Origin of the sequence: Halomonas sp. AOP43-D1-4, from assembly GCF_052446175.1 — a bacterium.
Classification (GTDB): Bacteria; Pseudomonadota; Gammaproteobacteria; order Pseudomonadales; family Halomonadaceae; genus Vreelandella; species Vreelandella citrativorans.
Genome location: NZ_JBQSVY010000011.1, coordinates 1 through 55806 on the forward strand (window position 1 = coordinate 1; position 55806 = coordinate 55806).

Annotated in this window: 58 protein-coding genes and 1 riboswitch (1 of these 59 only partly in view); of the genes, 19 read left to right on the forward strand and 39 right to left on the reverse strand. The window is 53.9% G+C overall.

The window, feature by feature from the left end; genetic code table 11:
• Positions 1–382 precede the first annotated feature (382 nt).
• The gene (locus ACT3RQ_RS12985; RefSeq protein ID WP_444680610.1) at positions 383–658 is read right to left on the reverse strand and encodes a hypothetical protein; all 276 of its coding nucleotides are present in this window, start codon (positions 656–658) and stop codon (positions 383–385) included.
• Between the two features lie 113 nt (positions 659–771).
• Here ACT3RQ_RS12985 and dusA point away from each other — a divergent pair, with 113 nt between their 5' ends.
• Positions 772–1839: a tRNA dihydrouridine(20/20a) synthase DusA gene (gene dusA, locus ACT3RQ_RS12990; protein WP_444680611.1), complete on the forward strand. Its 1068-nt coding sequence runs from the start codon at positions 772–774 to the stop codon at positions 1837–1839.
• 44 nt (positions 1840–1883) lie between these two features.
• Here dusA and ACT3RQ_RS12995 read toward each other — a convergent pair whose 3' ends face one another.
• Positions 1884–3338 (reverse strand): catalase, encoded by a 1455-nt coding sequence (locus tag ACT3RQ_RS12995; protein WP_444680612.1) that lies wholly within the window; start codon positions 3336–3338, stop codon positions 1884–1886.
• A gap of 201 nt (positions 3339–3539) precedes the next feature.
• Positions 3540–4571 (reverse strand): succinylglutamate desuccinylase/aspartoacylase family protein, encoded by a 1032-nt coding sequence (locus tag ACT3RQ_RS13000; RefSeq protein WP_444680613.1) that lies wholly within the window; start codon positions 4569–4571, stop codon positions 3540–3542.
• Between the two features lie 225 nt (positions 4572–4796).
• Between ACT3RQ_RS13000 and ACT3RQ_RS13005 the strand changes: the two genes are divergently transcribed.
• Entirely contained in the window at positions 4797–5408 is a 612-nt protein-coding gene (locus ACT3RQ_RS13005) for a TetR family transcriptional regulator (RefSeq protein ID WP_441679396.1), read from the forward strand.
• Positions 5409–5595: 187 nt separating this feature from the next.
• On the opposite strand, the gene ACT3RQ_RS13010 is transcribed toward ACT3RQ_RS13005, so the two are convergent.
• From ACT3RQ_RS13010 to ACT3RQ_RS13080, 15 genes are all read right to left on the reverse strand, one after another.
• Positions 5596–6270, reverse strand: a complete 675-nt coding sequence (locus ACT3RQ_RS13010; protein ID WP_172116019.1) for a hypothetical protein — start codon at positions 6268–6270, stop codon at positions 5596–5598.
• Positions 6271–6472: 202 nt separating this feature from the next.
• Complete coding sequence (locus tag ACT3RQ_RS13015; RefSeq protein WP_444680614.1) at positions 6473–9658, reverse strand: efflux RND transporter permease subunit; 3186 nt, start codon at positions 9656–9658, stop codon at positions 6473–6475.
• Entirely contained in the window at positions 9658–10932 is a 1275-nt protein-coding gene (locus tag ACT3RQ_RS13020; protein WP_444680615.1) for an efflux RND transporter periplasmic adaptor subunit, read from the reverse strand. The genes ACT3RQ_RS13015 and ACT3RQ_RS13020 overlap by 1 nt, the downstream gene beginning before the upstream one ends.
• A 132-nt stretch (positions 10933–11064) precedes the next feature.
• Positions 11065–12522 carry a TolC family outer membrane protein gene (locus ACT3RQ_RS13025; RefSeq protein ID WP_444680616.1) on the reverse strand — a complete coding sequence of 486 codons (1458 nt, stop codon included), beginning with the start codon at positions 12520–12522 and terminating at the stop codon, positions 11065–11067.
• A gap of 320 nt (positions 12523–12842) precedes the next feature.
• A complete protein-coding gene (locus ACT3RQ_RS13030) occupies positions 12843–13688 on the reverse strand; it encodes a fructosamine kinase family protein (RefSeq protein WP_444680617.1) in 846 nt (281 codons plus the stop codon).
• Positions 13689–13769: 81 nt separating this feature from the next.
• Positions 13770–15257 carry a xylulokinase gene (gene xylB, locus ACT3RQ_RS13035; protein ID WP_444680618.1) on the reverse strand — a complete coding sequence of 496 codons (1488 nt, stop codon included), beginning with the start codon at positions 15255–15257 and terminating at the stop codon, positions 13770–13772.
• A complete protein-coding gene (locus ACT3RQ_RS13040) occupies positions 15257–16744 on the reverse strand; it encodes a mannitol dehydrogenase family protein (protein WP_444640093.1) in 1488 nt (495 codons plus the stop codon). The genes xylB and ACT3RQ_RS13040 overlap by 1 nt, the downstream gene beginning before the upstream one ends.
• A gap of 82 nt (positions 16745–16826) precedes the next feature.
• On the reverse strand, positions 16827–17447 hold the full coding sequence (locus ACT3RQ_RS13045; protein ID WP_444680619.1) for a nucleoside/nucleotide kinase family protein: 621 nt from the start codon (positions 17445–17447) through the stop codon (positions 16827–16829).
• 7 nt (positions 17448–17454) lie between these two features.
• Complete coding sequence (locus ACT3RQ_RS13050; protein ID WP_444680620.1) at positions 17455–18240, reverse strand: L-iditol 2-dehydrogenase; 786 nt, start codon at positions 18238–18240, stop codon at positions 17455–17457.
• Between the two features lie 48 nt (positions 18241–18288).
• The gene (locus ACT3RQ_RS13055) at positions 18289–18966 is read right to left on the reverse strand and encodes an HAD family hydrolase (protein WP_193053965.1); all 678 of its coding nucleotides are present in this window, start codon (positions 18964–18966) and stop codon (positions 18289–18291) included.
• Positions 18963–20141 (reverse strand): ABC transporter ATP-binding protein, encoded by a 1179-nt coding sequence (locus ACT3RQ_RS13060; RefSeq protein ID WP_444680621.1) that lies wholly within the window; start codon positions 20139–20141, stop codon positions 18963–18965. The genes ACT3RQ_RS13055 and ACT3RQ_RS13060 overlap by 4 nt, the downstream gene beginning before the upstream one ends.
• A gap of 11 nt (positions 20142–20152) precedes the next feature.
• Positions 20153–21028 carry a carbohydrate ABC transporter permease gene (locus ACT3RQ_RS13065; RefSeq protein ID WP_172116008.1) on the reverse strand — a complete coding sequence of 292 codons (876 nt, stop codon included), beginning with the start codon at positions 21026–21028 and terminating at the stop codon, positions 20153–20155.
• Positions 21029–21053: 25 nt separating this feature from the next.
• Entirely contained in the window at positions 21054–21944 is an 891-nt protein-coding gene (locus ACT3RQ_RS13070; RefSeq protein ID WP_193053968.1) for a carbohydrate ABC transporter permease, read from the reverse strand.
• A 78-nt stretch (positions 21945–22022) separates the two neighbouring features.
• Positions 22023–23342: an ABC transporter substrate-binding protein gene (locus ACT3RQ_RS13075; protein WP_444640098.1), complete on the reverse strand. Its 1320-nt coding sequence runs from the start codon at positions 23340–23342 to the stop codon at positions 22023–22025.
• Positions 23343–23480: 138 nt separating this feature from the next.
• Positions 23481–24446 carry a sugar-binding transcriptional regulator gene (locus ACT3RQ_RS13080; RefSeq protein WP_193053970.1) on the reverse strand — a complete coding sequence of 322 codons (966 nt, stop codon included), beginning with the start codon at positions 24444–24446 and terminating at the stop codon, positions 23481–23483.
• A gap of 204 nt (positions 24447–24650) precedes the next feature.
• Between ACT3RQ_RS13080 and ACT3RQ_RS13085 the strand changes: the two genes are divergently transcribed.
• Complete coding sequence (locus ACT3RQ_RS13085; protein ID WP_444622466.1) at positions 24651–24962, forward strand: NGG1p interacting factor NIF3; 312 nt, start codon at positions 24651–24653, stop codon at positions 24960–24962.
• 11 nt (positions 24963–24973) lie between these two features.
• Here ACT3RQ_RS13085 and ACT3RQ_RS13090 read toward each other — a convergent pair whose 3' ends face one another.
• A complete protein-coding gene (locus tag ACT3RQ_RS13090; RefSeq protein WP_444680622.1) occupies positions 24974–25531 on the reverse strand; it encodes an NUDIX hydrolase in 558 nt (185 codons plus the stop codon).
• A gap of 92 nt (positions 25532–25623) precedes the next feature.
• Here ACT3RQ_RS13090 and ACT3RQ_RS13095 point away from each other — a divergent pair, with 92 nt between their 5' ends.
• The 3 genes from ACT3RQ_RS13095 to ACT3RQ_RS13105 all read left to right on the forward strand — a co-directional run bounded on the left by ACT3RQ_RS13095 (position 25624) and on the right by ACT3RQ_RS13105 (position 27870).
• A complete protein-coding gene (locus tag ACT3RQ_RS13095) occupies positions 25624–26301 on the forward strand; it encodes a CoA pyrophosphatase (protein ID WP_444680623.1) in 678 nt (225 codons plus the stop codon).
• Positions 26298–26966, forward strand: a complete 669-nt coding sequence (locus ACT3RQ_RS13100; RefSeq protein ID WP_444680624.1) for a 2OG-Fe(II) oxygenase — start codon at positions 26298–26300, stop codon at positions 26964–26966. The genes ACT3RQ_RS13095 and ACT3RQ_RS13100 overlap by 4 nt, the downstream gene beginning before the upstream one ends.
• 472 nt (positions 26967–27438) lie before the next feature.
• Positions 27439–27870, forward strand: coding sequence for a PRC-barrel domain-containing protein (locus ACT3RQ_RS13105; RefSeq protein ID WP_444680625.1), 432 nt, complete (start codon positions 27439–27441; stop codon positions 27868–27870).
• Between the two features lie 359 nt (positions 27871–28229).
• Here ACT3RQ_RS13105 and ACT3RQ_RS13110 read toward each other — a convergent pair whose 3' ends face one another.
• Complete coding sequence (locus tag ACT3RQ_RS13110) at positions 28230–28652, reverse strand: OsmC family protein (protein ID WP_172115999.1); 423 nt, start codon at positions 28650–28652, stop codon at positions 28230–28232.
• Positions 28653–28896: 244 nt separating this feature from the next.
• Here ACT3RQ_RS13110 and ACT3RQ_RS13115 point away from each other — a divergent pair, with 244 nt between their 5' ends.
• Positions 28897–29802 (forward strand): DMT family transporter, encoded by a 906-nt coding sequence (locus tag ACT3RQ_RS13115; RefSeq protein ID WP_444640103.1) that lies wholly within the window; start codon positions 28897–28899, stop codon positions 29800–29802.
• Here the strand turns inward: ACT3RQ_RS13115 and ACT3RQ_RS13120 are convergent.
• From ACT3RQ_RS13120 to ACT3RQ_RS13130, 3 genes are all read right to left on the reverse strand, one after another.
• Positions 29756–30604: an MOSC domain-containing protein gene (locus ACT3RQ_RS13120; RefSeq protein ID WP_444680626.1), complete on the reverse strand. Its 849-nt coding sequence runs from the start codon at positions 30602–30604 to the stop codon at positions 29756–29758. The genes ACT3RQ_RS13115 and ACT3RQ_RS13120 overlap by 47 nt on opposite strands.
• Positions 30605–30695: 91 nt before the next feature.
• Entirely contained in the window at positions 30696–31691 is a 996-nt protein-coding gene (gene gntR / locus ACT3RQ_RS13125) for a gluconate operon transcriptional repressor GntR (RefSeq protein WP_172115997.1), read from the reverse strand.
• Between the two features lie 26 nt (positions 31692–31717).
• Positions 31718–32248 carry a gluconokinase gene (locus tag ACT3RQ_RS13130; RefSeq protein ID WP_444640105.1) on the reverse strand — a complete coding sequence of 177 codons (531 nt, stop codon included), beginning with the start codon at positions 32246–32248 and terminating at the stop codon, positions 31718–31720.
• 353 nt (positions 32249–32601) lie between these two features.
• Between ACT3RQ_RS13130 and ACT3RQ_RS13135 the strand changes: the two genes are divergently transcribed.
• Positions 32602–33027: an organic hydroperoxide resistance protein gene (locus tag ACT3RQ_RS13135; protein WP_193053979.1), complete on the forward strand. Its 426-nt coding sequence runs from the start codon at positions 32602–32604 to the stop codon at positions 33025–33027.
• A 21-nt stretch (positions 33028–33048) separates the two neighbouring features.
• Here the strand turns inward: ACT3RQ_RS13135 and ACT3RQ_RS13140 are convergent, their stop codons facing one another.
• Entirely contained in the window at positions 33049–33744 is a 696-nt protein-coding gene (locus ACT3RQ_RS13140; protein WP_444680627.1) for an aspartate/glutamate racemase family protein, read from the reverse strand.
• Between the two features lie 158 nt (positions 33745–33902).
• On the opposite strand from ACT3RQ_RS13140, the gene yghU reads away from it, so the two are divergent.
• Complete coding sequence (gene yghU, locus ACT3RQ_RS13145; protein ID WP_444680628.1) at positions 33903–34763, forward strand: glutathione-dependent disulfide-bond oxidoreductase; 861 nt, start codon at positions 33903–33905, stop codon at positions 34761–34763.
• Between the two features lie 192 nt (positions 34764–34955).
• Here the strand turns inward: yghU and ACT3RQ_RS13150 are convergent, their stop codons facing one another.
• Positions 34956–35279: a hypothetical protein gene (locus ACT3RQ_RS13150; protein ID WP_444680629.1), complete on the reverse strand. Its 324-nt coding sequence runs from the start codon at positions 35277–35279 to the stop codon at positions 34956–34958.
• Positions 35280–35797: 518 nt separating this feature from the next.
• Here ACT3RQ_RS13150 and ACT3RQ_RS13155 point away from each other — a divergent pair.
• Entirely contained in the window at positions 35798–37450 is a 1653-nt protein-coding gene (locus ACT3RQ_RS13155; protein WP_441679445.1) for a sodium:solute symporter family protein, read from the forward strand.
• A 102-nt stretch (positions 37451–37552) separates the two neighbouring features.
• Entirely contained in the window at positions 37553–37684 is a 132-nt protein-coding gene (locus ACT3RQ_RS13160; RefSeq protein ID WP_216657919.1) for a putative transporter small subunit, read from the forward strand.
• 198 nt (positions 37685–37882) lie between these two features.
• Here the strand turns inward: ACT3RQ_RS13160 and ACT3RQ_RS13165 are convergent, their stop codons facing one another.
• From ACT3RQ_RS13165 to ACT3RQ_RS13175, 3 genes are all read right to left on the reverse strand, one after another.
• Entirely contained in the window at positions 37883–38572 is a 690-nt protein-coding gene (locus tag ACT3RQ_RS13165; RefSeq protein ID WP_444680630.1) for a DUF899 domain-containing protein, read from the reverse strand.
• Positions 38573–38656: 84 nt separating this feature from the next.
• On the reverse strand, positions 38657–39304 hold the full coding sequence (locus ACT3RQ_RS13170; protein WP_444680631.1) for a glutathione S-transferase family protein: 648 nt from the start codon (positions 39302–39304) through the stop codon (positions 38657–38659).
• 182 nt (positions 39305–39486) lie between these two features.
• Complete coding sequence (locus tag ACT3RQ_RS13175) at positions 39487–39708, reverse strand: VF530 family protein (protein ID WP_192528609.1); 222 nt, start codon at positions 39706–39708, stop codon at positions 39487–39489.
• A gap of 259 nt (positions 39709–39967) precedes the next feature.
• Between ACT3RQ_RS13175 and ACT3RQ_RS13180 the strand changes: the two genes are divergently transcribed.
• Complete coding sequence (locus tag ACT3RQ_RS13180) at positions 39968–41773, forward strand: DUF4153 domain-containing protein (protein WP_444680632.1); 1806 nt, start codon at positions 39968–39970, stop codon at positions 41771–41773.
• A gap of 23 nt (positions 41774–41796) precedes the next feature.
• Here ACT3RQ_RS13180 and ACT3RQ_RS13185 read toward each other — a convergent pair whose 3' ends face one another.
• Both ACT3RQ_RS13185 and ACT3RQ_RS13190 read right to left on the reverse strand, forming a co-directional pair.
• On the reverse strand, positions 41797–42072 hold the full coding sequence (locus ACT3RQ_RS13185) for a DUF1971 domain-containing protein (protein ID WP_172115986.1): 276 nt from the start codon (positions 42070–42072) through the stop codon (positions 41797–41799).
• Position 42073: 1 nt separating this feature from the next.
• Positions 42074–42661 (reverse strand): O-methyltransferase, encoded by a 588-nt coding sequence (locus ACT3RQ_RS13190; RefSeq protein ID WP_441679430.1) that lies wholly within the window; start codon positions 42659–42661, stop codon positions 42074–42076.
• Between the two features lie 148 nt (positions 42662–42809).
• Here ACT3RQ_RS13190 and ACT3RQ_RS13195 point away from each other — a divergent pair, with 148 nt between their 5' ends.
• Positions 42810–43298 (forward strand): TspO/MBR family protein, encoded by a 489-nt coding sequence (locus ACT3RQ_RS13195; protein ID WP_444680633.1) that lies wholly within the window; start codon positions 42810–42812, stop codon positions 43296–43298.
• A 646-nt stretch (positions 43299–43944) separates the two neighbouring features.
• Here the strand turns inward: ACT3RQ_RS13195 and ACT3RQ_RS13200 are convergent.
• The 3 genes from ACT3RQ_RS13200 to ACT3RQ_RS13210 all read right to left on the reverse strand — a co-directional run bounded on the left by ACT3RQ_RS13200 (position 43945) and on the right by ACT3RQ_RS13210 (position 45912).
• Positions 43945–44184, reverse strand: coding sequence for a hypothetical protein (locus tag ACT3RQ_RS13200; RefSeq protein ID WP_444680634.1), 240 nt, complete (start codon positions 44182–44184; stop codon positions 43945–43947).
• A gap of 336 nt (positions 44185–44520) precedes the next feature.
• Positions 44521–45306: an aminoglycoside adenylyltransferase family protein gene (locus tag ACT3RQ_RS13205; protein ID WP_444680658.1), complete on the reverse strand. Its 786-nt coding sequence runs from the start codon at positions 45304–45306 to the stop codon at positions 44521–44523.
• Between the two features lie 51 nt (positions 45307–45357).
• Positions 45358–45912: a GNAT family N-acetyltransferase gene (locus tag ACT3RQ_RS13210; protein ID WP_444680635.1), complete on the reverse strand. Its 555-nt coding sequence runs from the start codon at positions 45910–45912 to the stop codon at positions 45358–45360.
• A 352-nt stretch (positions 45913–46264) separates the two neighbouring features.
• Between ACT3RQ_RS13210 and ACT3RQ_RS13215 the strand changes: the two genes are divergently transcribed.
• The 3 genes from ACT3RQ_RS13215 to ACT3RQ_RS13225 all read left to right on the forward strand — a co-directional run bounded on the left by ACT3RQ_RS13215 (position 46265) and on the right by ACT3RQ_RS13225 (position 47801).
• Complete coding sequence (locus tag ACT3RQ_RS13215; RefSeq protein ID WP_444680636.1) at positions 46265–47032, forward strand: SDR family oxidoreductase; 768 nt, start codon at positions 46265–46267, stop codon at positions 47030–47032.
• Positions 47033–47298: 266 nt separating this feature from the next.
• Positions 47299–47550, forward strand: a complete 252-nt coding sequence (locus tag ACT3RQ_RS13220; protein WP_444622804.1) for a type II toxin-antitoxin system Phd/YefM family antitoxin — start codon at positions 47299–47301, stop codon at positions 47548–47550.
• On the forward strand, positions 47547–47801 hold the full coding sequence (locus ACT3RQ_RS13225) for a Txe/YoeB family addiction module toxin (RefSeq protein ID WP_444629804.1): 255 nt from the start codon (positions 47547–47549) through the stop codon (positions 47799–47801). Before ACT3RQ_RS13220 ends, ACT3RQ_RS13225 begins: the two co-directional genes overlap by 4 nt.
• Positions 47802–47915: 114 nt before the next feature.
• On the opposite strand, the gene ACT3RQ_RS13230 is transcribed toward ACT3RQ_RS13225, so the two are convergent.
• From ACT3RQ_RS13230 to ACT3RQ_RS13250, 5 genes are all read right to left on the reverse strand, one after another.
• Positions 47916–49565 carry a hypothetical protein gene (locus ACT3RQ_RS13230; protein ID WP_444629805.1) on the reverse strand — a complete coding sequence of 550 codons (1650 nt, stop codon included), beginning with the start codon at positions 49563–49565 and terminating at the stop codon, positions 47916–47918.
• 158 nt (positions 49566–49723) lie between these two features.
• Complete coding sequence (locus ACT3RQ_RS13235; protein ID WP_444680637.1) at positions 49724–50491, reverse strand: DUF6615 family protein; 768 nt, start codon at positions 50489–50491, stop codon at positions 49724–49726.
• Between the two features lie 68 nt (positions 50492–50559).
• Entirely contained in the window at positions 50560–50994 is a 435-nt protein-coding gene (gvpU, locus tag ACT3RQ_RS13240) for a gas vesicle accessory protein GvpU (RefSeq protein ID WP_444629807.1), read from the reverse strand.
• A gap of 338 nt (positions 50995–51332) precedes the next feature.
• Positions 51333–52484, reverse strand: coding sequence for an IS91 family transposase (locus ACT3RQ_RS13245; RefSeq protein WP_444680638.1), 1152 nt, complete (start codon positions 52482–52484; stop codon positions 51333–51335).
• Positions 52477–53334 carry a tyrosine-type recombinase/integrase gene (locus tag ACT3RQ_RS13250; protein ID WP_444680639.1) on the reverse strand — a complete coding sequence of 286 codons (858 nt, stop codon included), beginning with the start codon at positions 53332–53334 and terminating at the stop codon, positions 52477–52479. The genes ACT3RQ_RS13245 and ACT3RQ_RS13250 overlap by 8 nt, the downstream gene beginning before the upstream one ends.
• A 319-nt stretch (positions 53335–53653) precedes the next feature.
• On the opposite strand from ACT3RQ_RS13250, the gene ACT3RQ_RS13255 reads away from it, so the two are divergent.
• On the forward strand, positions 53654–53791 hold the full coding sequence (locus ACT3RQ_RS13255) for a phage integrase N-terminal SAM-like domain-containing protein (protein WP_444629808.1): 138 nt from the start codon (positions 53654–53656) through the stop codon (positions 53789–53791).
• Between the two features lie 62 nt (positions 53792–53853).
• Here ACT3RQ_RS13255 and ACT3RQ_RS13260 read toward each other — a convergent pair whose 3' ends face one another.
• Entirely contained in the window at positions 53854–54456 is a 603-nt protein-coding gene (locus ACT3RQ_RS13260; protein ID WP_444629809.1) for a class I SAM-dependent methyltransferase, read from the reverse strand.
• Between the two features lie 130 nt (positions 54457–54586).
• A riboswitch (TPP riboswitch) is annotated at positions 54587–54739 on the forward strand.
• Between the two features lie 90 nt (positions 54740–54829).
• On the opposite strand from ACT3RQ_RS13260, the gene tenA reads away from it, so the two are divergent.
• Positions 54830–55498, forward strand: coding sequence for a thiaminase II (gene tenA, locus ACT3RQ_RS13265; protein WP_444680640.1), 669 nt, complete (start codon positions 54830–54832; stop codon positions 55496–55498).
• A 22-nt stretch (positions 55499–55520) separates the two neighbouring features.
• Positions 55521–55806 carry the beginning of a phosphomethylpyrimidine synthase ThiC gene (thiC, locus tag ACT3RQ_RS13270; RefSeq protein ID WP_444680641.1) on the forward strand. Its footprint extends 1625 nt past the window's final position, so only the first 286 of its 1911 coding nucleotides appear in the window; it begins with the start codon at positions 55521–55523; its stop codon lies beyond the right edge, outside the window.

Sequence of the window (55806 nt, forward strand, 5' to 3'; positions counted from 1 at the left end):
ATGCGTCGCGTCAGGCTAAGTTGATTAAGTTTAGGCTGACAAACGAAAAAAAGCCCCAGTCGTGGGGACCAGGGCTTTTCGTAAGTATCCGGCGTTAGCGCGCCTTCAACACTTGGTATAGGAAATTACCTAATGGGTAAAATTAACACATCGCGTGTAATTTTCAACGTAAAGTTGAATAAATGGTTGACGGTTAACTCAACGCTTAAAATAATGTCGGGGGGTCAACACGATGAAAAGTATTGAAATCGTGCTGTACATCTTTGACCTAACAATGAAGTTAACAGAGTTGACGTTAACCCTGTGGCCAAACTGGCCTACGTTGCTCTGATCAAATTAAGCCCGCTTCGGCGGGCTATTTTGTACCTGCTCACCGAAAACGCTACAGCTGCTCAATAGTGGCCCGCTTGCTACGTCCAGCACCGTCAGCAAATTCATGTAGGTACAGCTCGATGGCATCGTGTAAAGTAACGCCCTTCCATTTAGCAGTCAGCACACCACCTAGCGCGGCCAACTCCAGTTCCCGACGCTTCGCCCACTCAACGGCCATTGCCTTTTTAGGGAATGTTTTGGACTCTGAGTAGTCAGGTTGACCCGTACGCGCAATGCGAATACGCGCCAGGTATGAGAAACTGCCGTCCCTTTTTGGACGCTTCACGATCGTCGCCATTACAGCCTCGAAAATGTGACAAATAAAAGTGCCATGTGGTGCCAAATTTGTGACACTAATTTGCTTAAAACGTGGCCAAACCACTGTAAACATGAACAGTTATGAATGATAGCACAACACAACAAACCCGCATGAAGTCTGGCACTGCTCACCCTGCGCTGGATAGAACTTTCTCCGTCGCGCCCATGATGGACTGGACAACCCGTGATTATCGGGCGTTCGCACGTACGTTAACCAAGCGGGCGCTGCTGTATACCGAGATGGTGACGACGGGCGCTATTTTGCATGGCTCGCCGCGTGAGCGGTTTTTGGGCTATAGCGATGTGGAGCATCCCATTGCCTTACAGCTTGGCGGTAGCGATGCCGGGGAGCTTGCCGAGTGCGCGGCGATTGCTGAGGCGTGGGGGTATGACGAGGTTAACCTGAATGTAGGTTGCCCAAGCGACCGGGTGCAGAACAACATGATTGGCGCTTGCCTGATGGGCTACCCGGAAAAAGTCGCCGATGCCGTGCGCGCCATGCAGGCGGCCGTCTCGATTCCGGTTACGGTGAAGTGCCGTATCGGGATTGATGAGCAGGATGAAGACGCCGACTTGGCGCGCTTTATCGACATAGTCGCAGATGCCGGTTGTGAAATTTTTACTGTGCATGCGCGCAAAGCGTGGCTGAAAGGTCTATCGCCCAAAGAGAACCGCGACGTGCCGCCGCTCAATTACCCGCGTGTGCATCGTTTAAAGCAGGACCGCCCTGAGCTGCATATCGGCATCAACGGTGGGATTAAAACGCTTGAAGAGTGTCAGGCACAGCTTGAGCGTGTGGATAGCGTGATGATTGGCCGTGAAGCGTACCAAAACCCTTGGTTACTGGCTGAGGTAGATACGTTGCTTTATAGCGTGCCCGGCCCAGCCGCTAGCCGGGTTGAGGCGGCCCGGACATTTCGCCCGTATATTCAGCAGCGGTTGGATGAAGGCGCGAAGCTTAACCATATTACCCGTCATCTGTTGGGGCTTTTTCAGGGTTGCCCTGGCGGTCGGCGTTTTCGGCGTCTTCTATCAGAGCACGCACATAAAGAAGGCGCTGGGTTACTCTTATTTGATGATGCTATCGGGTTAGTTAACGAGCCATCACAAGCGCCGATGCCAGAACGAGAACAGCCCGCCACGTCTTAACGTAGCGGGCTGTGGTGGACGCGATTAATCCACGTTTGCGTGGTTTAGTTGCCGCGCACGCCTTTTTCGATACGCTCACCAACTTCCTGGTCGATATTACGCCAGTACTCGAAGGCGCGCTCCAGCACTGGCTCTGTTACGCCACCCGACAAGTGCCCCACCACGTTGGATACCAGCCGGTCACGTGCGGCGTCATCCATTACCTCACGCACCAACGTATGCGGTTGGCTCCAGTCGTCATCGTCTTTACGCAGCGTGTAGGCGGTACGTACGAGCTCACCGCTGGTCGCCCATACGGCATCTTCCGGGAAGCGCTCGCCATCGGCTTTGGGGCCGCCTTTGCTGTTCGGCGCATATACTGGGTCCGTTGCGTTATGCACCCGCATCGCCCCGCCCTGGGTATAGCTATTGACCGGGCACTTGGGCGTATTCACCGGGATATGCTTGTAGTTCACACCCAAGCGAGCCCGGTGCGCATCGGCATAGGAGATTGAGCGCGCCAGTAACATCTTGTCGGGTGAAAGCCCAGTGCCCGGCACCATATTGTTAGGCTCGAAGGCGGCCTGATTGATTTGGCTATGGAAGTCGGTGGGGTTTTCATTAAGGGTTAGCTTGCCCACTTCCATCAGCGGGTAGTCACTGTGAGGCCACACCTTGGTAAGATCAAAGGGGTTATAGCGATACGTTTTGGCGTCCTCGAAGGGCATGATCTGCATCTGCAGTGTCCAGGTGGGATACTCGCCGCGTTTGATGGCTTCAAACAGGTCACGGCGGTGGTAATCCGCATCGCTACCGGCCATCTGGTCAGCCTGCTCCTGGGTCATGCACTTGATGCCCTGGTCGGTTTTGAAGTGGTACTTCACCCAGAACCGCTCACCTTCCTCGTTCACCCACATATAGGTATGGCTGGAGTAACCGTTCATGTGCCGCCACGTAGCGGGCACGCCGCGGTCGCCCATTAGCCAGGCCACCTGGTGGGCGGACTCCGGCACCAGCGTCCAGAAATCCCACTGCATATCGTGGTCACGCAGGCCGTTATCGGCGCGGCGCTTTTGCGAGTGGATAAAGTGCTGGAACTTCATCGGGTCGCGGACAAAGAACACAGGGGTATTGTTACCCACCATGTCGAAGTTGCCCTCTTCGGTATAAAACTTCACCGCAAACCCGCGTGGATCACGCCAAGTATCCGGGCTGCCGCTTTCCCCTGCGACCGTTGAGAAGCGAATAAGTACGTCTGTTTTTGTGCCTTTTTTCAGAAACTTGGCTTTAGTGTACTTACTGACATCATGGGTGACTTCAAAGTGGCCAAAAGCGCCGCTACCCTTGGCATGTGGTTGGCGGTCGGGAATCATCTCGCGGTTGAAAGCCGCCATTTGCTCCATCAGAAAATGATCGTGCAGTACAATCGGGCCATCCGGGCCTACCGAAAGAGAGTGTTCATCGCTGGATACCGGAATGCCAGCCCCTGTCGTCGTATGCTTGGGTTTATCGCTCGTCATCGCTTTCCCTCCATGTCACGGCTCGCGCGGCACTCAAGGCACCGCTTTATAAAAACAAATCATACCTTTGTGCTTATTATTTTTAATTTAGGATAACTACTCTCTCATTGGTATAGTCAAAGGAACTGCTTCCCGCCAGCTATCTCATGTACTGCTTGGCTATTGCGCTAATAAGCTTTTTTTATGGCGCTTATCAAACATTTAATAGAGCGCGTCCGGGGGCGGTGTCAGGCTTGATTGAAAGCTCTCAATCGCCGTTTCGGCCTCTTCTATCTCATCAAAACGAGCAATGTGATAAAGCGCCTCACCTTCATTGGCTAACGGCAGACGGCTCATGCCAATCACAATGCCATCGGCCATCGACTTGACCTCGCTTTCTTGATTGCCAAATGGGTCGGCCACTATACCGAGCACTTCCCCCTTGGCGACACGCGCGCCCAAGCGCACTTTGGGCCTTAAAATACCGTCGATAGGTGCACGCGCCCAACTGGACCCATTGGCAAGCTCGGCAGGCGCTGGCGAGCGGCGGCGCTGTTCGCCAGTAAGCATATCCAGGCGGCGCATTACACGCAGTACGCCGCGTACACCGGGGGCAATGGCCCACTCATCAAAGCGCAGCGCTTCCCCCGCCTCATAGGTCAGTACAGGAATGCCACGCGTTTGTGCATAGTGACGCAGGCTACCTTCGCGCAGCTCTGCATTCAGTATCACCGGCGCGCCGAAGGCATCGGCCATGCGCTCGGTTTCACTGCCAGGACTTAACTGTGCGCGTATTTGGGGAAGGTTCGTGCGATGAATTGCGCCGGTGTGAAGATCAATAATATGCGTCGCCTGATCGACAATCTGCTCGCGAAATAGCGCCGCGATTCGCCCCCCGAGGGAGCCGTTTTCACTGCCCGGGAAACAGCGGTTGAGATCGCGTCGGTCAGGCAGGTAGCGCGTTTGCTGCAGGAAGCCAAAAACGTTAACCACCGGCACGGCAATCAAGGTACCTCTTAGGCTTTTGATGGCCTTTGAGCGTAATAAGCGACGTACAATTTCAACGCCATTGATCTCATCCCCGTGAATGCCACCACACACCAGAATAACGGGCCCCTCTTTACGTCCGTGTACCACTTCGACCGTAATATGCAGGGGTGTATGGGTATAAAGACGCGCCACCGGCACATCAATTTGGGAACGTTGGCCAGGCGGTATGGTGTGCCCGGCAAGTTGAAAAGGTGCTCGCGCCATCCTGAGTCTCCTTTTTTCAGCGTGATTAGCCACTAAGCAAATGGCATTAATGAGGGCATGGCGATGCGCCTACCGCACGCAGTGAGCCCCTGCGGTTTCGAGACATGAGGTTTTGATAACACAAGCCATGCGTTTAATCATCTATCCATACAGTTTTGAATGTAAAAATTACACCATATCGGATAAAATATGTTCATCTTGTGTCATTAATGAGGTTGCGTTTCCATGGCGAGAAAGACCAAAGCGGAAGCCGCTGCTACCCGAGAAGCATTGCTGGATGCGGCCGAAGAGGTATTTTTTGCAAAGGGTGTTGCACGCACGTCTCTTGAGCAGGTTGCACGCCATGCGGGATTAACCCGTGGCGCGGTCTACTGGCACTTTAAAAACAAGGGCGACTTGTTTATGGCACTGGTGGAGCGCGTACACATGCCGTTCCAGTCGCTAATGGAAGCTGTCAGCAAGGCCGATGAAACCATCTCTCCGATGGAAGCCATCCGGCTTGCCTGCCATGCAGGTCTGGCGCGTCTTGAGCAACCTTCTCACCAGCGGATTCTTTCCATTTTGCTCCACCGCTGCGAGTTTTTTAGCGATATCAACCCACTTGCCATGCAGGATGATATTGGTGAAGAGTGTTATTCAGAAATGCTGATCGTGTTTAAAGAAGCGGAGCACCAGCAGCTGTTGCGTGAAGATGTGACACCAGAGGTGGCGACGCGCATGTTGCAGTCGGCACTGGGAGGCCTTTTCCACGACTGGCTACGCACACCGGATGCGTTCTCCATACACCAACGCGGCGGCGAACTGATTGATACATTGATACGCATTATGCAACGCTAATCCACGCCATCCGCTGCAATGCAGCAACCTGCCTGTACTGGGATACCCCACCATTGTGGTGATTAGTGGCAAGCGTTCAACACCGATGGATAAAGCCACACCGCCACTGACACGTCATCCATAAGGCAATGACTAACAAGACAGTGGCGGCGCGGGTGCGAGTAGTGAACGTTAATCGCTAATAACGTTAGGTTGAGTAGCCTTCACCCTGGTGGTGATAGCGAAGACGCAGCTTATTTAAACGTACCCGAGTATCCAGATAGGTTTGTTCCATTACGCTGCGATAAGCGCTCTCACCAGCGAGGTATTTCACCAGAACGCGACGCTCGCCCTCTTGTGGGCAATCCCCTTCTTTACAGTGCAGCCTGACATGGCTATTAGGCTCATCTTCAATCACTGCCATGGCAAATCCATCGCCCTGACGCCCGGACACGATAACCGTCGACCCCAACAGGCAGCGCCGCGTAAAGGGCTGATAGCGATGCAAGCCCCGGTGTAAGCGATGGCATAAGGCGGCGGCAATGGGTGAAGCAACAGCAAAGGATACCCACAGGATCAGTACGCCTACCGGCACGCGCAACATGCCTAGCGATAGCCAACGCAACACTAAAAGCTCTACCGCTAATGCCAAACTCCCCGCAATCACGACAAGAAACGTCAGCGCAAGCGTCGCCGGCACACCTGCAAACCCTAACGACACCAGCGTACTGGCCATGTGATCATCGCGCAGGCTGTCGCGCTCAAATAACTCAAGAGGGGCTATTCGAAGCAGCACCAACATCCAATACAGCGCTAACAGCCCCATTAGAAACGTAAACACAATGGTTGGAAACTGTAGCGCAGCAGAAATAACAGGTTGCATGGCGTGTCCTCCTCCAGACATTTCGTCCGGTGCTGTTTCCGCCTGGGCGTATATGATGGGTCCAGGCTAAAAACGTGTGGTCTCTTTTAGCATAGTCCAAACTATTCTTTTTTGCCCTTGGCTGCCTTGATGCGAATCATTACAGCATAAAAAAACGGGCACTCCCTTTCGGTAGTGCCCGCTCATTAGTGGTGAAACGCGGTTACGGCTGATCGTGCTCCAGTGCCGGTTTCTGGTTATCGTGATCCGGATGACGTTTACGATAGAGCCAGTCGGACACAGTGGCGATCATGGCGTAGAAGCTGGGAATAAACACGCTTCCCAAAACGGCCACAGAGGCCATACCCACCGCAACGGTTGTCCCGATATGGTGGCTACTTACATCACTGGCGCCGGTCGCCAAGGCCAGTGGCAAGGTACCAAAAATAAACGCAAGCGATGTCATGACGATAGGACGGAAACGCAGCTCAGCGGCCGTAATCGCGGCTTCGCGAATCGTTTTGCCCTGCTCTTTACGCTGCAGTTCGGCAAACTCCACGATCAAGATCGCGTTCTTCGCCGCAAGCCCCACGACCACCAACATACCAATCTGCACATACACACTGGTATCCAGGCCTCGCAACGCGATGCCTCCAATCCCGCCCAGGAAGGCAAACGGCGTTGCGGTAAGTACCGCCAAGGGCAACGACCAGCTTTCATACTGGGCTGCCAGGATCAGGAAGACCATCAAGATACCAAACACAATGGCAAGCATCGCTGTATTACCCATGTTTGCTTCCTGATAAGCCGTACCGGTCCAGCCCATGCCCCAGTTAGGCCCGAGCGTATCCATGACGACTTCATTCATGGCTTCAATGGCTTGGGTAGAGCTATAGCCAGGCGCCGCGCCGCCCTGGAACTGCGCGCCGGTATACACGCCAAAGCGTGATACGACCGATGGACCTACCTGACGCTCCAGCGTGACAAACTCAGAGAGCGGGATACGCTCACCATTGCCCCCTCGCACGAAGACACTATTTAAGTCGTCAGGCGTTTTACGGAATTGATCCTCGTTTTGTAGATACACTTGGAAGTTACGGTTTTGGTAACTAAAGAAGTTCACAAAGCCATTACCAAAGGTGTTGGATAACGCCGAGTTGATATTCTCCAATGCCACGCCATAGCTAAGCGCTTTCTGCTGGTCAATTTCAGCTCGATAGGAAGGCACGTTCACGTTAAAGGTGGTAAAGACCTGATTTAACGCTGGATGCTGATTCGCCGCGCCCATAATCTGTAGTGAGGCTTCGTAAAGCTCGCGAGGTGAGGCGCCGTCAAACGACTGCAGATAGCCGGTGAACCCGCCGGTGGTAGAAAGCCCCATAATCGGCGGTACGTTAAAGGCCATGGCAGTACCGCCATCAATACTGGCCCCCAACTGCATAATTTGCCCCACCAGGCTCGCTGCCGTTAGATCACGGTCTCCCCAGGGCACCATATTGACAAAGATAATCCCGCGCGCCGTATTAACCGAGCCTGCAAGAATATCGTAGCCCGCTATCGCCGAGGAGTATTGCACCCCGGGTATATCTTCAATAGCGGAGCTAAGTTTTGCCATGTAGTTCTCGGTGCGGTCAAGCGAGGCGGCATCGGGTAGCGATACGCTGACCAGCACGATGCCCTGGTCGGTTTCCGGCACCAATGTTGAGGGCGTATTGGCGTACAACCAGTAGGAGCCGGCACCGGTTGCGATCGTTAGCGCCAAGGCGAGCACCCAAAAGCGTACTAGGCGCACCACAAACCACATATAAACCGCGGTGATACCTGCAAACAAGCGGTCAAATAGACGCAGAGGCGTAGTAATCGCCCGCTTGAATGCTGACTGGCGCGAATGGTGCAAATTATGCTTGATGAAGATGGCAGACAGCGCCGGTGTAAACGTCAACGCCATTAGCGCTGACAGCGCTACCGAGATCGCGACAGTAATCGCGAACTGCTGATAGATCTGCCCAGTAAAGCCGCCCATAAACGCAACCGGTACGAAAACAGCGGCCATGATCAGTGAGGTGGCAATAACTGGCCCGCCAACCTCGCGCATGGCACGAATCGTTGCTTCTCTAACGGTAACCTCGTCATCTTCGCCTAATACACGCTCAACGTTCTCCACCACCAATATCGCATCATCCACCACTATCCCGATTGAGAGCACCAGGGCGAATAGCGTTAGCAGGTTGATAGAAAAATCAAACAGGTAAAAGCCTGCAAAGGTACCAATCACCGACACCGGCACCACCGACATGGCAATCACGGTAAAGCGCCAGTTCTGCAGGAAGATAAACAGGATCACGATAACGATCAGGAAGGCTTCAATAAAGGTATGCAATACCGTTTCTACCGACGCATCGATAAACTGCGTGGTGTCGTACGGCGTAACATACTCAAGCCCTGGCGGGAAACGGTTGGACAGCTCTGCCATGGTTTCACGCACGGCATCAGCCGTGGCCAGCGCATTGGCGCCCGGCTGCTGGTTGATGATAATCGGCGTCATCGTTGAACCATTAAGCTGTGCATCAATGCCGTAGAACGATGCCCCCAGCTCAATGCGTGCTACATCTTCCAGGCGTAGCGATGAGCCATCAGGGTTAGTGCGCAAATAGATATTACGGAAATCATCCGTATCCGATAAACGGCCACCGGCAGTGATGGTATACGTATAAGCGCGCGGGCTACCTTGCGGCGTGGCGGCTAAATTACCGGCAGGGATTTCGGTATTTTGTGAACGGATAGCATTAGCCACCTCGCTCGGCGTGAGGTCGTATTGCGCCAGCTTGTCAGGGTCCATCCAGATACGCATGGCAAACTCACCACCCCCCAGCACCTCGGCATTACCTACGCCAGGCACTTGGCGTAGGTCATCGAGGATATTAAGCGTGGCGTAGTTCTGCATATACACGTTGTTGTAATCGCCGTTCGGGGACGTTAGGGCGATCAACATAAGGATCGAGTCAGAGCGCAGTGAAACGTTAACGCCCTGAGCCTGAACCTGCTCGGGCAGCTGAGAAAGCGCCCCCTGAACACGGTTATTCACGTTAATAGTGTTGATATCACCATCAGTGCCGATATCAAACGCCACACTCAAACTCATAATGCCGTTATCAGCGCTGTTAGAGGTCATGTAAAGCATGTTCTCTACGCCGTTAATCGCCTCAGCCAGCGGTGCAGCGACCGTCTGGGCGACCGTCTCAGCGTCAGCGCCTGGGAATTGAGCCTGTACGGATACGGTGGGCGGCACCACACTTGGATACTGCTCAATGGGCAGTATCCGCATGGCCATGGCACCTATCAGCGTGAGGATAATCGCAAGTACCGTGGCGAAAATCGGCCGGCTGATAAAGAAGTTGGAGAAATTCATTATTGAGTACCCTCTTCCTCTTCCCCTGCAGGCACATCACCAGCACCCTCTGTCATTTGGGAAGCGGCAGCGGCTTGCTCTTGTTGCTCCTGAGCGTCAGCCTCTTCAACACGCTCAACTACTTCATTGGCGTCGCCATCAAACGGCTGTGGGTCAATGGCCATACCAGGCTCAATGCCTGCTGGGTCGCCCACAATCACACGGTCGCCCTCTTCAAGGCCGTCAACAATGATCTGCCAAGGGCCAGCGACTTCGCCTAATTGCACCGTACGCTCGCGCGCCTGGTCATTTTCATCCAGGACAAATACGCGAGGGCCCATTAAGCCTTGGGTGACCGCAATTTCAGGTACAGCCATTACGTTAAAACGGCGCAGACCATCAAGGCGTACGCGCACAAATTGGCCAGGCAGGATAGCGCCATCCGGATTAGCAAAGCTGGCAGACGCCTGAACGGTACTGGTACCGGCATCCACGCGGGAGCCCAGGAAGTCGAGCTGACCTTCAAGTTCAGACCCGCTGGCACCGCTTACGCCGGGCACGCTTAACAGCGCGGTAATGGACGAGTCGCCCTCTTCACGCAACTGGCGGCGTAGCTCAAAGGCATCACGCTGAGGCAGTTGAAAACGCACTTCAAGCGGGTCCAGCGGGGTGATAGTGGCAAGCTCAGTTCCTGGCGTAACCAGGTTGCCAACGTTAACCTGGCTCAAGCTGATCATGCCTGACACAGGGGCCGTTACATTTGAATAGCCAAGGTCCAGGTTAGCACTGCGTAGTGCAGCCTCAGCCTGGGCAACATTGGCTTGCGCCACACGCTGGTCTGCCTGCGCCTGGTCATACTGCTGGCGGCTAACAGAGTTTTGGCTGAGCAGTTGCTCAAAGCGCTGAGCATCACGCTGAGCGCGGGATAACTCGGCACGGGCACTTTGCAGGTCAGCTTCACGCTGGTTAACCGTTGACTGGTAAAGATCAGGCTCAATGGTATACAGCGAATCACCCTCTTCCACCAATTGGCCAGGCTGGAAGTGGCGCTCTTCAAGATAACCGTTAACACGTGCCACCAGCGTCACTTCACTATCGCTACGCAGTAACGAAGGGTACGATTTATTTAACGGAATATCCTGACGTACGGCTTCCGCCACTTCCACCTTATGAGGCGGAGCCTCTGGCTGCTCGGCCTGCTGCTCTTGCGATTGGTCCTGGCCACAGGCCGTCAACACTAGCGCGGCAATCAGCGTTACTAGACTCGCTCGGCGTGAGTGAATCATTTTTCTCATGCGTGGGTTCCCTTGATCTTTTCAAAACGTTGATTGACGGCGCTGGCGGCTGCCCTGGTGTCCAATGGCGCTTTATTCAAATGCAGACGACTCATAAAGCCGTGTTTTAAAAACGCCGACGGTTCGTTGTGATCAACGATCCAGCGTCGGTGGCGCACCAATATTCATGGCACGCTCATAGCTGCCACCATCGGTATCAGGTATCGCGAAGGTCACCTGATCATCCGTTAGCCAGGCATTCACTTCTTCGATCGCCGGTACATCCAACAACCCTGCCTGCTGGCGCAACCCAAGGAAGTTAACGACATAGTCGTAACGTGACTCAGCATAATCAGCAATGGCGTCGTAATAATTCTGCTCGGCATTCAGCACATCGACGATATTACGTGTGCCGACTTCATACCCTACCTGCGTGGCTTCCAACGCACTGCGCGCTGATACGATAGTTTGCTGACGCGCTTCTACCGTTTCAACGTTATTGCTGACCTGGGTGTAGAGCGAGCGCACTTGCTGGATCGTGGTACGGCGCTGAGACTCAAACTCGTACTGCGTACTTTCCAACTGGTAAGTGCCTTGGCGGATACTCGCAATGGTACTGCCACCGGTATAAATAGGCAGATTGGCCGATATCCCGACCTGACCGGAGGCGTCATAACCGCTAACGGCATCGCGATCATTATCAGCATGTTGATAGTTGGCGAATGCCTGGAACGTGGGCAGGCGACCGGCACGGGCAATATCAACGCCCACGCGTGAAATTTCGATGCCCGCCTGCTGAGCAAGGACTTGAGGATTAAGCTCAATCGCTTGTTCAACCCAGTAGTCACGATTGCTTGAAGGCTTCACCACCGGCATCGCATCGCCTAGCGCGTTGATGTTCGGGTAACGCTGACCGGTTAACTGCTCAAGCACCTCAAAAGCCACCTGCAGGTTGCTCTCAGCGGCGAGCCGATTAGCACGCGACTGATCATAGCTTGAGCGTGCTTCTTCGACGTCGGTAATGGCAATCAAACCCACTTCAAACTGCTCACTGGCCTGCTCCAACTGGCGTTCAATAGCACGCTCTTGGGCCTGTCGGGTGGTCAGTACATCATGCGCACGAAGGATATCGAAATAGGCGTTAACAACATCAAAAAGCAGCTGTTGTTCGGTCGCAGCCAACAGGTAGAACTGCTGGTCGATTTCGCGATCAGCCTGATTGAATTGCTGGCGCGCCACTTCATCAAACAGCATTTGAGTGGCTTCCAGGGTCAGCGATACGCTGTTATAGCGATCATCTCCCCCTCCAACACCTGCTCCCCCTCCGGCGCCCGGTGTGGTGCGCGTTGACTGACTTTCAAATTGTTCATGGTGCGCCACGTTGCCTGATGCATTCACCTGCGGCAGCAGCGCGCCTCTCGCAACATCCCGACCGGCTTCGACCCCAGAGTACTGAGCACGAGCTGAATTTAGCGTGGCGTTATTGCTCAGCGCTTCACGCGCGACCGTTATCAGGTCTGCCGCCTGAGCAGGCAGCGCAATAGACGCAGTGAAAACGGCTAGTAATAAGGGTCGTAAAGGGGCATTGACTGCCCAGTTTGCCAGTCGCATGGTGGTGCCTCTAGGTGTCAACGATGGGAATGCTATTAGTAAACTATTTATGGAAGATGGCATTATAGTTACATTCATGTATGTATACTAGACTTGAAGTCTAGCAAATTGTATGAACAAAGAGCTTGTCAAGCCTCATCCGGTTAGCCTGGACCAAAGCATGACGCCAGGATTTTCAGCACTGCTTCTCTGCTATTCTTCACGCTATCGCCCCGCCCCTTTGTTTATATTTTATTGTTTGTACTTTAGTGGGTAATTCTTCTATTACTACTTCTTTTGCTACATCTATTACTGCTATCTACCGCCACTTCGCTTTCAGCTTAGTGAGCGCAGGTTTCAAGTAGAGCTACGCGCTGCTCAATACCGGTGCGATAGGTCGCTCCAAAAAGCAGTAAATGATTAAGCAGCGGGTACAGCTGAAACAGCGCCTCACGCCTCGACCAATCAGCCGGGGCATTGCCCTCCCAGTAGGCATCAAAAAAGCCGCTGCCCGGCGAACCAAACAGCGTCAGCATGGCAATATCCACATCGGGATAATGACGATAAACGGCAGGGTCGATCAAGGCAGGGCCACGGGTAGTGATCAATACGTTGCCCGACCATAAGTCGCCATGCAAAAGGCTTGCGGGCGCCTCTGGCAGCCACTCTTCAAGCTGATAAGCAATGTGTTCGATGCGGGCGCGTAGTGCATGATCAATCAAGCCGTGTTGAAAGCAGGCATCACTAAGCGGGAATAGGCGTCGCTCGCGCTGAAAAACGCGCCCGTCCTTATGCAGCGTGTTGGATTGTGGCGTTTGCCCACAGGCATTATCCTCATGCCAGCCGTGGGCTTCACCAATGGCGCTATGCAGCTCACGCAGCCCTTCGCCCAAGAGGGTGTCACTGGTGGGCCCGCTGGGTTGGGTATTTAGCGACTCAAGCAGCAACCACTCTTCATCCAGGCCTAGCACGCCCGGCACAATAAGCGTTTTGCAGGCTCCTCTAAGGGCACGTAGCCCTTCCGCTTCTCCGCGCAAGCGCTCGGCCTTGTCATGCTTGACGACCACCTGCGCCTGGGAGGTTTCAAGTGCATATACCGCCGCGCTGTCTCCACCGCCAAGCGGCGTTAATTCACCGGTTGGCCGTATCGCTTGGGCGTCGAGTAGCCTTCGCAGGGTAGCATCCATCGCCGTCTCCGCTGGATAGTATTCCCCCAGTGTGCCTGCTAACCCCTGTGTACGTCGATTTTTTGAAAATGTTATAAGCCGCTACACGTTTTGATGGCGCTGTTTTAGCGCTTGTGTATAGCGCGCATAGACCTCTTGATACGCCTCAACGCGTGCAAGGTTCGGCTCCGCAAGCGAGTGCGCATCAAGGTGAACGAGGCGGTTACATAACGCGTCAAGCGTTACGCCCTGTGCACGTTGATCACACCATGCAGCTTGAATGGCCGCACCTAGCGCAGCGGCATCGGTAATCTCAGGGCATATTACTTCCGTGCCCGTAATATCGGCCACCATCTGCCGCCATACCGGGCTATTGGCCCCACCGCCGATCAGCCGGATTTGGCTGGCGCCTGCGGTTAAATCGCCCAGTAACTCAAGCCCATAGCGCAGCCCGAAGGTAGCCCCTTCAACCACCGCACGGCACAGGTTTGCCTGGTGGGTATTGATACTGTTCAAGCCCAAAAAATCAGCCGACGCCTCCGGCAGCATGGGTACGCGCTCGCCGTTGAAAAACGGCAGCACGGTAACGCCCTCAGCACCTACCGGAGCGCTGGCCACCAGGTCGCTAAACGTTGTTAAATCCAAACCAAACAGTTCACGTATCCGCGTGGTAGCCGAAGTCACGTTCATGGTGCAGATAAGCGGCAGCCACCCGCCGGTACTTGAGCAGAAATTAGCCACCATGGCGTTATCGCAGAGAATAGGCTCAGGCGAATAAGCGCAAACGGTGCCCGAGGTACCCAGGCTAAGAGTTATCAGGCCTGGGGTGATATTGCCGGTACCAATCGCCCCCAGCATGTTGTCGCCGCCGCCTGAAGAGACCACCACGTTATCGCCAAGCCCCAGCTCGCGGGCAATCAGTGGGCGCACCATCCCTGCCGGTTCATGAGCTTCCAACAAGCGTGGCAGTACGCGTTGCGGGTCAAGCTCAGGGGCTATTTCAGCAAACACCTCCAACTGCCAGCACCGCGTGCGGGTATCAAAATAGCCGGTGCCCGAGGCATCGCCCGCTTCGGTCACACGCTCGCCAGTCAGCCAAAAATTCAGGTAATCGTGGGGCAATAACAGACTATCGATGCGCCGGTAGGCGTCCGGCTGATGCTCGCGCAGCCAGGCGATTTTAGAGGCGGTATAGCCGGTCTGTAGCACCAGCCCCAATTTTTCCAGGCACCCTGTTTCACCGCCCAAGCGGGCGACAAGATCACTGTTTTGGGCGCTGGTTTCGGTATCGCACCATAGTTTGGCGGGGTAAACCGGCACACCATCAGCATCCAATGCCACCATGCCATGCTGCTGACCTGACACACCGATACCGCGAATCTGTGAGGCATTGACCCCAGCGCGCTCCAGGGCACTAAAAAAGGCACCTTTTAAAGCCGCTAACCATTCAGAGGGCGCCTGTTCACGGCGGCCATTTTCACCTTCATCCAGCCGATGCGGGCGGCTTGCCTCGCCCAGGATAACGCCGCGCTCCACATCAACCACTACGACCTTGGTACTCTGGGTACCGCAATCCACACCAATATACATCACAGCGTTCCTTTGGATGCCACAAGCGCCTCAAGCGTAGCCCGTGCGCCGTGCTTATGCAGCGAATTAAGCGTTTGGACATAAGCCTCATAAAAGCGCGGATGGTCGACCAGATCGCCGAACAGCTCACGATTGTCGATAAACGCACTGGGCCGGGTACGGTTTTCAGCGGCGATTGCGGTCAGCGTTTCCTTTAAGCGATCTACAATCTCGATGGGCTCGCCCTGCTCATCGACTCCTTCAGCGTAGCGTGCCCAGCTGGCCACTACCGCTGCGCTGCGCTTGATCTCGCCTCCGTGAGCCAACTGATGATGGATCACCGGCACCAGCCACTTGGGAATACGGTCTGAACTTTCGGCACACAGCCGCGCTAGCGTATCCTTAATTTCGGGGTTGGCAAACCGTTCAATCAGCGTTAAGCGGTAAGCTTCCAGGTCGACACCGGGCACAGGCGCCAACGTGGGCGAGCCCTCTTCACGCATATAGCCGAGCAGAAAATCCACAAACAAGGGGTCCTGGCAAACTTCGTGGGCATAGCGATAGCCCGCTAAATAGCCAAAGTAGGTGAGCGCCTGATGGCTGGCATTTAAAAGCCGCAGCTTCATTAACTCGTAGGGCTCAACATCCTCGACCACCTGCACGCCTACCTGCTCAAACGGCGGACGGCCCAGCGGGAAGTGATCTTCCAGCACCCACTGCGTAAACGGCTCGCATACGACCGGCCAAGCGTCTTCTACCCCAAAGCGCTGAGACAGTTCGTCAATATCCGCCTGTGCGGTAACGGGAGTGATGCGGTCGACCATAGCGTTGGGAAACGCAACCTCTGACGCAAGCCACTCGCCCAGTTGGCTATCGCGGGCACGGGCATAGGCGGTGAACATGCGCTTGGCCACGTCGCCATTGCCCTGAATGTTGTCACACGACATGACGGTAAACGGAGCAATGCCGCGCTCACGGCGGCGTACCAGCGCCTCGACAATCAGGCCAAAACTGGTGGAGGGCTTTTCAGGGTGCGCAAGATCCTCACGCACTTGGGGATTTTCCAGGTTAAATTCGCCCGTCACCGAATGAAAGTTATAGCCTCCTTCCGTCACGGTGAGTGACACAACCCGAATGGCCGGGTCGGCCATCTGCTCAATGACCGCCTCTGCGTCTTCCGGGGCAAACAGGTAATTGACCATGCTGCCGATAACCCGAGGCGCGTACTGCCCGTTAGGATGCTTCACCACCAGAGTGTAAAGGTAATCCTGCGCGGCAAGCGCCTGCTGCATGCGTTTATCACCCTGCATAACGCCAACGCCCACGATACCCCAATCAAGCGCCAGCCCTTGCTGCATCAGCTCATCAAGGTACATGGCCTGATGAGCCCGATGAAAACCGCCCACGCCGACATGCACAATGCCAGGAGTAAGCTTCGCACGCTCATAGCATGGTATGGCAACATCGCCGTTTAAATTGCCCAGATTGTGATTATTAAGTCGGGTCATGGGTACTCTCCAGCCAAAACCTGCTTGGCGCGATGGGTAGGTTTGAAAACGGTTAAAAAGAGGATGAAGCAGCGCATTGGCATTAGTGCCAGTGTTGATCGGGAGGTAAGGAGCAGCGTTTGACGAGTTGCGCGTTGAGCATATCTTTTCGGTGGGTACGCTCCAGCGCCCCCGCATGGTCCTGGCCCATTTCAAGCCACCGCAGGATTAGCCGGTCCACCAATATCTCATCGTCGACGTCCAGAAACAGCGTCCAGTCAAACAGCGGACGTAGCTCACGCCAGGGGGAGCGGTCGAGCAGCAAGTAGTTGCCCTCGACAATCACAATGCGCTGCTCAAGGGTGATGAGCCGCCCTCCCGCCCGTGCTAAATCCAATGGCCGATCAAAGACGGGCACCGCGACCGGATGCTGCGCCTGGCGAATACGCTCAAGGGCGCTGCGCAACCCGTCCACATCGAAGGTATGAGGCGCGCCTTTTATCGGCAGTTGCTGCTTGCCCAGCACGGCATTGTCGAAATGGTAGCCGTCCATGGGCACGAGCCCCGCCTGGCTTGGAAGCAACTGATTAATGGCCTCGCAAAGCAGAGCGCTACGATAGGACTTGCCTGCGCCGGGCGGCCCTGCGAGCGCAACCAGATAGCGCGAAGCGCCTTCGGCTGAACCAATAATTTGGCGGGCCAGGCTATCAAGTTCGGGTGTCATAACCATCTCAGCTCATCCAGTTACCGCCATCCACATTGAGCGTCTGAGCAACAACGTAATCGCTGTCGGCACTGGCCAAAAAGACCGCAGCACCGGTGTGATCCTCCGGCAAGCCCATGCGGCCAAAGGGCACGGCTTCACTGACCAGGCGCTTTTTCTCACCCAAGGGGCGGTTTTCATAGCGAGCAAACAGCGCATCCACCGCTTCCCACATCGGAGTATCGACGACGCCCGGGGCAATACCGTTAACGTTGATCGCGTGTTTGATCAAGTCCAGCCCAGAGGATTGCGTCAGGCTAATCACGGCGGCTTTGCTGGCGCAGTAAACGCTCACCAATGCCTCGCCGCGTCGGCCCGCTTGGGAGGCCATATTGATAATTTTGCCGCCCCGCCCCTGCTCCACCATCCTTTGAGCAACCGCCTGTAGCGTAAAGAAAAGCCCCTTGGTGTTCACCGCAAACTGCTTATCAAAACTCTCCTCGGTCACTTCAAGCACCGGTGCCAAATCAAAAACTGCGGCGTTATTGACCAAAATATCGATACCGCCAAAATGCGCCACGACCTTTTCCACCATGGCATCAATAGAGGCGCGCTGGCAGACATTAAGCACGACCCCTAACGCCTCTTGGCCACGGGCCTGCTGGTGCAGCACGGCAAGGGCTTCCTCAATGGCCGCGGCATCAATATCCGCCACCACCACCTTGGCCCCCTCCTCCAAATAGCGTTGCGCAATTGCCAAGCCGATGCCCCGTGCGCCCCCGGTAATCACCGCCACTTTATCGGTCAGTTTCATTATCGCCCCGTCTTATTTGAGTGTTGTTGAGTGCTAACAGCCGCCTGCTTAGCTAGCAATGCGTACTTGCCACTCATTCACCAGCGCGTTCAGCCCCTGCATGTGCTCCAAAATACGCCAGGCGCCTGCGTGCAAAAGCCGTGCTGGCTGTTCGGCATCCACGTGGCTGGCACCTACAAAACCAATGACACACATACCGGCAGCGTGAGCGGCGGTGACACCCGCCACGCTGTCTTCGATGACCAGGCAATTACCGGGGAGATAGCCCAGCTGCGTGGCGGCCAGCAGATAAAGCGCGGGGTCTGGCTTGGGGTTGGCTACCTGGTCCGCCGTAAAAATAGGCGTGTCCTTGCCAAAGGCATCAGCCAGCTGAGTGCACGCAAGTGACGCTACAACCCGCTGACGGCGGCTGTTGGATACCACTGCCTTGGCCAAGGGAATCGCCAACACGGCATCGTGCGCGCCCGCGACAGGGGCAAGCTCACGCGCCAGGCGCGCCTCAATGGTCGCGTCCACCTGCTCAGTGGCGTTATCAGGTAGCGTATACACGCTGTGCTGCTCCAGGTGCTTAAGAATGTCGCCGGTGGTCATTCCCAACGCCTGGCTAAGCCGCTCGGCAATGTTCAAATCGGGTAACCACCTACCGAGATACTCCTCCAGCACACCTTCCGCCAGTGCTTCGCTATCGACCAACACGCCATCGCAATCAAATATAACCGCCTTCATGCCAGCGCCTCAGCGTCACCTGATGTGCGGTTATCGTGTCGCGTAAGCCCGGCCAGCGGATGCTGAGCAAGGCTGGGCAGCGCGCGGCCATCGGCCGCAAACAAGTGTGCCCGCTCAGGGGCGAAGCCAAAGCGTATGGTCTCGTGAACACGATAGGCCACATCCCCATCCGTCATCAGCGTTACCAGCAGGTCACCCATACGTACATACAGCGAGGTTTGCCCACCCAAGCGCTCAAGCACTTCAATTTGTCCACTGAGCGCACCCGCCCCATCAAGCACCAGATGCTCGGGGCGAATGCCCAGCTCAAGGGCTGGCTGGCTTTCAATAGGTGTGTTTTCAGAAGACGCGTTTTCAAGTGCTTGGGCGTTGACGGGCACCGTGCACTCGCCACCACCTGGCAAGCGAACCTGAACACCTTCCGGCGAGGTACTGATTAACTCAACATCAAAGAAATTCATTTTTGGCGAGCCAATAAACCCGGCCACAAAGCGGTTTGCCGGATGATGGTAGAGCGCCATAGGTGAACCGACCTGTTCGACCACGCCGTCATGCAAGACGACAATTTTGTCGGCCATGGTCATGGCTTCAATCTGGTCGTGGGTCACGTAAATCATGGTGGCGTTGAGTTTTTCGTGCAGGCGGGCAAGCTCAATACGCATCTGTACGCGCAGCGCGGCATCCAGGTTGGAAAGCGGCTCATCAAACAGGAAAATACTCGGGTTACGCACGATAGCTCGACCAATCGCCACGCGCTGACGCTGACCACCGGAAAGCGCCTTGGGCTTGCGGTCAAGCAGCGGCTCAAGCTGAAGTATTTTAGCGGTTTCCAGCACCTTGGCGCGGCGCTCCTCTTTGGGCACACCGGCCAAGCGCATGCTAAAGCCCATATTGCCTTCTACCGTCATGTGCGGGTACAGGGCATAGCTTTGAAACACCATTGCCAAGCCACGGTCGGCAGGCCCCACATCGTTCATTCGCTGGCCATCAATCACGATATCGCCATCAGTGGCGCTCTCAAGCCCCGCGATAATGCGCATCAGCGTTGATTTTCCGCAGCCGGAAGGCCCCACAAACACCACAAACTCGCGGTCGTTGACTTCAAGGTTGATCCCTTTGATGACCGCGGTGTCGCCAAAGCGCTTGGTAATATTGTTAAGTTGTAAGGTTGCCATGCAAAACTCCTTTACTTGACGGCGCCAAAGGTCAGGCCACGCACCATTTGTTTTTGGGTCATCCAGCCAAGAATGAGGATAGGGGCGATGGCCATGGTAGAAGCCGCCGAGAGCTTGGCCCAGAACAGCCCTTCAGGACTTGAGAACGAGGCGATATAAGCGGTTAACGGTGCTGCCTTGGAAGAGGTGAGATTGAGACTCCAGAACGCTTCGTTCCAGCTCAAGATAACCGAGAGCAAACCGGTAGAGGCAATGCCTGGCAGAGTGAGCGGCAAGAGCAGGAAGAACACTTCTTGTAGCGTCGTGGCACCGTCCATTCGCCCGGCTTCAAGGATGTCCTTGGGCATGTCCTTAAAGAAGGTGTAAAGCATCCACACCACAATCGGCAGGTTCATTAGCGTGTAAATAATGATCAGCCCCGTGCGGGTATCCAGCAGCCCGACATCGCGGAAAATAAGATAGATCGGTACCAACACGCCAACAGGCGGCAGCATCTTGGTAGAGAGCATCCAGAGCAACGTGCCCTTGGTGCGTTTAGTGGGAAGAAAGGCCATGGCATAGGCAGAAGGAATAGCAATTAACAGCGCCAGAAACGTCGAGCCAAACGCGACGGCAACACTGTTCAGCGCAAAGCGTGCATAGCCTGAGCGCGCCTGCACGGCTTCGTAGCTTTCAAGCGTGGGCGTAAAGATAAAGCTTGGGTCGGCAATTGCGGCCGCTTCGGTTTTAAACCCGGTGAGTATCATCCATAAAATCGGGAAGAAAATCACCAGCGCTACCGACCAGCCCACCAGCGTAATCACGAGCGTTTTCATGCCGGCTGACCCGCGGGCGGTACCCGCTCCCGACACGTTTTGCGCTGGCGTAGTGGAACGTAATAATGACATTTATATTCTCCAAGTGCCCAAAGCGCTAATCTTCAAGGTTTTTCGCAACCATCCGCACCAGGAAAATCGCCACGATGTTGGCAAGAATAATCGCGATTACCCCGCCTGCAGAGGCGACACCCACATCAAAATCAAGCAGCGCCCGCATGTAGATCAGATACGCCAAATTGGTGGTCGCAAGCCCAGGTCCGCCCGAGGTGGTCACAAAAATTTCGGCAAAAATGGTCAGCAGGAAGATCATTTCGATCATGATCACCACGCTGATGGCTCGCTTAAGATGCGGGAGCGTTATAAAGAAGAAGATCGCGATCGGCCCGGCACCATCCATTCGTGCAGCTTCCACCTGGTCTTCATCCAGGGACTGCATGGCGGTGAGCAGAATCAACAGCGCAAAGGGTAGCCACTGCCACGCCACAATAATCACGATGGAGGTTAACGGGAGCGTTGAAAACCAATCCACGGCAGGCAAACCAAACGAGTTTGCCAGCCACGCCAACACCCCGTTAGAGGGGTGCATCATCATGTTTTTCCACACCAGCGCACTCACGGTGGGCATCACAAAAAAGGGTGAAATTGCCAGCACTCGGGCAATACCGCGCCCGGCAAAGTCTTGTTGAAAAAGAACGGCCAGCAGCGTGCCGCCCACTACGGTAATCGCCAATACCCAGCCTACCAGCAGCAAGGTATTGCCCATTGCCTTCCAAAGTGCGGGGTCGGTTAGCAAATACTCGTAGTTTTCAACCCCGGCAAAGCCACTCATGCCCGGCATCAGCAGGTTGTAGTACTGGAAGGAGAACCATATCGTCATGCCTAACGGTATGATCATCCATAACAACAGCAGCGTCACAGCGGGAGCTTGAAGCGATAACGTTCTTAGCCCGCCAACCGTACGGCCAGAAGCACGTGTTTTAGTCATGGGAATACCTGCGCGAAAAAACCAACGAGAAACCGTTACAACACGCCTACCCGCGTAACGGGTAGGCGCTTTTACTTATTAGTCGTTGTAACCCGCTCGCTGCATAGTGCGCTCAGTGGCGCGCTGGGCGCTGTTTAGCGCTTGTTCTACCGTGGTGTCACCGGTTAACGCAGCGGCAATGCTCTGCCCTACCTGGGTGCCAATCGCTTGGAACTCAGGAATATTGACAATTTGCACGCCGGTATACGGGTTCGGCTCTAGCGTGGAGTCGGTCGGGTCGGCATTTTGAATCGCGCTCAGCACAAAATCAGCGAAAGGCGCAGCTTCCGTGTACTGCTCATTGGCGTAGGTAGACTCGCGAGTGCCCGGCGGTACGTTGGTCCAGCCATGGGTTTCGCCGACCAGCTCAATGTACTCTTGTGATGTCGCCCAAGTGATAAACTGCTTAGCGGCGTCTTTATGCTCGGAGGAGGCAGGAATCGCCAGCGCCCAGGTCCATAACCAGTGCGAGCCTTTTGGCGTTTCAGCCACGGGCGCCGGGGCAAAACCGAGGTTGTCGGCTACGCTGGACTCGTCACCATCATAAAGCGTGCCCGCGGCGGAGGTAGCGTCGACCCACATCGCACAGTTACCGCGTGAGAACAGCGCCAGGTTTTCATTAAAGCCGTTGGAGCTGGCGCCGGGAGGGCCGTAGTTGCCCAGCAAGTCCACATAGAACTCAATGGCATTCATCCAGGGCTCAGAATTGATTTCGGGGTTCCACTCTTCATCAAACCAGCGGCCACCGTAGGTATTGACCAGCGTAGTGACGAAGGCCATGTTTTCCCCCCAGCCGGGTTTGCCACGTAGGCAGATACCCGCCACTCCTTCCTGCGCACCGTGGAGCTGTTCAGCCCAATCGCGTACCTCGCTCCAGGTCGGCTGTTCGGGCATTTCAATCCCGGCCTCCTCGAAGAGGTCTTTGCGGTAGTACATCATCGAGCTTTCCGCATAAAACGGCAGCGCGTAGGGCGTGCCGTCAAGGCTTAGCCCGTCGCGTACGGAGGTCAACAAATCATCTACGGCGTACTCATCAGGCAGGTCATTCAAGGGTTCAAGCCACTCGCGCTCCGCCCAGATCGGTGCTTCATAAGCGCCAATCGTCATAACATCAAACTGGCCGCCGCCCGTGGCAATATCGGTGGTCATGCGCTGGCGAAGAACGTTCTCCTCCAGCACGACCCAGTCCAGGGTGATATCGGGATGCGCCTCTTCAAACGCATCGGTCAAGCTCTGCATGATCACCATATCGTTATTATTAACGGTGGCGACCGTGATTTCAGTTTGTGCCTGAGCATGGCCTGCCACGGCAATGGCCGCTGCTAAGGTGGTGACGGGCAAGTGACGCGCGAGTCGCATATAACTCTCCTTTGGCTAATGTTGGCATTATTATCGCCTGATCATTTTGATCATGTTTCGAACAAATGATCGTACGTAGAGGAAAAAAAATCAAAGCCCTGCGGCTTAGACTTTATGGTTACGCCTCTTTTTAACGCATTACGCTTGGCGGGAAGGTAGCCGCTCAACAATGCGCCGTGCCGCCACTTCGTCGGTGATTAAGCCTTTTAACCAGCCGCCTTGTAGCGCCGCATGAATGCCTAACGCTTTATCGTAGCCACCGGCAATCGCGACCATAAGATGCTTGCCAAAATGCTCAAGCGGCAAGCTTGTCACACGCCGAGTAATGGAGCAGTCAATGACTTCGCCTTGGCTATTTAACGGCCAGCCGAGCAGCTCCCCCACGGCTTCCAAACCCAACAATTCATCAAGCTCGCGCTCACTGATAAAGTGGTCCTGGAACAACGTCGCCTGGCGGTCGATTCGCCCTACCCCAATAAACGCGGCTTCCGACGTCCGAGCCACATTGGCGATAGCCTGAAACAGGCGCTGGGAAAGCATTGCGTTTTTCTCGTCAATCGATTCGGCCACCACCGGCGCGGGGAGTAGAAATCGTTCGCCACCGGTTTTATCCGCCAAGAGCATCACCGCATCGTAGCGGTTGGCCGAGCCATCCCGGGCGACATTCCCCACCAGCGACACAAACCGGTGCTGGGGCCGCTCCGTTCGATCAAGCGCTTCTACCGCCGCCCGCACAGAGCGTCCGCTACCCAGTGATAGCGTCAACGGCTCGCTACGCTCAACCAACTTGCCGATGCGCTCTGCCCCGGCAACGCCCAGGTAGTACGTGGCGCTTTCCGCAGATGCCGTCTCAGCGGGCACTACATCGCAAAAGGTCAGCCCAAAATGTTCACGTAGCGTGTGGCCCAGCGTCATGCAGCTCGAAATAGGATGGTCAATATGCACCTTCACCAACCCTTCCTGACGCGCAAACGCCAACAGACGCTGTACACCTGGCCGGGAAACACCCAACTGGCTTGCGATTTCATCCTGCGTTAGGCCGCCCACATACGACATCCAGGCGGCTCTGGCCGCTTGGTCCAACTTCACCTCAAATTTATCCATCGGTTGGCGTCCTGCCTTTCATTGATAACGTGACAATAACCATATTCACAAACGCGTCATCATACAAAGCTAATCATGCGACCAGAAGCCGTCTGTTCGCTACTATTGTTCACTACTGTTGTTCACTACTATGTCATCAGGTATGTCACCAGGCTGTGTTTTAAGTGCCATTTTTTTAAAGTCACGTTTTAACAGGAGCATGGCATGTATAAGCTTGCGTTTTTTGTGCCCATTGACGATGCCGAAAGCGTTAAAGAAGCCGTTTTCGAGACGGGCGCCGGGCGAATCGGCAACTATGAAGCCTGCTGCTTTCAAACCCGTGGCACCGGTCAGTTTCGCCCGCTTTCAGGTGCTGACCCGCATATCGGCGCAGTCGGAACACTCGAGCACGTTGAAGAGGTCAAGGTGGAACTCGTTTGCCAAGACACCTGCATCCACGCGGCTATCGCCGCGCTTAAGCTTGCCCACCCTTATGAAGAAGTCGCTTATGATGTTTGGCAGCTTGCCGAGCTTTAACGCTTGCTCAATCAGGCGCTACCAAAGTAACGTTCACGATCCTCGGATGTGATCGTGCCCGTATGTAGCGGAAAGTGATGGTCCAGCCGGTCCCGGTAGAAATGATGCAGCGTCCGCTCAATGGTCGGAAAGGCTATCTCATCCCAGGGGATTTCATGCTCATCAAACAAGGCGACCTCAAGGCTTTCAACACCGGCGCTAAAGCCACCGACAAGCTCTGCGCGAAAAATCATATACACCTGATTAATATGCGGTAAATCAATCAGGGTATAAAGGTCGCCCAAGAGCACCTCGGCATGCGCTTCCTCACGGGTTTCGCGGGCGGCAGCCTGTTGCGTCGTTTCCGCGTTTTCCATATACCCGGCAGGCAGCGTCCAGTAGCCTTTACGAGGTGAAATGGCACGTTTACATAACAAGACTTTGGAGCCACTGACGGGCAGCGTTCCAGCGACAATGCGCGGGTTCTGGTAGTGAATAGTACCGCAGGCATCGCATAGGTAGCGCGGCCGGTCGTCACCTTCGGGGACCGCGAAACGTACGCTATCGCCGCACTGGCTGCAAAAATTCATGGCATATTCCTACGGCTAAATGGCACTCGTTATCGATGCTTGACGCACATAACCACTGCTGGGTAAAAAGGGACAAAGTGACGGGATACCCCATGTTAGAGAATCTACGCAAACGGCTGCAACAGCTCAACCCACAAAGGCTAGATCAATGTCAGATGCGCGAAGCCGCTGTGCTGATTCCTGTGGTTGATCGCGCATCGCCTACCTTGCTGTTTACACGCAGGGCAAGCCACCTAACTACCCATAGCGGTCAGGTTGCGTTTCCCGGCGGCAAGCGCGAGCCGGAAGATACAGATCTTTACGCCACGGCGCTGCGCGAAGCTCAGGAAGAGATCGCTCTTGATCCAGCGATGGTCGAGCCGCTAGGCCGACTTTCAGATGTGATTTCGCTGCATGGCCTGCGGGTAACACCGTGGGTAGGCATTATTCCACCGGACCTGCCTTTGGTCGCAGACCTCGGTGAATTAGACGCTATATTTGAAGTTCCTCTTAGCCACTTTTTAGAGGACCAGCGTACCCATACGGATGTCATTCCTGTCGATGGCGTGTCTCACTACGTACCTAGTTACCACGTGGATGGCCATGTGATTTGGGGGCTTTCAGCGATGATGCTGGTCGAGTTGTTAGCCGAAGGATTTGGCATGCCCATCGACTTATATCAACAACCCCCGGGTATACTACGGCACTATCCTGAGCGTACTAGCCCTGAACGTACCAGCCAACTGTCCGCTGACCACCATCCGGCGATGCCCAAGAGTATACGCAAATGATGCTTTCAAACTTCACCACGTCGCCCGTGTTAACGCCCGCTGCACAAGTAGCGATTGTTGATGCGCTGGTGGAGCAAGGCTGGTATGTGGGGCGCGCGGCGATCAATCTTGATCTTTGCCACGCCTTACACCGTGAGCTTTCGCACATGGCCGCGCATGATGCGCTTGAAGAAGCCGGGATTGGCCGAGGTCAGCAGCATCATTTGCGCAAGGATATTCGCGGCGATGCTATTCACTGGTTGGATCGTCAAAGTGAAGCCCAACGCCACTATCTTGATGCAATGGGCGAGCTACAGCAGTCGCTTAACCAGGCGCTGTTTTTAGGCCTTTTTGAGTATGAAGCGCATTTTGCCCATTATCCGGCGGGCGCTTTTTACCAGCGCCATTTGGACAGCTTTCGCGGCCGCGCCAACCGGGTAATTTCTACCGTCGGTTATTTAAATCCTCAATGGCCAAGTGATGGCGGCGGCGAAATGGTGATCTATCATCCTGATGATGCCAGCCAGGAAGTCGCCCGTGTTGTACCGGAAGCCGGAACGTTTGCCTGCTTTTTGTCAGAAACCGTTCCTCACGAGGTGCTTCCCACCCACCAACCTCGCTCCAGCATTGCTGGCTGGTTTAGGCGTAATGCTTCGCTAGGCGGCGTACTGGACCCTGCCCGCTAGGCTTTGTACAAAAACTGCTACTTAACCCCTATCAAAGCGGCATACATACCCCAGAGAAGTCTTCTCGAAAGAGGCAGGCTTCCATGCCCCCTGACACAACTTCCGTTAACTAGCACAACGAACCTGCCATTGATTGTAAAGCCTTGCCAACAGTCTTTAAAAATCCGATATTTAAAAAATATGTTAACAATACTATTGAAAAACAGAGCACAGCGACTACATTGATATTGTGTCAAACACGGAGCTTCACACAACCGTAACAAGGCTTTTTAATTGCAAATAAGGCTTAAAGCATACTTTGCAACTGATCATCAAGCCTTTGACACCTAATGTATGTTCTGCATTTTAAGGAAAGGCAGCGATTCAAGTATCACTGCCTGGTTCATAAACTGGATCGTTCTGAATCGTTAGTTTCAACTATTTGATTTAGACATCAACGTAAGATACTGAGCCTTATCAAGGAGCAAGATAAATGAAGATGATCAAATCAACCGTCATTGGTACACTAATGGTTCCTGCTTTCATGCTAGCAGCAGGTAACGTAAGCGCCGAAGAAACAACATCAACGACCGTTGAAGTTGAAGCAACCTACCTGACCAGTGTGCCAGAAAACGTTTTCTACTCAGACTCCCTTAAGGGCCATCATGTTAAAAGCACCGTCGAAGATGACGAGAACATCGGTACTATACACGACCTGATTATTGATGAGAGTGGTCAAGTGACCGCTGTAATCATCGGTGTTGGCGGCTTCCTTGGCATGGGTGAAAAAGATGTCGCCATCGAGTGGGATTCACTCGAACTGATCTGGGATGCGGAAGGTAATAAGTATGATGTTCGCGTTAACGCTTCAAAAGAAGCGCTTAAAGAAGCTGCTGAATTTGAGCGTGACGAAGCAGAAGCGTAAAGCAGCCTTCGTATACTAGCTCTAAACACACTAGCTCTAAAAGCCTTAGCTTCTGCTAAGGCTTTTTTATATACAAATTAAAGCATAGTATGCATTTAACACCCGCACTTCCTACAACTCTTCCCCTTTACACATGCATACCAAGCACTAGACTCAAACCAACAACATCAAGCTTTCTTTATTTTTCAGACACCTTAAAAATCGCACTCTCTTTATCTATTCGCTATAGCAACCTACACACTAAACGGCAAGCCTAAAACTGTAGTGACTTATAGTTGTTGCGCCTTACCCCTCATCATAAAACATTGGCCATTAAAAAAGCGCTACGTGTTTTAAACGTAGCGCCTATCATTAAAGCACTAGCCTTTTAACTGGGCCGTCATGCTTATCTCTGCATTGAGCACTTTTGATACGGGACAATTTTCCTTTGCTTTTTGGGCGGCCTCTTTGAAGCTCTCTTCATCGGCACCACTTACTTCAGCGGTGACATCCAGGTGAATGTTGGAAATGCTAAAGCCTGCTGAATCCTGCTTCAGCGTAACGCTGGCAGTGGTATCAATAGCATCAGCGGTATAACCGGCCTCGCCTAAAATATTGGAAAGCGCCATTGAAAAGCAGCTGGCATGCGCAGCGCCAATCAGCTCTTCCGGATTGGTGCCCTTTTCGTCTTCAAAACGCTGTTTGAAGGAGTAATTAGCACTGAGAACGCCACTTTCGGTTGAAACGGTGCCTTTTCCATCCTTCAGTCCACCTTCCCAACGTGCGCTAGCTTTACGATCCATGAAAAACTCCTTATCAGTGATAGCGAAAGACCTGATTGATCAGTGGATACTGATATGGTCAAAAAAGGTTGAATGGCCACTCGTATAGAGCAACTGACCACCCCGTTCAGCGTAGCTGATTTTTAGCACAGTGCCGAACTCAGATGATGGGCGCTTCCCAGGCCGCGCTAACCCTTTTATGCTATCCAGCAGGGTGAAATCAGCAAACGGAAAGCACTCTGTACGCCAACGTCAAGGACACGTCATGTCATCAGCGGATGCGCTGCGCCTGGTAATACTTTCCTCACTTTGGGGCCTGTCGTTTATTTTCATGCGCGTTGCATCGCCGGAGTTTGGCGCTATCCCGCTTGTTTTAGTGCGCATGGGCGTTGGGGCGCTGTTGCTTATCCCGCTGCTGCTCAGCGTTCGCTATTTGCGGCTTATTTGGCAGCATAAAGGGCCGTTGCTATTACTGGGCATCATGAACCATGTGCTGCCATTTTCGCTGCTGGCGCTGGCAACAACACGACTGGAGGCCGGTTTTACCTCGTTGATTAACGCCACCACGCCCATTTTTACGGCTCTATTAGGCGCGTTGTTCTTTGCCACGCCTATACAGCGCCAGCAGTATTTAGGGCTGGCGCTTGCCTTGGCGGGAGTCTATGTGCTTTCTGCCAATAGGCTGGACTTTGCCTTGGGCGGTGATGGCTGGTTTATCATTGCCGTATTAGGGGCAACCTTTTGCTACGGCATGGCGGGCAATTACTCCAAAACACGCTTGGGCCATTTGCCGCCTCGGGTACTTGCGGCAGGCAGCTGCGCAATGTCAGCCCTGGTGCTTCTTATCCCCGGCATTTTACTTTGGCCCAGCGAGCCGATTAGCCCACTTGCCTGGGGCAATGCCATAGCACTTGCTGTATTCAGCACTACGCTGGCTTTTTTACTCTATTTTGGTTTGTTAGCCAGCGCAGGCGCCACGGCCGCCTCCACCGTTACGTTCCTGGTACCCGTGAGCGCCCTGTTGTGGGGTTATTTACTACTGGGTGAGACACTTAGCCTGCAGGTCGCTATAGGCATGATAATCACTCTACTTGGCACGGCGGTGGCCACCCGGCTGCTGCGTCTCAAGCGCCACGCGCCTCAGCCACCAGCGTATCCCCCACGCGAATAATGCTTCCTGCACCAGTATGCAGTGTCGCGTTCTGCCCAAAATAAGCGCCTTTTAATTCAGGCTGAGTATTCAGGCCTATTAACGTTTTAAGCGGCTCGGCAGGCTCAGGTATCTGGGCCGTTTGCTGGTCTACCGTGGTAATTTTGCAGCGTTTGCACGGTTTTCGCAGAATAAGTTCAAATGCGCCATTACTAGCCTGTAGCGCTTGCCAACCATCTTCAGCCCATGGCTTGTCGGTTTCGACCACAATACTGGGCCGAAAACGGTTCATGGGAATAGCCTGACAACCACTCTCCTCAAGGGCACGGTTGAGCGCGTTGAGAGAGCCGGTTGAAGCAATCAAAAAAGGGTAGCCATCCGCAAAAAGCGTGTCGGCGTCATCCCCGTTTAAAAACGCCGTTTCTACCGGACGTTTAAACTGCGTGGCGAAGCGGACCAGGCTTAGGCCACTGCCCTGTTCACCTAAAGCAGCTTCCAGCCAGCTTGAAACGTCGCTGCTTTCAGGCCACGCCTTACAGTGATCATTCCAGACCTGAACGATACGCAGGTTGCCATTCGGTTCTGCAAGCGGTATCGAAAGTGGCTCAACATGGGGGTGTGAAAGTACCAAGGCATCAGTGGCTAAGGCTACTTCTACCGTGGCTAGCGCAGGCCGCTGGCGTTGAGTCACAAAGCGCTGCTGTGTATCAACCAGCATCCAGCGGCGGTCCCACGCAAGGCCGGTGGGCAGCAGTTCACTGTGGGTAAGACTGATACCCTTTAAGGATTTGACCGGATAAATATTGAGCTCGGAGATATGCACGGTAGCCTCGATACAAACGAAAATGGTTACTCTAACCAGCCAGCGCGCTTATCACCAGTGCGGCTGCTCTTGGTAATAGCCCGAAAACCGGCTATAGCGTGGCGCCTGTTTCGATGCGATAGCCCAAGTCGACCGTATGATCAGCCACCGCTTCGCCCTGAATCCTGGCCAGCAGTGCTTGCGCGGCAGCCTCGCCAATGGCTTGGCGTGGTGTGATGACACTCGCAAGCTTTGGCGTCATTGCCTGCCCCACGTCGTGGCCGTGGAAACCCGCAATCGCCATCTGCCCAGGCACGTTAATACCGCGGCGCTGACACTCAAAATACGCCCCCACGGCCACGTCATCGTTAGTGCAGAATACGCCATCCGTATGAGGGTAGTCGTTTAAAATTTGCTCTAGAAGCGCTGCGCCTACGCTGTAAGAGGAGCGTTGACTGCTATGCAGCGTTACTGGTGTTAGACCGTGCTGTTCCATTGCCTGACGGTAGCCCTGCTCACGTTGCAGCGTGCGCTCATCCAGCCGCACAGCCAGATAAATAATCTGCTGCCGACCATGGCGAATCATTTCACTCACCATATCAAACGCTGCGGCGACGTTATCGTAGCCTACCGCCTGCTGCAGCGGCTTATGATGGGTGTCCATGATTTCCACCACAGGAATACCGGCGGTTTCCAGCATTCGCAGCGTGCGGGGAGTGTGATGATGGTCCGAAAGAATCACCCCATCCACGTTGTAAGACAGCACCGATGCCAAGCTTCGCTCTTCAACGGCCGGGCTATACCCATAGTGAGACAGCATAAGATGATAACCGGCAGGCTCGGTACGTTTCTCAATCCCCACGATGACATCAGCAAAGACCTGGTTCGTCAGCGAAGGAACCAGTACACCAATAGAGTGGCTGGTAGCACGCGAAAGTAGATCCGGCGCTCGGTTGGGAATATAGCCGACCTGCTCGGCCACGCTAAGAATACGCTCGCGCAAGCCTTCTGAAACAGTTTCCGGGTCTCTTAGGCAACGACTCACCGTCATTTTGGTTGCCCCGACCTGGTCAGCAATAGTTTGTAGCGTTGGGCGTTTTTTCTTCAAACGGGATACTGCCTCTATAACAACAATTAGCTGGATGGCGAAGGTAGCCGCGCATCGAGTGTGCCAGTAAATCGGCTCACAATCTCCTCTGGAGAGAGCGCAATGGACAGGCTAACGGCCTCATCATCACCCGGCGGTTGTAAATCAGCAAGCTGGCTGGCCAGCATGTTATCTCCTTTAAAGAAGTGCCCTTCCCTGGTGGCTAGGCGCTCGCGTAATAGCTCCGCGCTCCCTTCCAGGTACAGAATTTGCAGTGCTGAATCGCCCTTGCGCAAACAGTCCCGATAACGCCGCTTTAAGCCCGAACACGCAATCACAGCGGTTTCATCTCGAGCCTGGTAGTGGGCAAACAGTGACGACAGCTTCTCAAGCCACTCCTGACGATCATCATCATTAAGCGGCGTCCCGCCCGCCATTTTGGCTACGTTAGCAGGCGGGTGATAATCGTCACCGTCGATAAACGTGGCATTCATGGCGGCTGCCAGCTGCTGACCAATGTGGGATTTTCCGCAGCCGGAGGCACCCATCACCAAAATACGATAAGAAGTAGGGCTCATTAGATAATTTCTCCGAAAAGGCCTGATGTGCGAGGGCACAAAACCATCGTTGTCAGGGTGCCTGGCAGGTAGCGGGTTGACTGGATATCCACAGCTTGAACATCGACTGTTACCGGTAACAAGTGTTTGAAGATTAAAAGACCCAGCACAGACGTGTCAAAGCAAAACCGCCCTTCTACAACCAACGTCTAGCGCTAGCAAGCGAACGTATGGCACGCTACATTAACCCATTGCATCAAGTAGGGAGCCGACATGCCCGCGTTAGAACCTTGTAGGCTAGAGCCGTGCAGTGAGCTGGAACTTGATCATCATTAAAAGACGTCCCTATTACTCGTCCCAAAAAGGAAACTGCTATGTCTATCGAAAAAATTGCTTACCGCGCCCATGCCCACGCGACCGGTGGTCGTGAAGGCAGCGCCAAGTCGTCTGACGGCGCGCTGGACGTCAAACTCAGCACTCCCAAGGAGCTGGGCGGAGCAGGCGGTGAGGGTACCAACCCGGAGCAGCTGTTTGCGGCGGGTTACTCTGCTTGCTTTTTAGGCGCTCTAAAACATGTCGCCAGCCAGGAAAAAGTAACGCTTCCCCAGGATACCGCCATTGAAGGCAGTGTAGGTATTGGTGCCATTCCTACCGGCTTTGGTATCGAAGTCGAGCTAACAATCAGCCTTCCCGGCATTGACAAGAGCATCGCTCAGGATCTGGTCGACAAGGCCCATGTCGTATGCCCTTACTCCAACGCTACCCGTGGCAATATCGACGTTACCCTAACGCTTGCTTAACGTTTTAGCGTTAATCACCCGTTAGTTATTAAGCGCACGCTCCACTGCTCCGCTTGCATGCAGGGCAGTGGTATCGTAAAGCGGCACCGCGGTATGTGCTTGCTCTACCAGTAAGGCGATTTCTGTACAGCCTAGAATGACCGCCTGAGCGCCCTGTTGATGCAGGCTGGCGATCACCTTCAGATAGTGCTTACGGGAGTCATCGTTGATCTTCCCTTGGCATAGCTCATCGAAAATAATGCGATGAACTGCCTCGCGTTGCTCCTCCTCTGGCACCACGACCTCAATGCCAAATGTGTCCCGCAAACGCGCCTTGTAGAAATCCTGCTCCATCGTAAAGCGCGTACCCAACAAGCCAACACGCGTTATACCGTCCTTTCGCAGCTGCTCAGCAGTCGCATCAGCGATGTGTAACAGCGGGATGCTGATAGCGTGCTCAATCGCGGGCGCCACTTTATGCATAGTATTGGTGGCCAGCAGTAAAAAGTCAGCGCCAGCCCGCTCAATATTGTACGCCGCCTCAGCAAGAATTTTTCCAGCGGTTTCCCAATCGCCCTGCTTTTGCAGCGCCTCAATCTCAGCAAAATCGACACTCACCATGGCAATTTTGGCCGAGTGGAGACCGCCCAGCGCGTGTTTTACGCCCTCGTTCAAGGCGCGATAATAGCTTTGCGTGGACTCCCAGCTCATTCCGCCCAGTACCCCAATGGTTTGCATGATTGCCTCCCTGGTGACTTATCTGTCAGTTTATTACGCGGCTAATTATTCTCGCCCCTTGTACCTGCGTTTTACTACCCTCATAGAGTACCTATTGCGTTTGAATTGATTATTTTTACCACCGGGCGCTGCCCGCGACACGACACAGCGAGGCCATGATGAGCGATACGTCTTACACCCCACCGCGCGTTTGGAAATGGGAACCGGGCAATGGCGGTAAATTTGCCAACATTAACCGCCCTATCGCGGGGCCTACTCACGATAAAGCGCTGCCCGTTGGTAAACACCCGCTTCAGCTCTACTCATTGGCCACCCCCAATGGCGTTAAAGTGACCATCATGCTTGAGGAGCTATTAGCAAAAGGCATCGAAGCCGCTGAGTATGACGCTTACTTGATCCAAATCGGTGAAGGCGACCAGTTCGGCAGCGGATTTGTAGACGTTAATCCCAACTCCAAAATCCCGGCGTTGATGGACCACAGCACTAACCCGCCTCAGCGCGTTTTTGAGTCAGGCGCTATTCTTCTCTACCTGGCTGAAAAATTCTCCGCCTTCCTACCAACCGACCCAGCCAAGCGTACCGAGTGCCTTTCCTGGTTATTCTGGCAGATGGGCAGCGGCCCGATACTCGGCGGTGGCTTTGGTCACTTCTACGCTTACGCGCCTGAAAAGTACCAGTACCCTATCGACCGTTACACGATGGAAATAAAGCGCCAGCTCGATGTACTTGACCGCCATTTGGCCAATAACCGCTACATGGCCGGTGATAAGTACACTATTGCGGATATGGCGATTTACCCCTGGTATGGCGCCCTGGTGAAAAACCGCGTTTACGAAGCGGCTGAGTTTTTGGAAGCGCACACGTATACACATGTGCTCCGCTGGGCAGAAGAACTTGATGCACGCCCCGCCGTACAGCGTGGCCGTATGGTTAACCGCACATTTGGCGAGCCCAGCGAACAGCTGCATGAACGCCACGATGCCAGCGACTTTGAGCATAAAACCCAGGATAAGCTATAGCGTATAAGGGTTAGCCAAGCAGCTAGCCACGGTATAAAAAACGGCCCACGGGCCGTTTTTTATATGCGCTCACAAGCTAGTAATAGCAAATCGCTCTCTGCCAGAAAGGGTGGGTGGCACGAACCGGAGCCTCCCAAACCTCTAGAAGCGCAGGATAGTCGGCGCGAGTGGCGTTATTTATCGTCACTTGAGTCATGGATTAAGGGCCTCAATAAACCAGGCAGGATGCATATCATCAAAATCTGTGCGGATATTAGCGGGCAGATAGCTGGCGGAATCCAGCACCACAGACTGACCATTGATGCGCTGAAATACCACCCAGTGCCAAAAGTGTATGCCCTCCTTTTGATAGGGTTTAATCGCCAGCGCCGGTAGCGCCTGCCATGTGGTAAACGGCGTTTCATCCGGCGAGGTAGCCACACCCGCTTGAGCCAGCACTTGGCGCACATACTGAGTATCAGACCACAGCGATTCATCATCTGCGGTAATGCCCATCGCATTCGCAATGGCCTTCATCTCAGGGTAGCTTTTACCCAGAATAGTCGCTACAGAAGCAATCCGCAGCCGGTCGGTTCTTCCTGAATAACGGGATTTAGCATCTTCCTCCGGTGTTTTCTCGACACCTCGCGTTAATTAGCGGCCCGTCCCAAGCCTTCTGTTTTTAGTGAGCCAACCTGGGGCGGATATGTTCGCGCCTCACTTCAACTAGCACATGGCGGCGCGGGCGTCAACCTGTACTGTTCGAGCGTAAAGGCGTAAGGTACCTCTTCGGTTCGACCTTGCCACCGCTTTATTGCGTTCGCTATTACGCATCATGGCAAGCGTTGACCTGGCCCCCCTATCTAGGGCTTAAGGTGTTTCCAGCACCTGACGCTTGCAAGTGCAAGGCCAGACTGCCAACCGCAGTCTTATCTCGCTACAGACATACCTAGAAAGATGTTCTGTTTTTTTGCTCACGTCCTGTGGCGACCTTTCCGACAACGGAACGCTGGTTGCTATTTAGGATGCTGGGCTGCAAAACCTATGGGTATTCCATGTACAACGAAAACTTCTATCAATTCTCGACCCTGACGGTCCTCGCTTTACTGGTGTTCTTTTACGGCGGCACTTATCTGCTGACCCTACTGATCAAGGAGAAAAAGGAAAATACCGACGCCTTCATGGTGTCTAACCATCAGATCGGCTTTGGCCTTGGCGCCGCCAGCATGACCGCCACCTGGATCTGGGCTGCCTCCTTTTACGCCGCTGCGACCTCGGGTTATACCTATGGCATCTCAGGGCCCCTGCATTACGGGTTGTGGGGCGCGTTGATGATCCTGTTCATCTACCCCTTTGGCCGTCGCTTTCGCAAGCTGGCACCCAATGCGCACACTCTGGGTGAACTGATCCACGCCCGGCATGGCGCCTCCAGCCAGTTGATCCTTGCCTCCTCCAACATACTCGGCAGTATCATCAGCCTGATGGTCAACTTCACGGCGTCCGGCGCACTGGTCTCAGTGCTCTCACCACTCTCCTTTCAAGCCGGGGTGGTGATCGCAGGCGTTGGGGTGCTGTCTTACACGCTATGGTCGGGGTTCCGCGCTTCGGTCCTTACTGACTTTGCCCAACTGATGGCGATGATGGCCATCGCCATTCTAATCATCCCCGCAGTGATGTTCGCAATCGGCGGGCCGGAAACGCTATCGAACGGCATGAGTCTGCTCACTCCAGAACAGGCAAATCTGTTCTCGGTGGACGCCATCCTCAATCAGGGCGCCCCTTTCTTTGTAGCAGTGCTGGCCTACGCGATTGGTAACCAGACTATCTCCCAACGCCTGTTCGCCGTGCGTGAAGACCACATCAAACCGACCTTTATCACCGCAACCATTGGCTACGGTGCGATTGTTATCGGCTTGGGCATGATTGGCTTGATGGCACTGATGACCGGCATGGAGCCCATGAATGGCGACATGAACAACCTGATCCCGCAGATGGTCTCGATGTACCTCTCTCCGGTATTTATTGGACTGTTCTTTATTCTGGTGATCGGCTCGCTCTCCTCAACCGCTGACTCGGACCTTTCTGCCATGTCGGCGATTGTCATGGCCGATATCTATGGCAAGAACATTGCGAAAAACAAGCCCGACCCAACCAGGATGCTGTTTATTGGCAGGCTGACCATGATTGTTGCGACGCTGATTGGGGTGATTCTCGCCAGCTTCTCCATGGACATTCTTATCATGCTGATTTTCGTTGGCGCGCTCTGGGGTGCAATTGTCTTCCCGGTGATCGCCAGCTGTTTCTGGAGCCGGGTCACCAACACGGCGTTTACCTCGGCGGTAATCGCAGGCTTGGTGATGTTCTGCATCGCACGATTTGAACTGCTGCCTATGGTCGGCCTAACCGCAGGGCTATTTGAGTTGCTGGCCTCCGTAGGCGGAGGTGTAGTGCTTGGCCTGATGGCCTTTGGATTCTGCGGTCGCCGTGCCGGTTTGATTGTCGGCGCACTCAGCACTCTTGTTTTGGCCTACTTCTGTGTTGGCTTCCTGCGGGACTACACGGTGCTAATGGCCTCATTAATGGCCTACGGCGTCAGCACGATTGTGTGCATCGGTGTCAGCCTGATGAGCACCAGCAAGTTCGACTTCGCGCAGATTAATCAGGACGTCATCAACTATGACCCGGCTAAGCCTGCTACTCGGGCCTAAGCGCTCTGTGACAAGGGCTGGGTGATAAGCCCTGTGTAAGACGTTGAAATCACTTCATCCGCTGGTGCGCCATAGCGCACCAGCCAAACATTAGGAAAGCACATGCAAACTTTTATATTGGCGTTATATGTATTGATCTGGCCGCTAATCTCACTCTCCGTACTGGGCGTCATCGGCCTGGCCACACTAAAAGACATTCTTGCGGCGCGGCGTGATAAGCGGGGACTGGTGTAACGTAGTAATTAATCGCTGAATAGTGGCAATGCAAACAGGCAAGGAAGCAGGAGTGGCAAAGGATTGCCGTGAGGTGGCTTTTTAGCGCCGATACGTCAAATGCGTCATCACTCAACCCACGTCAGGAAGTTTTCAAGAATAACGTCAATGACCTCCCTGAGTGTATGCCGTTTTTTTCACCCCCAGTTCAGACGAGTCTTATACGTCATACTCGTCGTGGCGACGATTCCAGCCATACGGCTCAGTTTGTGGCCAGCCTTCTGGAGAATCTTCCCAGGTTTCCTGACGGCCAAACGGGGTCAAGTCTAAATAGGTCCAGAGGCTGCCAAGATATTCGACGCCTCGCGCCCCTGTAAAATAGCTGCGATATATGGCGTTGCCATCACGAATAAATACACTGACGCCGTGCCTCTCACCTTCCGCAGTCGTTACGCCAACATCATGGTTAAAGTCGCTCTCATAAGACGAGTACCATGGGATAGGATAAGCCCATCCCATACGGGATCTATACTGATTAAGTTTTTCCAAGGGGGCGCGTGACACCATCACTAGCGAGGTATCGCGAGCATGCAGATGAGCCGGGTGAGTCATGGCATCAGCGACCCACGAGCAACCTTCACAGCCCGCTTTCCAGTCAGGTGCGTACATAAAATGATACACAATGAGTTGGCGGCGCCCTTCAAACAGATCGAGCAGAGACGCTGGGCCGCTTTCGCCCTGAAACGTATAATTCTTAGCCACCTTCACTACAGGTAATTTCCTACGCTCAGCACTCAGTGCGTCACGCGCGCGGGTTAGCGCTTTCTCTTTTACGAGAAACTGATCCAGCGCTAATTTCCACTCTTCTAAAGATACGACACTCGGCAATGGTTGTTTAGTTGTAGTCATGGTTTTTCTCTCCGGTGTGTTCCGTCGATCCGCTCCAACACTGATAAACTTCGCCGAAGTGCTGGCGTGCGGGATGCTGACCACTCACGCTGCCAAGCGCCGATTATAGGCATCAAGGCATTTATGCCACGCTGGCCGGTCGTGACAGCGCGTTAAATAGGAAGTCACATTAGGAAACTCATCCAGAAGGTTTGTATGCTGTATTTGGCTTAACGCAGCAACCATAAGAATGTCTGGATAGGTAAATTGGTCGCCAAGCAGATAGTGCTTGCGGATAAGCACACCTTCGAGCACTGCGAGGCAGTTCTTGGCCATCTCTACGAGTGCCGGACGCCGCAGCTTTGCCCACTCGGCATCCGCTTCAAATAAATCAATCACGGCAATTTGCGTCATCGGTGGTTCCACTGTATTCAGGGCAGCAAACGTCCATTGCAGGGCTTTAGCGCGTTCTGACTCACTCGTCGGCAGAAGCCTCCCTGATTGCTCCGCCAAGTAGATAACAATAGCCCCTGACTCAAAAATGATCACGCCATCATGGTCAATCGCGGGTACTTTTCCAAAGGGATTGATTGCCAAATAATCAGCGCTATGTAGCTCCCCAGCGACATCATCAAGCCCATTAACCTGATGAGGCAGCTCGCACTCCTCTAGTGCCCACAGCACACGTAAATCCCTCGTAATCCCCATCACTTGCGGCGTTACTTTTCCAAATCCATACATCGTAATCATCATCAATTTCCTCACGAAAGCCAATACTTCAAACGGTCTGTGATTGCATGAGCGAACTATCACTAGTCGTTCGAGCGTGAGAGAAATCGACAAACTACAATGTATTTTTTATTCTCAATGGCCACATAAACGGCGCGAGGAGCGTAAACCTCATAGCCCACTCCGCCGCTACACTTATTTCTGCGTTAACCCGTAAAGGTATTGATATACAGCGCTTCTACTTTATCCCGTGCCCACTGCGTTTTACGCAGGAATTTCAACGACGACTTAATAGAAGGATCGTTGAAGAAGCAGTTCACGTTGATCTCTGCGTACAAGCCGTCCCAGCCGTAACGCTCAACCAAACGCGTCAAGATCTTTTCAAGGCTTAAACCATGTAACGGATTATTAGGTTGTGGATGGCTCATTAGTAATTCCCAGTGGCATTTCAAACGCCCTTTCCAACATGGCAGGCGACAAGCCACGAATGTTAACAGAGGCAGTTAAGAAAGCACGGCGGAATAGCGTTCCGCCATTGGCAACGTACTTCTCTGCAAAGAACCAGTAATATTCGATACATTTCCATTTCCCTGTCATGGTGATGTTGTTATTTAATCCAACGCTACCCTGATTATGTTTAAAGCAACGTAAATTTTATTACGCCAACCTCACCTGCGGACAACTGTCATGGATGATCATCGCGCAAATACGCTGGACAAGCCCACCCGTGCGGGCTTGATTTTGCTGGCCGTGGTACAAGGGATTGCGCTGCTGGCCCTTCATCTGGCGATTGAGCATGAGCACTGGCTGGCCGCTGACCAGCGCTGGCTCAAGGCGCTTTATACCGTAGCAATCGCCCTGCCCGCGTTTTATCTAATCGGCATGGAGCGGCTACGTGATCGCCTCAATTTTCTGCCGCTATTGCTGGCCCCACTGCTGTTTTGGCTGGGCTGGCACCTTGGCTGGGTAGAGCAAACACCCGAGCAACAGCAGTGGGTGCGGCACCCGTTCACGTTTGCCTTTTGCGTGTCACTTGGCGTGGCGCTTTTCATTCTGGCGCTGTTTTTTCGGAGTAGCGCCACTAGCAGAACCTGGCCTACCGCCTATTCACCGCTGCTGAATTACTCTTGGGAATTCACCCAGACGCTTTCCCTATTGACACTGTTTATTGGTGTGTTCTGGGGCCTGTTATTACTGGGGGCAACGCTGTTTTCGGCTATTGGCGTGAGCTTTTTTGAGACGCTTTTCAGCGACCCCGTGTTTATTTACCCCGTCACCTGGCTGGTGATCGGTTTAACGCTGGTGATGATTCGTAACCGCTTTCGCCTGATTCAAAGCGTGCGGCAGATGAGCGAGGCACTTATCAAAGCGTTACTGCCGCTGGTAGCCCTTATCATCCTGCTATTTTTTGCCATGCTCCTTTTTACCGGCGTGCAGCCCGTCTGGGATACAGGCAGAGCCTCCTCCATATTAATGGCGCTGATGTTAGCCCTGCTGCTGTTCTTCAACGCGGTATTTCATCAAGCGCATGGCTTACCCCCCTATCCCACTTGGCTACGCCGCATCATCCTGCTGGCCGTTGTGCTGCTGCCGGTGGGTAGCGTGCTGGCCGCCTGGGCACTCTGGCTGCGTATTGATCAATACGGCCTTAGCCTGGACAGGCTGTGGGCTGTCCTGCTGCAAGTGCTAACAGCGGCATTTACCGTAAGCTATAGTCTGCTTCTGCTGTGGCGCCGCCAGGCAGCACTTCCCAGCCTACAGCGCGCCAACGTTGGCTTGGCACTGCTGGTGGCCGTTGTATTGATCGTGGTTAACACTCCGCTGGCAGATATGCGCCACTGGGTTGCCGAGCAGCAAATCAAGCGGTTGCTGGATGGCCGCACAACAGCCGAGGCGTTTGATGTTAACTACCTGCGCTACCAGCTCGGCCAGCCGGGCACCTTGGCCTTGCAAGCCTTGGTAGAGAGCGAATTTGCCCAATCGCAGCCTGAGTTAGCTCGGCGTATTGAACTTTCGCTCAGGCAAACCGAACGTTGGAGCCAGGAACCACTGGTGGATACTCAGAACCTGGCTGACGTCGCCCAACAGTTCAGGGCAAGCCCTAACGGCGCCACTCTCCCCGAGCCCTTGCTGAACCTGTTGGTTGAGCAGAATTCCGCCTGTTTAAGCCAGACGGAACCCTGCCAGACCCTACAGATAAGCAGCGGCACGCCCTTCCAGTGGCTGGTTTATGAACCCTATAGCGCGGTGGGCAAGGCGTATGGCGAACGCAATGGCGACTGGCTGTTGCTCGGCCATTTGATGCTACTCGGCGCGACTCAGCCGCAAGATGACCCAACGTGCCAAACGACTCTGACTATGAATGATCTCGAACGCCTTACCGGGCCAGCCGATATCTACCGGAACGGCAACTGCCTTTATAACCTGCAGCCGACGATTGAAAACGTCAGGCAGCAGCTATCCGCTCAAGGGGGAAAAATATCAGGGGAGTAAGCAGATTGGCAGGTACTTCCCTATTAACGATAAAACTCAACAAAAAACCTTACCGGGCCCAGCGGCTTGATGTGATGTTTTATCGTTGGCTCTACAACACCATACTGCTCTGGGCTTAACTCGATGATATCCAGTGCTGGCTCTTGAATGGTGTACTCCAACAAGCCTTCAAGTACCACAATCTTTCCCCACACCCCCTCTTTGGTCGTGTGGTCATTCAACAACCCTGTGGGAACGCTCTCTTCGGTGAATTCTGGCGTTCTTTTATAGGGAGAAACATTGACGGGTAAGTCTTTCATGTTATCGGCTCCTTGTAGCCAAAAACTCGCCGTTTCCGACAGGCACGGTACACGTGGCGAAATCAGGGTCTGCGGAAACCAATGCCACAAAAGATAACATCTCTTCAGCATGAGACGTGGCATTATCAACCACAAGAAGCCCTCCTTCACGAAGAACCCGCTTAATGTCGGGCCACCATGCCAGATACTCAGAACGCTCAGAATCGAGAAAGAGAAGATCGATGCTTGATGTGGAGCTGCGACCAAGTACGGCACCCGCCTCACCATGAACCTGGGTAATGAACGGAGCAAGACCTGAACGCTCGAAACTCTTAGCCGCAAGCGAACGTTTGAAATCGGCTTGTTCAACGGTCGTCACATGGCCGTTTATTGCCGCTGCAGCCCAAGCCAGCCAGAGTGTTGAGTAACCGTTAGACGTTCCAATTTCAAGCACGCGCTGAGCATTCGTGGCCCGAACCATCACGGAAAGGAATTCTCCCGTGTCACGAGTGATGTTCAACATGCGGCGAGGCCGGTCGGTGATGGCGCTATCGTTGCTTACACCAAACTGCTCGAGTTCAAGTAACAGCGTTTGTAGCGATTCAGTCACGTTGCACTCCCTTTGTTTAATGCCACCTTATCTAGCTCGCCTGCCACGCTTCAACCATGCTTCATTCTTTCTCAACCGCCGCCGTGGCCGACCCCATCGCGTTACACTACGCTTGAAGTGATTTTCATACTTTACAGCAGAGGCTCATGTGCGTGCACTTTCTCGTAAAAAACAGATTCTGGGCCTGATTGGCTGGCTGGCACTGGCTTATATTGCCGCCGCCATCGGATCGGTGGCCTCCATCAACGCGGCCTCTTTCTACGCAGAGCTTGTGCAACCGCCCTGGGCACCGCCCGCCTGGCTATTCGGGCCGATGTGGACGACGCTTTACGGCCTTATGGGCATTGCCGCCTGGCTTGCCTGGCGTGAGCCCAGCGCCCGGCCCGCGCTTGTCGTGTTCGCCATACAGCTGGCGCTCAACGCCTTATGGAGCTGGCTCTTCTTCGCTTGGCAACTGGGCGCTCTCGCCTTTATCGGCGTGGCCGCGCTTTGGGTATTGATTTTGATGACGCTGGTGATGTTCTGGCGACTCAAGCCGCTGGCGGGTGTACTGCTGGCGCCTTACCTCGCTTGGGTGAGCCTGGCCTGCGCGCTCACCTGGAGCGTGTGGCAGCTTAACCCGCAAGTGTTGGGGTGAGTCAGTCGCCATGGCTTTGCGCGGTTTATCTTGGTCAATTAAAAATCAATAACCAGCCCATGAGAGCCATATAGCCAAGCACAGAGAGTATTAAGAATCGTTTTCTCTTTGTTCTCTCCCGTGTGGATATATAGAGACCTTTTAATCCGCTGATGGGTAAGAAAAGAAGATATTCCAGCCAGTGCTTTACAAACATAAGGCTCAATAATAGCAAAGGCCATCGACGCGAAGGGTCAGCTGGATATGGATACATATAAGCCATTACTGAACCGAGTCCGGCTAAAACAAATAAACATATCCACTTTTGAAGTTGAGTACCTAAAAACATAGTATTCCTAATTCAGCATTTTTGCGGCTTAGCATATTCTTATTGAGAAACGCTAACAATACAGGCTTATAAAAAATCACCGAAACCAAGTGGATACGCATTTTTTACTATCCCCTCTTCGTTACTGTGGGCTAAACCTCGATTGATCCGTCAAGGTGATGGCCAATGACAGGAACACCTGCGCCCTAGTACTACGGTTAGATGCTATAGCCCCCTGACGCTTAGGCGGCTGGATAACAGGCGTAATCATCCGATCCCACGCCCAGTGATAAACTTATGAAACAATATAAAACATAGGGATTATGTGTATTTAAAATACTAAAAAACTCCTTTCCAACTTTTTTTGGTAAACGCGCTCACTTTTGTATAACTCCCTGACCACGCATTAAACTTGAGTATTCCATCAAAACCGGGACTGACTGATTTTTCCTCATTGATAAGCCATAAGCGCAGATATTCAATCGGCTTGGAGATAACCGCCAACCCACCAACGTTTGGTGCCATATGAGGAAGCGTATAATCGGCGCGTTTCAACTCCCCGCTATAGTGGTAGATCATCGGGCTTTATGCAGCCTCATCATGGGTGCGATAGTATTGGCTATAATCAATAACACTGATCTTTTACCACTGAACATGACGAAGGCGAAGCTGGGAGTGTCCTGATTAATCAAGCTGTTACCTTCTAGCACACGGGCAGCCCCTTCACTGCTTAACAACCCACTTTCTTCATCGCTCGAATCGTTATATACGTGAAAATCGCGCAAGCCCCTAGATGCTTGCAGCAACAGTGCTTCCGAGGGTTTGGGTGCATCTACCGGATCTCACGTGAAGCGTATCCGCTCAGTGTTAACATCAACAGCAACCATATTACCCATTGCTTCGACAGAGGAGTTTTCAAACGCCAAGAGTCCGCTCAATATTGTTTTTCATATAAGCTACCAGCGCTTTCATGGCCTCGTACTTGTCTTCCCACCAATCATTCCCACGTCCAAGGTAGCCTTCACGGGCGTACTTCAACAAGGCCGCATGCGCAGCAGGTGCCTGTTGTTCAGCCCACATCGTGGCAACATCCTTCGGCGCTATATTACCCGTTGCAGCGGTTAGCCACATCCGCGACAAGGTCAATATTACATTGCGTTCGTCTCCCTCAATGTGATTCAGAAGGCTGGGTAACGAATCACGTATAGCTTTTTGAATATCAGCCATAGGCACAGGCTCAAAAACCTCAGCGGCGCTTCTTCCGAACAGTGAAAGACTGTTATCCCTTACCTTCTTCAGAACAATGGCAAGATCAGGATCATGGGCTGGTTCCGGAACACTTCCGGCCTCGAATTGCGCTCGCAACCACTCCCCGTAAACAAACTCAGCCCGAGGAGGAAATTGCCAAGGAACAACATCAAAAATTGTCACCACCGTCAGCTCTAACGGCCTGATGGCTTGAGAATTCCCAATCGCACCGGATACGCCCATCAACCGAGCAACCAGGGATTTTCTTTGCCATAAGCCAGGAGGCCTTGAGACGGCGACCAAAATATCTACATCACTTTCGTGCTTTAAACCGCCAACGACAGCAGAGCCGAAGAGATAAATACCGATGATCGAATCACCCAGAACGTCTTCTACGACTAACTGTGCCTGTATTGCTTCGTTTGTTATCTCTGGGATTGTCATATTCAGAATCTACTCTTGATCTAACGCCCACAACAGGCGCCTGCCACAAGCATTGCTTGGCTATGCAGGGTGATCGCTTATCAGCCGCCCATACATTGCCGAGTCAGAGACGATGCCATTGACCTCCCAACGCTGCCTTAGAAGCCCTTCTTGAGAAAATCCAAGATTCTCTAGCGCTTTCGCAGAAGATTGATTGTCTGGGTCAATCTCTGCTTCAATTCTCCGAAGTCCCAATGAGTTGAACCCGTACTGAATCAATGCCTCTCCCACCTCGTTTACATAGCCTTTACCCCAACAAGAACGGCCTAACCCAAAACCGATCTCGGCTCGCTTGGATTCCTTGTCGTAGCTAAATAGCATGCACTTTCCAGCCAACTCGCCTGTAGACTTCAGATACACACCAAGTACAAGTGACTCTTGACGCTGCATCGAATCGTGGCTGTCATTAATAAATTCAAGTGAATCCTGAATCGTTGCCCAAGGAGCAGTGTGCCAATACCGCATGACCTCAGGATCAGCAAAAATTTCCAGTAAACTATCCGCGTCACCTGTTACTAACGGTTTAATGGTCAATCGCTCGGTCTCAATCACCGGAAAAAATAGTTTTTGTGTCATTAATATCTCCATACTTACACATAACAGCGATGATGCAGCTGCCTTGGTTAAGGGTCATTCCTCTTGTTTCCTGGGCTCTGTTGACGTTTCGACAATAAGATTTTGCCAGGCAGGGGGCAAGTTCACAGCATAAAGGTTCCTACGCCAATAGATGGCACGCTTGCCGTGCCCCGACTGATACTCACGGATGAACACAGGACGAAGCTGAAACCTATCCTGCTTCAACCATGGACTTAACACCATGAACGACCGAACATGGCGTTGGACGGAATAACTATTAAAGAACAGGCAGCCATGACTTCCTGACGCACTCTACCTATCAGCTCAATTATAAATAGCGGGATTACCACGCATGAGACTCAAGCAACGTACAGCACTCATTACCGGCGGGGCCAGCGGCATCGGGCTGGCAACGGCTGAACGTTTTCTTTCCGAAGGCGCGAGCGTGGCACTGCTAGACCGGGATAGCCTAGCGCTCGCCAGGGAGTGCGCTCGGCTTGAGCGCGAAATTGGCCGCCCTGTCCTTGGCGTGGAAGCCGATGTCGCCGACACGACTGCGATAAATCACGCAGTTGCGGAGGTTGGCGATGCCTTGAGGCGAATCGACATTGTGATCAATGCCGCTGGCGTCAATGTTTTCTCAGATCCGCTCGAAACCGATGAAGCCACCTGGCGGCGTTGCCTGTCGGTCAATCTGGAAGGCGCGTGGCGGGTCATTCAGGCTACGCTACCTGGCATGCTGGCCCGCAAGTATGGCCATATCGTCAACATCGCTTCAGTCCACGGGCACAAGATTATTCCCGGCGCTTTTCCGTACCCGGTCGCCAAGCACGGCCTAATCGGCCTGACCCGATCACTGGGCATCGAATATGCGGCGCGCGGCATCCGCGTCAACTCTATCTCACCCGGCCTGATCCGCACGCCGCCCGCTCAGGCCTGGCTGGACAGCTTAAGCGAAGCCGAACGCCAACACCAAGCCGATCTATTGCCGTGCCGACGCATCGGTGAGCCCGATGAGGTCGCCAACACGGCGCTGTTTCTAGCCAGCGACGAAGCACGCTTTATCAATGCCACCGACATTCTGATGGATGGCGGCCGCAGCCAGGTTTACCACTCGTGACGCGACACCTAACTAGCCACCTTCAGCGGCGATGGAAATACGACATAGGCGGGGCTCGCGGTACAGCTTGCCGTGCTCATGACGCTTGGGTGGTTGGGGTGGTACCAGCCCGGGGGATAAATCGACTCGGGCCGTTGAATGATCAAGCGCCCCAAGCACAACGTCTGACTGGTGTTAAAGCAGGCGCGTGAGTAGAAAGTTGTTGTCTACCGCCCCTCCATGTACGACAATCTGTACAGTACAATATTACGTACAGGAGTATTATTATGGATGCTATTAGCTATACCGCCGCCCGAAGCCACTTGGCCAAGACCATGGAGCAGGTCTGCGAAGATCATTCACCTGTCATCATCACGCGCAGCAAAGCACCTTCGGTGGTCATGCTTTCGCTGGAAGATTATGAGGCGCTACAGGAAACCGCTTACCTACTGCGTTCACCCCATAACGCGCGCCGTTTGATCGACGCCATGGCCGAGCTGGAACAAGGTGGTGGCCAAGAGAAGGAGCTCCTGGAGTGAGGCTCATCTTTGCCGAGAATGCCTGGGAAGACTACTTGTACTGGCAGAAAACCGACAAGAAGGTTCTCGGCCGCATCAATAAACTGATCAAAGAGATTCAGCGGCAGCCGTTCGAGGGCGTAGGCAAACCCGAACCACTCAAACACGGCTTTTCCGGCTACTGGTCTCGACGAATCAACGACGAACATCGGATCGTTTACAAGGTGGCGGATGATGCGCTACTGATTGCGCAGCTTAGGTATCATTATTGATTTATGGTCAATAACGCCAGAATAACCCGCAAAGTCTGGAGCGCGCGAAGCGAACGGAAGAGTTTGTCGGGTTCATTCACTCGTTAGCATCTTGCTGCTTCGATATCCAGTTAATTAGCGACGTAGTATATTGATAATCGAAATGAGCACAGCCACGAAGCCGACCACCGCGAAGGACAGGGCGAAGGCATACAATCCTGTCCAGGCCTCGCCATTCTCGGGATACATATCAGTGAGGAGCGGCTGAACCACAAGGTCTGCAAAACCGGCAACTCCTACTAGCCCGAATACTCCTGTCAACCAACGGTCAACACGCCCTCGCTTCTTCTCCGCTCGGTATCGGCGTTCGTCCAGATGCCACCGTGCCTGCTCTTTGCCCGAAGCTATAAGACCCCTTGTTCCCGCCGCTGCTAGCAAGTAGTCAAGCGCATCTGTGATTTCCCCCGCCTGACCCGAATGGTGAATTACAGCTTCAGCCCCCGCCAGTACACTGTACGCCTCGACCAAGTCCTCATCTGATTGGGGAGAGCTCGCGGTCGCGCAGGCACGCGCAATTCGCAAATTGTGGTACTCGAAGTGCTCTGCTCTGGCCTGGTTCTCCAACAGACGACCCTGGGTGTTATCTTCCTCCCAAACATTGTCCGGCTGATCTGGCGTTCTTAGCCAAGTCCAAAGGAGGAGCGCTCTATCCCCATGGAAACAGTAATCTCCGAACAGCCGCAAATCGGGTGGCAAGGCCGGAGGGTCCTCTAATTCGCCATGTCGTCCTAGTACGCGGGATATAGATGGACCGAACTTTTCTAGCAGTTCCTCCTTCGAATCCGGCTGATCCACAAAACGCATCAATGAAATCGAGGGGCGGCCTTGCCACAGCTGTGCTTGTGGTGCCCGCCCCCCCCTTCGGCCGCTCACCGCGACCAAACTTGCGACAGCACGAACATAGATGGACCGACAAAGGTCAATTGTCGCCTCCCAATCTGATTGCCCCTCGGAGCCAGCGATTTGGTGAAGAACGCAAGATTCCCCGCTGATATCGAAGGCTCGCCCACACTTTCCAAGGGATTCTTCGAGCACCGCTCGCCCATCTCGACGTATCTTCTTTACCAGCCTTTGGGTCTTTCGGCTGGCAACTCTCTGCCCACCAATCGAAAGCTCGCTTCCAAAGTCACTAAGTAGCTCCTGTTCCGCATCTATCCGCTGAAGGTGTTCCTGAACCCAGACCCGATCAAAATATTGTTGAAATAGGTTCACTATTTCTTGAATGAAATCACCCTCATCCAATCCAGACCATGCGGCATCTAGCTGGAAGCTAATGAGCAATATTCCGTCAGAATAAAGCTTAAGCCACGGGTGGATTGGAAGAGTCAAGCCGTCGCGCTCTAAGACCAGAGGTGGTAGCGCTGCTCGGAGATGCGACGGTATCTGCCTTGCCTCTGGACTTTCGATGCGTTGTTCAAGGAATGAAAGTTCTAGGCAGAACAGGAGATCGGCAGCTGTATGCCTTGGGAGGTTGTCACTAAATTTGACTTTCCAATGGGAATCCCACTGCCGCCCTTGCGGCCGAAGCCACTCAAGCTGGACGCAACCATCCACATCAAGGTAGACGCACTTCAAGTCAGAGAAGCAAACAGTCCGGGCTATTTTGGACTTGAGAAGATTAGTGGCGGTTTTGACAAGGTCCACATCCGTGACGTCAAGGCCAACTGTATAGTTGTAGAAGGAGTTGGCCTGTTGCACTTTTAAGTTGGTCCGGTATGACGTCAAGCAAGAACTCTCCATATCGAATAGTGATGGCGCCCAATTGATGCGGCCCGAGTTTTTCGCTAACTCCTGAGCTCAGGTGCGTTTGTGGCGACAGTTGCTTTTGCGACAGCAAAAACGGCTGGCGGGTCAAGCGTCACCTGCAGCGATTTGTTAGGCACCTACTCTTCCTCCCTCAGATCGTACACGCCGATTGCCTTTATACGTGAACATTTTTCTGGCCAAGATTCCCTACCGCTAGAATTTTCAGAGTGCAAGAGGGTTTGGACATACGGTGGCAATTCCTCGGAATCCCGAACGACTCCATCTAATTCTGTGCCGAAGTAGCGGCTGAAATATTGACCTCTGCGCCTCAACGGACAGCAGAAAATGCAGTGAAACGGATTGGACTTATTGAGTATGGTTTGTAACCCAAGCCGCTTGCCAAATTTAGCGTCACCAAAAGCCTTTGCATCTGAGGCCGGCAACATAAAAACGCCAGAATCAGGTTGTAATCGACGACCACCGCACAATGCTTTGGCCCCTCCAGCATTGGGGCTATAAATTGCGTAAAACGGCAACATCGAACGTGAGGCTGCATAATTCTGAAGGGTGGCAAGTTGACTTTGGCTATTGCTTGGATAATTAAACTTGCGCACGTAGGAATCGAAGGATTTTATGAATTTCTTTGCCTGAAACAACAACGGAATAGCTTTCTTCCGCCCTACCAGCCAAAGCTCCAATTCAAAATCGGCTCCAGTTAAGTGGTGTTCTTGATGCTTCGTAAAAGTCTTGGCGGACAAGTACTTAAAGCGGCTGTCCAACTGGCGCCACCGCCAAATCAGAAAATCCGTAACGGACTCTTCATTAACATTTGGCACATTGACCATAAAATCATGCACTTCCTGACCCAGTGCAATGTTGGCTTTGCAGATATCCATATGTGTCATAGGTGCCTAACGTCTGAATTCAGGGGCGCGACGCGGCTTCATCGCGGCGCGTCCCTTGGAATGATGGGTTAGCCCGCTGCTTGCCCGAGGCTGCCCAGCGTGAAACCTGCGACTTCTGAAATGCGGCCTCGCCACCAAACCCCTTTGTTTCCGGGGATTGGGTGGCCGGAAGTATTGAAAAAGCGAGCGTTTTTAAGATGTATGTATTGCGGTGGAGGGGGCGCATCGTCGCCTTCCTTTTTGTAGATCTCACCGTACTTGGCAAAGGAATCCCTCACAGATTCTGCCGCCTCTGGATCGTTAAGGCCGCTGGAGAAGTCTTCCGCAAAACCTTCAAAGTAAGCTTTTCCGCTCGCGAGGATACCGGAGACAAGGAGGCCGCTGACCTGCAATGTAACTCCGACTTCAATGCCGTCGTTTGCCATGTTTACCAATGACTGAAGGAACCAGTCGTGCGGAACGGCGAACGGCGCGGGCTCTGCGTTTGTTGTTTCATCTGTCATGTGGAACTCCTTTTGAAAAGAGGGCTACAACAGTGAAGCATTTATTCGCCGTGCGGAGCATGGCGCATAAATGCCTGTTGGACTAAGGCGCGTCCATCAGGCGGCTATTTAATAGGGGATTGTATTGACGGGCATGTGGCCGGAGGCAACAAACCGTGCATAGGCATGTCTGTGGTAACGCGCTCTAGTGGTGAGATTCGCCATCATTTCAGTACCCCCGAACCTAAGTTAACTCAATGTAGCGCGCTTGATGGCTAAAATCCATCACCGAGACGAACGTAGCCGCGACCCGCGAGTGGGCCGGTTAGCCTAGTCCGTTGTCGTCGTATGGCGTTACATCATGCTCGATAGCGTTGCTCCTTGTGGTTAGGCGGCTGATCATGGATGGGCCGCTGGGGAGTGAGCGTCCCGATCATCCGCAATGTCGGCTGCCGACAGTGTGGACAGGTGTAGGTTGGCTCCACATCGCTGGCGGCTGTATCGACATTTGGGGCTGGCTCAGCAACCGCTAGCGCTTGGCGGATCCGCGCCAGTCGTTGCCGACGGCAGCGATTGGCCAGAAAACCGTAGTGACGCACCCGCATCAGTCCCTTGGGCAGGACATGGAGCAAGAAGCGGCGCACGAACTCCTCGCCATTGAGGGTGAGTGACTTGTGCCGGTCGTGGTCGCGATAGTCCTTGTAGCGTAGGGTCACCTGATGGTCATCGACAGCGAGGATGCGCGCGTTGCTGATGGCGATCTGGCGCGTGTAGCGCGCCAGGTAGCGAACCACCGCATGGGTGTGTTCAAGGCAGTCCTTGCTGTAAACCACCCATTCAGTGGCCATCAGCGTGTTAAGTTGAGCATCGACATCACCGGGCCGGGTGACCCGGTGGAGATCGCCTGCATTGGCGGCTTTGCGCAGAGCACTCACCATGTGCCCGCGAAAGTGGCGTGACAGGGCCCGCACAGGGAACAAGTAGTTGCTATGTGCCCCACGCCAACGACCATCGCCACTCAAGGCACCGCCTGGAACCAAACAGTGCAGATGCACATGCTGGCTCAGGTTCTGGCCCCAGGTGTGAAGCACAGCGATCATCCCCATTTCGCCGTCAAGGCGCTTGGGATCTCGTCCAAACGTGCGCAGCGTTTGCCAGGCACTCTGGAACAGTAACCGGTGAATCACCTCGGGATGAAGCTGAACCCAGCCATTAAGGCTGTGCGGCAGCGTGAACACGACGTGGTAATAGCGCACTGGCAGGATATTGGCTTGCTGACGCTCGGCCCATTGTTCCATGGCGCGGCCTTGACACTGTGGACAGTGACGGTCGCGACAGCCGAAGTAGTGTGGCTGGATGTGAGCGCAGTCGGCGCACTGCAAGACCATTCCGCCCATCGCCTCCGTTCGGCAGGCCAGCAGGTGGCTACACACCCGTTGCCGTTGGCGATCAAGACCGGTTGGATCGAGAAAGCGGGTCAACGCCTGTTGCAAGGTAGCGGCCTTAGTCATGGCTCACCTCCAAGGCGGCCACCAGGTCAATATGACACTGATCTCCCTCTTGCTGGCTCGGTAGCCAGTGTAGATAGCGCATCGTCGACTGGAGGTTACGGTGGCCCAGTAGTCGCTGGAGCTGATGGACGGGCAGGCCCTGCTCCAAAACATGGGTGGCATAGGCATGGCGCAGACTATGGATGCCACCCACCCGCTCGACCCCGGCCAAGCGCTTGGCTTGGGTAAAGGCCTTCTGCGGCGCACTGGTGTGCAGTGCTTGGTCGGGAAACAGGGCACTCGGAAAGAGCCATGTCGGTGGCCGGTAAGCGCGCCAGTAATCGCGCAAGCGATCAAGCAGGGTCTTCGGTAGTAGCACCATACGATCCTTGCCGCCTTTGCCCTGCGTCACACGGAGTTGGTAACGCTGGCTGTCGATGTCACTGACTCGCAGGTGGCAGACCTCGGCCACACGCAATCCGCAGCCGTAGCACAGTTCAAGCATCATGCGATGCTTCGCGTTTTGACAGGCGGCCAGGATCCGCCGAACCTCGTCGCGAGTCAGCAGTTCTGGAATCCGCTGCGGTTTTTTGGGGACGGTGAGCGGCACATCAAACGACGGCCACTGCAACACGTGCAGGTACAGGAACCGTACGCCGTGCAGGTAGACACGGCAACTGGCGGCGGACAAACCGCGTTCCTGAACCAGGTGATTGAAGAAGTGTTGCAGGTCGTCGGTACTCAACGTGTCTGGCGGACGGTGGAAATAACGTGCCAGATCAGTAATCACCATCAGGTAGGTGTTGTGGGTACGTTGCGCAAAGCCACGCTGACGCATGGCCGCGATCATCTTCTGTCGCAAGGCAGTCATCGTCGTCACTCCTGTTGATTGACCCACGTGGGTCAATCAACAGTGTGGCCCGATGAGGCGAAAAACGTGGTTCGTCGACAGCTACCGCGAAGCGGTTTAGTTCAACAGTGATTATATAGTCGGCTGCATAACCTCAATGAACGTGCTGGCGCGTTCATTGAGGTTATGCAGCCGCTCTGATCAAATCTACCTCATTGATTCTATTGCTAGCAAAGCAAATTTTGGCTGCCTATCCAAAATTCGCGTGCTGGCACGATTTGCCATCCTCAATAATGCTGTATATAAATACATATAAATATTCATGCAAAGGGATACCCCCATGAAGCCAAAGGATAGGGTCCGGGCTACCTTGCGGGTAAAACGCTATAGCCTTCGCACTGAGAAAACGTATTGCTACTGGATTCGTTTTCATGACAAGTGCCAGCCAGCTATGGTTAAAGGTATAGAGGTGGAGTAGTTCCTGGAGTATTTGACGATAGGAAAGCGCGAGGCAGCTGCCACAAATAAGCAGCGTCTCGGTTAAATCACTGGTTTTCTTAAAATCAGATCAAACCGATGCCAGTGGTGCTTTTCCAGCCCACCCTCCCCCTCGCTTTCGCGTAAAAGCTCAATTTTCAGACCATCGCACAGCGCTTCTATTTCTTGCATCGAGTGAAAGCTCATTGCTGGATGCTTGGCCCAATCGTGCCTGTCTCCGAAGAGGTGCCCGACAAATAACCCTCCCGGTTCAAGCGCTGAAAGGATCATGTTCCATAGAATGGGAAAGTGCGCTGGCTCGCAGAACGGTAGGCTTAACCCCGCGTGGATCAGGGCAGACGATGGCAGGCCTTTCAATTCCTCGAAGCGCGAAACCATCACTTTCAGATCAGCGCCGGGTAATTTAGCTTTCAGTGTTTCGATTCGCGCAATGGCGTTGGGCGCTTTGTCGATCGCCAAGACTTTCCACCCCGACGTCAGCAGTAGCGCGGTTTCGATGCCGCCTCCACATCCTAAATCGATAGCATGGCCGTTGCCTTTGGCTAAGCACTCATCCCCCAAAGCGCGGCGTAACAGCGGCGAGGCGGCTCGCGTTTGATTGGCGCGATAGAAGGCTTCCCAACCCGTTTTGTTATCGGTGGTCAATGTCAGTACTTCCTGATCGCATCATGCTGTGGTGGTGAGTGTTGATAGACATAATCGATTCAAATTAACACGTAGCACCGTCGTTCGCCCCCTTGCATCTCCCTCCACCGCCACCTAGACTCGCTGAGTTGAATGCTTGACGGGGTGCCGGTGAATCCGGCTGAGATGGCGCAGGGCGTAGCAATTTTGCTGCCAAGCGCTGGTCCCGCTGAACCTGATCCGGCTAATGCGCTGCTTTTGATGTAGCGCGGGTACCGGCGTAGGGATCAAGCGATGGCGCCGGCTAGCTCTCTCCCACAATCGCTCGCCACCCCTCCGTGCCATTTCCTCGATCTTTTCGCCTGCCCTTCGGATCACCACCACCGGAGGATGTATGGGCTACCGCTTTACTGATTTAACCACTGCTTGCCATGACGATTGGCGCGCCTACATTGAGCACGACTTTGTGCGCCAGCTGGGCAACGCCACGCTGCCTGAAGCGTCATTTCGTCACTACCTAAAGCAGGATTACCTGTTTCTGATTCACTTCGCTCGCGCCTATGCGCTGGCCGCCTACAAAAGCCCTACGCTTGCCGATTTGCGCCATGCCCATGAAGGTTTAAAAACCATTGTGGATGTGGAACTGGGCTTGCACGTGGGCTTTTGCAGCGAATGGGGGATTTCCGAGGAGGCACTTGCCGAGCTACAAGAAGCCCGGGCGACCATGGCCTACACCCGCTACGTGTTGGATACCGGCAACCGTGGCGACCTGCTGGATTTACACGTAGCACTTGCCCCTTGCCTGGTGGGCTATGGCGAGATCGCCAACTGGTTGAACGCGCAACCCTCCACAGTGCGTGGCGGCGATAACCCGTTCGATGCCTGGATTGCGATGTACGAAAGCGCGGAGTTTCAGGCGGCCATGCAAGCCGAGCTTGAATGGCTTGATGCTCGCCTCGCCGACGTCACTCCTGCCCGCTTTAATGAGCTCAGCAAAATTTTCCGCGATGCTACGCGCCTGGAAATCGACTTCTGGCAGATGGGCCTGGACCTTTCCCATTAATTCCAATAACAAGGATATAACCGTGAACAAAACCGTTACCCAGAAGACAGCCCGCTTTCTAGCCGAAACCGCCCAAGTCGATGCCGCCGCGATTTCCCCACTACCCGGTTCACGCAAGGTGTATCTTGAAGGCTCGCGCCCGGATATCCGCGTGCCGTTTCGGGAAATCAGCCTCTCGCCGACCAAAACGACCAGCGTGGATGAACAGAATCCGCCGCTGCTGGTGTACGACACCTCTGGCCCCTACACCGACCCCAACGCTCAGATTGATCTACGCCGTGGGCTTCCCGCGCTTCGCCGGGCGTGGA

Bases quoted from the DNA above. Each gene is read 5' to 3' on its own strand.
- ACT3RQ_RS13030 (WP_444680617.1), bottom strand. From the start codon at position 13,688: ATGGATGCTACCCTGCGAAGGCTACTCGACGCCCAAGCGATACGGCCA.
- ACT3RQ_RS13060 (WP_444680621.1), bottom strand. From the start codon at position 20,141: ATGGCAACCTTACAACTTAACAATATTACCAAGCGCTTTGGCGACACC.
- ACT3RQ_RS13100 (WP_444680624.1), top strand. From the start codon at position 26,298: ATGATGCTTTCAAACTTCACCACGTCGCCCGTGTTAACGCCCGCTGCA.
- ACT3RQ_RS13000 (WP_444680613.1), bottom strand. From the start codon at position 4,571: ATGGCGCGAGCACCTTTTCAACTTGCCGGGCACACCATACCGCCTGGC.
- ACT3RQ_RS13255 (WP_444629808.1), top strand. From the start codon at position 53,654: ATGAAGCCAAAGGATAGGGTCCGGGCTACCTTGCGGGTAAAACGCTAT.
- ACT3RQ_RS13110 (WP_172115999.1), bottom strand. From the start codon at position 28,652: ATGGATCGTAAAGCTAGCGCACGTTGGGAAGGTGGACTGAAGGATGGA.
- ACT3RQ_RS13160 (WP_216657919.1), top strand. From the start codon at position 37,553: ATGCAAACTTTTATATTGGCGTTATATGTATTGATCTGGCCGCTAATC.
- ACT3RQ_RS13180 (WP_444680632.1), top strand. From the start codon at position 39,968: ATGGATGATCATCGCGCAAATACGCTGGACAAGCCCACCCGTGCGGGC.
- ACT3RQ_RS13250 (WP_444680639.1), bottom strand. From the start codon at position 53,334: ATGACTGCCTTGCGACAGAAGATGATCGCGGCCATGCGTCAGCGTGGC.
- gvpU (WP_444629807.1), bottom strand. From the start codon at position 50,994: ATGACAGATGAAACAACAAACGCAGAGCCCGCGCCGTTCGCCGTTCCG.
- ACT3RQ_RS13200 (WP_444680634.1), bottom strand. From the start codon at position 44,184: ATGATCTACCACTATAGCGGGGAGTTGAAACGCGCCGATTATACGCTT.
- ACT3RQ_RS13210 (WP_444680635.1), bottom strand. From the start codon at position 45,912: ATGACACAAAAACTATTTTTTCCGGTGATTGAGACCGAGCGATTGACC.
- ACT3RQ_RS13185 (WP_172115986.1), bottom strand. From the start codon at position 42,072: ATGAAAGACTTACCCGTCAATGTTTCTCCCTATAAAAGAACGCCAGAA.
- ACT3RQ_RS13005 (WP_441679396.1), top strand. From the start codon at position 4,797: ATGGCGAGAAAGACCAAAGCGGAAGCCGCTGCTACCCGAGAAGCATTG.
- ACT3RQ_RS13150 (WP_444680629.1), bottom strand. From the start codon at position 35,279: ATGAAGGCCATTGCGAATGCGATGGGCATTACCGCAGATGATGAATCG.
- ACT3RQ_RS13055 (WP_193053965.1), bottom strand. From the start codon at position 18,966: ATGAAGGCGGTTATATTTGATTGCGATGGCGTGTTGGTCGATAGCGAA.
- ACT3RQ_RS13045 (WP_444680619.1), bottom strand. From the start codon at position 17,447: ATGACACCCGAACTTGATAGCCTGGCCCGCCAAATTATTGGTTCAGCC.
- ACT3RQ_RS13130 (WP_444640105.1), bottom strand. From the start codon at position 32,248: ATGAGCCCTACTTCTTATCGTATTTTGGTGATGGGTGCCTCCGGCTGC.
- ACT3RQ_RS13085 (WP_444622466.1), top strand. From the start codon at position 24,651: ATGTATAAGCTTGCGTTTTTTGTGCCCATTGACGATGCCGAAAGCGTT.
- tenA (WP_444680640.1), top strand. From the start codon at position 54,830: ATGGGCTACCGCTTTACTGATTTAACCACTGCTTGCCATGACGATTGG.
- ACT3RQ_RS13025 (WP_444680616.1), bottom strand. From the start codon at position 12,522: ATGCGACTGGCAAACTGGGCAGTCAATGCCCCTTTACGACCCTTATTA.
- ACT3RQ_RS13040 (WP_444640093.1), bottom strand. From the start codon at position 16,744: ATGACCCGACTTAATAATCACAATCTGGGCAATTTAAACGGCGATGTT.
- ACT3RQ_RS13165 (WP_444680630.1), bottom strand. From the start codon at position 38,572: ATGACTACAACTAAACAACCATTGCCGAGTGTCGTATCTTTAGAAGAG.
- ACT3RQ_RS13010 (WP_172116019.1), bottom strand. From the start codon at position 6,270: ATGCAACCTGTTATTTCTGCTGCGCTACAGTTTCCAACCATTGTGTTT.
- ACT3RQ_RS13155 (WP_441679445.1), top strand. From the start codon at position 35,798: ATGTACAACGAAAACTTCTATCAATTCTCGACCCTGACGGTCCTCGCT.
- ACT3RQ_RS13065 (WP_172116008.1), bottom strand. From the start codon at position 21,028: ATGTCATTATTACGTTCCACTACGCCAGCGCAAAACGTGTCGGGAGCG.
- xylB (WP_444680618.1), bottom strand. From the start codon at position 15,257: ATGTATATTGGTGTGGATTGCGGTACCCAGAGTACCAAGGTCGTAGTG.
- ACT3RQ_RS13090 (WP_444680622.1), bottom strand. From the start codon at position 25,531: ATGAATTTTTGCAGCCAGTGCGGCGATAGCGTACGTTTCGCGGTCCCC.
- ACT3RQ_RS13095 (WP_444680623.1), top strand. From the start codon at position 25,624: ATGTTAGAGAATCTACGCAAACGGCTGCAACAGCTCAACCCACAAAGG.
- ACT3RQ_RS13105 (WP_444680625.1), top strand. From the start codon at position 27,439: ATGAAGATGATCAAATCAACCGTCATTGGTACACTAATGGTTCCTGCT.
- ACT3RQ_RS13170 (WP_444680631.1), bottom strand. From the start codon at position 39,304: ATGATGATTACGATGTATGGATTTGGAAAAGTAACGCCGCAAGTGATG.
- ACT3RQ_RS13070 (WP_193053968.1), bottom strand. From the start codon at position 21,944: ATGACTAAAACACGTGCTTCTGGCCGTACGGTTGGCGGGCTAAGAACG.
- ACT3RQ_RS12995 (WP_444680612.1), bottom strand. From the start codon at position 3,338: ATGACGAGCGATAAACCCAAGCATACGACGACAGGGGCTGGCATTCCG.
- ACT3RQ_RS13215 (WP_444680636.1), top strand. From the start codon at position 46,265: ATGAGACTCAAGCAACGTACAGCACTCATTACCGGCGGGGCCAGCGGC.
- ACT3RQ_RS13115 (WP_444640103.1), top strand. From the start codon at position 28,897: ATGTCATCAGCGGATGCGCTGCGCCTGGTAATACTTTCCTCACTTTGG.
- ACT3RQ_RS13235 (WP_444680637.1), bottom strand. From the start codon at position 50,491: ATGACACATATGGATATCTGCAAAGCCAACATTGCACTGGGTCAGGAA.
- ACT3RQ_RS13015 (WP_444680614.1), bottom strand. From the start codon at position 9,658: ATGAATTTCTCCAACTTCTTTATCAGCCGGCCGATTTTCGCCACGGTA.
- dusA (WP_444680611.1), top strand. From the start codon at position 772: ATGAATGATAGCACAACACAACAAACCCGCATGAAGTCTGGCACTGCT.
- ACT3RQ_RS13140 (WP_444680627.1), bottom strand. From the start codon at position 33,744: ATGCAAACCATTGGGGTACTGGGCGGAATGAGCTGGGAGTCCACGCAA.
- ACT3RQ_RS13075 (WP_444640098.1), bottom strand. From the start codon at position 23,342: ATGCGACTCGCGCGTCACTTGCCCGTCACCACCTTAGCAGCGGCCATT.
- ACT3RQ_RS13020 (WP_444680615.1), bottom strand. From the start codon at position 10,932: ATGAGAAAAATGATTCACTCACGCCGAGCGAGTCTAGTAACGCTGATT.
- ACT3RQ_RS13245 (WP_444680638.1), bottom strand. From the start codon at position 52,484: ATGACTAAGGCCGCTACCTTGCAACAGGCGTTGACCCGCTTTCTCGAT.
- ACT3RQ_RS13175 (WP_192528609.1), bottom strand. From the start codon at position 39,708: ATGAGCCATCCACAACCTAATAATCCGTTACATGGTTTAAGCCTTGAA.
- yghU (WP_444680628.1), top strand. From the start codon at position 33,903: ATGAGCGATACGTCTTACACCCCACCGCGCGTTTGGAAATGGGAACCG.
- ACT3RQ_RS13220 (WP_444622804.1), top strand. From the start codon at position 47,299: ATGGATGCTATTAGCTATACCGCCGCCCGAAGCCACTTGGCCAAGACC.
- ACT3RQ_RS13080 (WP_193053970.1), bottom strand. From the start codon at position 24,446: ATGGATAAATTTGAGGTGAAGTTGGACCAAGCGGCCAGAGCCGCCTGG.
- ACT3RQ_RS13135 (WP_193053979.1), top strand. From the start codon at position 32,602: ATGTCTATCGAAAAAATTGCTTACCGCGCCCATGCCCACGCGACCGGT.
- ACT3RQ_RS13050 (WP_444680620.1), bottom strand. From the start codon at position 18,240: ATGAAACTGACCGATAAAGTGGCGGTGATTACCGGGGGCGCACGGGGC.